At 46.1% G+C, this 57,671-nt stretch carries 58 protein-coding genes (1 of these 58 running past the window's edge); 6 read left to right on the forward strand and 52 right to left on the reverse strand.

Annotation, left to right across the window (positions count from 1 at the left end; translation table 11 throughout):
• Positions 1-692: 692 nt before the first annotated feature.
• Positions 693-2,933 (reverse strand): glycoside hydrolase family 3 N-terminal domain-containing protein, encoded by a 2,241-nt coding sequence (locus GPL15_RS21000; RefSeq protein ID WP_215700628.1) that lies wholly within the window; start codon positions 2,931-2,933, stop codon positions 693-695.
• 433 nt (positions 2,934-3,366) lie between these two features.
• Here GPL15_RS21000 and GPL15_RS21005 point away from each other — a divergent pair, with 433 nt between their 5' ends.
• The gene (locus GPL15_RS21005) at positions 3,367-3,972 is read left to right on the forward strand and encodes a hypothetical protein (protein ID WP_215700629.1); all 606 of its coding nucleotides are present in this window, start codon (positions 3,367-3,369) and stop codon (positions 3,970-3,972) included.
• Positions 3,973-4,548: 576 nt separating this feature from the next.
• Here the strand turns inward: GPL15_RS21005 and GPL15_RS21010 are convergent.
• The 42 genes from GPL15_RS21010 to GPL15_RS21215 all read right to left on the reverse strand — a co-directional run bounded on the left by GPL15_RS21010 (position 4,549) and on the right by GPL15_RS21215 (position 45,327).
• Positions 4,549-4,779 (reverse strand): HPr family phosphocarrier protein, encoded by a 231-nt coding sequence (locus GPL15_RS21010; protein ID WP_215700630.1) that lies wholly within the window; start codon positions 4,777-4,779, stop codon positions 4,549-4,551.
• 266 nt (positions 4,780-5,045) lie between these two features.
• Positions 5,046-6,581, reverse strand: a complete 1,536-nt coding sequence (locus GPL15_RS21015) for a response regulator (protein WP_215700631.1) — start codon at positions 6,579-6,581, stop codon at positions 5,046-5,048.
• A gap of 124 nt (positions 6,582-6,705) precedes the next feature.
• Positions 6,706-8,394: a sensor histidine kinase gene (locus GPL15_RS21020; RefSeq protein ID WP_215700632.1), complete on the reverse strand. Its 1,689-nt coding sequence runs from the start codon at positions 8,392-8,394 to the stop codon at positions 6,706-6,708.
• Complete coding sequence (locus GPL15_RS21025; protein WP_252198540.1) at positions 8,391-9,656, reverse strand: extracellular solute-binding protein; 1,266 nt, start codon at positions 9,654-9,656, stop codon at positions 8,391-8,393. Before GPL15_RS21025 ends, GPL15_RS21020 begins: the two co-directional genes overlap by 4 nt.
• A 287-nt stretch (positions 9,657-9,943) precedes the next feature.
• The gene (locus GPL15_RS21030) at positions 9,944-10,582 is read right to left on the reverse strand and encodes an orotate phosphoribosyltransferase (RefSeq protein WP_215700633.1); all 639 of its coding nucleotides are present in this window, start codon (positions 10,580-10,582) and stop codon (positions 9,944-9,946) included.
• Between the two features lie 139 nt (positions 10,583-10,721).
• Positions 10,722-11,501: a DUF4253 domain-containing protein gene (locus GPL15_RS21035; RefSeq protein WP_215700634.1), complete on the reverse strand. Its 780-nt coding sequence runs from the start codon at positions 11,499-11,501 to the stop codon at positions 10,722-10,724.
• A 57-nt stretch (positions 11,502-11,558) separates the two neighbouring features.
• Positions 11,559-12,212, reverse strand: a complete 654-nt coding sequence (locus GPL15_RS21040; RefSeq protein ID WP_215700635.1) for a pentapeptide repeat-containing protein — start codon at positions 12,210-12,212, stop codon at positions 11,559-11,561.
• Positions 12,209-13,231, reverse strand: coding sequence for an aromatic acid exporter family protein (locus GPL15_RS21045; protein ID WP_215700636.1), 1,023 nt, complete (start codon positions 13,229-13,231; stop codon positions 12,209-12,211). The genes GPL15_RS21040 and GPL15_RS21045 overlap by 4 nt, the downstream gene beginning before the upstream one ends.
• Positions 13,228-14,037: a hypothetical protein gene (locus GPL15_RS21050; RefSeq protein ID WP_215700637.1), complete on the reverse strand. Its 810-nt coding sequence runs from the start codon at positions 14,035-14,037 to the stop codon at positions 13,228-13,230. Before GPL15_RS21050 ends, GPL15_RS21045 begins: the two co-directional genes overlap by 4 nt.
• A 318-nt stretch (positions 14,038-14,355) precedes the next feature.
• Positions 14,356-15,162, reverse strand: a complete 807-nt coding sequence (locus tag GPL15_RS21055) for a hypothetical protein (RefSeq protein WP_215700638.1) — start codon at positions 15,160-15,162, stop codon at positions 14,356-14,358.
• A gap of 2 nt (positions 15,163-15,164) precedes the next feature.
• Positions 15,165-16,433: a DUF1700 domain-containing protein gene (locus GPL15_RS21060; RefSeq protein WP_215700639.1), complete on the reverse strand. Its 1,269-nt coding sequence runs from the start codon at positions 16,431-16,433 to the stop codon at positions 15,165-15,167.
• A complete protein-coding gene (locus GPL15_RS21065) occupies positions 16,426-16,749 on the reverse strand; it encodes a PadR family transcriptional regulator (protein WP_215700640.1) in 324 nt (107 codons plus the stop codon). The genes GPL15_RS21060 and GPL15_RS21065 overlap by 8 nt, the downstream gene beginning before the upstream one ends.
• Before the next feature lie 204 nt (positions 16,750-16,953).
• Positions 16,954-17,592 carry a DUF1062 domain-containing protein gene (locus tag GPL15_RS21070; protein WP_215700641.1) on the reverse strand — a complete coding sequence of 213 codons (639 nt, stop codon included), beginning with the start codon at positions 17,590-17,592 and terminating at the stop codon, positions 16,954-16,956.
• A gap of 119 nt (positions 17,593-17,711) precedes the next feature.
• The gene (locus tag GPL15_RS21075) at positions 17,712-17,993 is read right to left on the reverse strand and encodes a CD3324 family protein (RefSeq protein ID WP_215700642.1); all 282 of its coding nucleotides are present in this window, start codon (positions 17,991-17,993) and stop codon (positions 17,712-17,714) included.
• Between the two features lie 246 nt (positions 17,994-18,239).
• Positions 18,240-18,713: a metallophosphoesterase family protein gene (locus GPL15_RS21080; protein WP_215700643.1), complete on the reverse strand. Its 474-nt coding sequence runs from the start codon at positions 18,711-18,713 to the stop codon at positions 18,240-18,242.
• Between the two features lie 61 nt (positions 18,714-18,774).
• Positions 18,775-19,524, reverse strand: a complete 750-nt coding sequence (locus GPL15_RS21085; RefSeq protein ID WP_215700644.1) for a PD-(D/E)XK nuclease family protein — start codon at positions 19,522-19,524, stop codon at positions 18,775-18,777.
• A gap of 189 nt (positions 19,525-19,713) precedes the next feature.
• Positions 19,714-20,088 (reverse strand): type II toxin-antitoxin system death-on-curing family toxin, encoded by a 375-nt coding sequence (locus GPL15_RS21090; protein WP_215700645.1) that lies wholly within the window; start codon positions 20,086-20,088, stop codon positions 19,714-19,716.
• Positions 20,085-20,336 carry a type II toxin-antitoxin system Phd/YefM family antitoxin gene (locus GPL15_RS21095; RefSeq protein WP_215700646.1) on the reverse strand — a complete coding sequence of 84 codons (252 nt, stop codon included), beginning with the start codon at positions 20,334-20,336 and terminating at the stop codon, positions 20,085-20,087. Before GPL15_RS21095 ends, GPL15_RS21090 begins: the two co-directional genes overlap by 4 nt.
• A 139-nt stretch (positions 20,337-20,475) precedes the next feature.
• On the reverse strand, positions 20,476-20,724 hold the full coding sequence (locus GPL15_RS21100) for a hypothetical protein (RefSeq protein ID WP_215700647.1): 249 nt from the start codon (positions 20,722-20,724) through the stop codon (positions 20,476-20,478).
• A gap of 116 nt (positions 20,725-20,840) precedes the next feature.
• The gene (locus GPL15_RS21105) at positions 20,841-21,059 is read right to left on the reverse strand and encodes a hypothetical protein (RefSeq protein ID WP_215700648.1); all 219 of its coding nucleotides are present in this window, start codon (positions 21,057-21,059) and stop codon (positions 20,841-20,843) included.
• A gap of 240 nt (positions 21,060-21,299) precedes the next feature.
• Positions 21,300-21,782: a hypothetical protein gene (locus GPL15_RS21110; RefSeq protein ID WP_215700649.1), complete on the reverse strand. Its 483-nt coding sequence runs from the start codon at positions 21,780-21,782 to the stop codon at positions 21,300-21,302.
• 50 nt (positions 21,783-21,832) lie between these two features.
• Positions 21,833-22,117: a hypothetical protein gene (locus GPL15_RS21115; protein WP_215700650.1), complete on the reverse strand. Its 285-nt coding sequence runs from the start codon at positions 22,115-22,117 to the stop codon at positions 21,833-21,835.
• Positions 22,118-22,200: 83 nt separating this feature from the next.
• Positions 22,201-22,680, reverse strand: a complete 480-nt coding sequence (rlmH, locus tag GPL15_RS21120) for a 23S rRNA (pseudouridine(1915)-N(3))-methyltransferase RlmH (protein WP_215700651.1) — start codon at positions 22,678-22,680, stop codon at positions 22,201-22,203.
• A gap of 13 nt (positions 22,681-22,693) precedes the next feature.
• Positions 22,694-24,601, reverse strand: coding sequence for a leucine-rich repeat domain-containing protein (locus GPL15_RS21125; RefSeq protein ID WP_215700652.1), 1,908 nt, complete (start codon positions 24,599-24,601; stop codon positions 22,694-22,696).
• Between the two features lie 46 nt (positions 24,602-24,647).
• Positions 24,648-25,646 (reverse strand): alpha/beta hydrolase, encoded by a 999-nt coding sequence (locus GPL15_RS21130; RefSeq protein ID WP_215700653.1) that lies wholly within the window; start codon positions 25,644-25,646, stop codon positions 24,648-24,650.
• Positions 25,647-25,691: 45 nt separating this feature from the next.
• The gene (locus tag GPL15_RS21135; protein ID WP_215700654.1) at positions 25,692-27,539 is read right to left on the reverse strand and encodes a DUF6320 domain-containing protein; all 1,848 of its coding nucleotides are present in this window, start codon (positions 27,537-27,539) and stop codon (positions 25,692-25,694) included.
• Between the two features lie 28 nt (positions 27,540-27,567).
• Entirely contained in the window at positions 27,568-28,056 is a 489-nt protein-coding gene (locus tag GPL15_RS21140; RefSeq protein ID WP_215700655.1) for a GNAT family N-acetyltransferase, read from the reverse strand.
• A gap of 166 nt (positions 28,057-28,222) precedes the next feature.
• Positions 28,223-28,924, reverse strand: a complete 702-nt coding sequence (locus tag GPL15_RS21145; RefSeq protein ID WP_215700656.1) for a response regulator transcription factor — start codon at positions 28,922-28,924, stop codon at positions 28,223-28,225.
• An 18-nt stretch (positions 28,925-28,942) separates the two neighbouring features.
• On the reverse strand, positions 28,943-29,518 hold the full coding sequence (locus GPL15_RS21150) for a helix-hairpin-helix domain-containing protein (RefSeq protein WP_215700657.1): 576 nt from the start codon (positions 29,516-29,518) through the stop codon (positions 28,943-28,945).
• 130 nt (positions 29,519-29,648) lie between these two features.
• A complete protein-coding gene (locus tag GPL15_RS21155) occupies positions 29,649-30,104 on the reverse strand; it encodes a hypothetical protein (RefSeq protein ID WP_252198541.1) in 456 nt (151 codons plus the stop codon).
• A 574-nt stretch (positions 30,105-30,678) separates the two neighbouring features.
• Complete coding sequence (locus tag GPL15_RS21160) at positions 30,679-31,530, reverse strand: carbohydrate ABC transporter permease (RefSeq protein ID WP_215700658.1); 852 nt, start codon at positions 31,528-31,530, stop codon at positions 30,679-30,681.
• A gap of 3 nt (positions 31,531-31,533) precedes the next feature.
• Positions 31,534-32,445 (reverse strand): sugar ABC transporter permease, encoded by a 912-nt coding sequence (locus GPL15_RS21165; protein ID WP_215700659.1) that lies wholly within the window; start codon positions 32,443-32,445, stop codon positions 31,534-31,536.
• A gap of 65 nt (positions 32,446-32,510) precedes the next feature.
• A complete protein-coding gene (locus tag GPL15_RS21170; protein WP_215700660.1) occupies positions 32,511-33,902 on the reverse strand; it encodes a sugar ABC transporter substrate-binding protein in 1,392 nt (463 codons plus the stop codon).
• A 171-nt stretch (positions 33,903-34,073) separates the two neighbouring features.
• Complete coding sequence (locus GPL15_RS21175) at positions 34,074-35,597, reverse strand: response regulator (RefSeq protein ID WP_215700661.1); 1,524 nt, start codon at positions 35,595-35,597, stop codon at positions 34,074-34,076.
• Positions 35,590-37,353: a sensor histidine kinase gene (locus tag GPL15_RS21180; RefSeq protein ID WP_215700662.1), complete on the reverse strand. Its 1,764-nt coding sequence runs from the start codon at positions 37,351-37,353 to the stop codon at positions 35,590-35,592. Before GPL15_RS21180 ends, GPL15_RS21175 begins: the two co-directional genes overlap by 8 nt.
• A gap of 84 nt (positions 37,354-37,437) precedes the next feature.
• On the reverse strand, positions 37,438-39,483 hold the full coding sequence (locus GPL15_RS21185) for a glycosyl hydrolase 115 family protein (RefSeq protein WP_215700663.1): 2,046 nt from the start codon (positions 39,481-39,483) through the stop codon (positions 37,438-37,440).
• Between the two features lie 208 nt (positions 39,484-39,691).
• Positions 39,692-41,068, reverse strand: a complete 1,377-nt coding sequence (locus tag GPL15_RS21190) for a sugar ABC transporter substrate-binding protein (RefSeq protein WP_215700664.1) — start codon at positions 41,066-41,068, stop codon at positions 39,692-39,694.
• A gap of 106 nt (positions 41,069-41,174) precedes the next feature.
• Positions 41,175-41,867 (reverse strand): polysaccharide deacetylase family protein, encoded by a 693-nt coding sequence (locus tag GPL15_RS21195; protein WP_215700665.1) that lies wholly within the window; start codon positions 41,865-41,867, stop codon positions 41,175-41,177.
• A 306-nt stretch (positions 41,868-42,173) separates the two neighbouring features.
• Positions 42,174-42,602, reverse strand: coding sequence for a DMT family transporter (locus GPL15_RS21200; RefSeq protein WP_215700666.1), 429 nt, complete (start codon positions 42,600-42,602; stop codon positions 42,174-42,176).
• A 65-nt stretch (positions 42,603-42,667) separates the two neighbouring features.
• The gene (locus GPL15_RS21205) at positions 42,668-43,540 is read right to left on the reverse strand and encodes an ROK family protein (RefSeq protein WP_215700667.1); all 873 of its coding nucleotides are present in this window, start codon (positions 43,538-43,540) and stop codon (positions 42,668-42,670) included.
• 193 nt (positions 43,541-43,733) lie between these two features.
• Complete coding sequence (locus GPL15_RS21210; protein WP_215700668.1) at positions 43,734-44,579, reverse strand: bifunctional 5,10-methylenetetrahydrofolate dehydrogenase/5,10-methenyltetrahydrofolate cyclohydrolase; 846 nt, start codon at positions 44,577-44,579, stop codon at positions 43,734-43,736.
• Positions 44,580-44,709: 130 nt separating this feature from the next.
• Entirely contained in the window at positions 44,710-45,327 is a 618-nt protein-coding gene (locus GPL15_RS21215; protein ID WP_215700669.1) for an NUDIX hydrolase, read from the reverse strand.
• A 485-nt stretch (positions 45,328-45,812) separates the two neighbouring features.
• Here GPL15_RS21215 and GPL15_RS21220 point away from each other — a divergent pair, with 485 nt between their 5' ends.
• The 3 genes from GPL15_RS21220 to GPL15_RS21230 are packed head-to-tail and all read left to right on the forward strand — an operon-like array spanning position 45,813 to position 48,223.
• Positions 45,813-46,613 carry an ABC transporter ATP-binding protein gene (locus GPL15_RS21220; protein ID WP_215700670.1) on the forward strand — a complete coding sequence of 267 codons (801 nt, stop codon included), beginning with the start codon at positions 45,813-45,815 and terminating at the stop codon, positions 46,611-46,613.
• A 13-nt stretch (positions 46,614-46,626) separates the two neighbouring features.
• Complete coding sequence (locus GPL15_RS21225) at positions 46,627-47,430, forward strand: ABC-2 family transporter protein (RefSeq protein ID WP_215700671.1); 804 nt, start codon at positions 46,627-46,629, stop codon at positions 47,428-47,430.
• 4 nt (positions 47,431-47,434) lie between these two features.
• Positions 47,435-48,223 carry an ABC-2 family transporter protein gene (locus GPL15_RS21230; protein ID WP_215700672.1) on the forward strand — a complete coding sequence of 263 codons (789 nt, stop codon included), beginning with the start codon at positions 47,435-47,437 and terminating at the stop codon, positions 48,221-48,223.
• Here GPL15_RS21230 and GPL15_RS21235 read toward each other — a convergent pair.
• From GPL15_RS21235 to GPL15_RS21260, 6 genes are all read right to left on the reverse strand, one after another.
• Positions 48,210-48,842 (reverse strand): cyclodeaminase/cyclohydrolase family protein, encoded by a 633-nt coding sequence (locus GPL15_RS21235; RefSeq protein ID WP_215700673.1) that lies wholly within the window; start codon positions 48,840-48,842, stop codon positions 48,210-48,212. The two genes, GPL15_RS21230 and GPL15_RS21235, sit on opposite strands and share 14 nt — an antisense overlap.
• 234 nt (positions 48,843-49,076) lie before the next feature.
• Complete coding sequence (locus tag GPL15_RS21240; RefSeq protein ID WP_215700674.1) at positions 49,077-49,391, reverse strand: PTS sugar transporter subunit IIB; 315 nt, start codon at positions 49,389-49,391, stop codon at positions 49,077-49,079.
• Positions 49,388-50,701 carry a PTS transporter subunit EIIC gene (locus tag GPL15_RS21245; protein ID WP_215700675.1) on the reverse strand — a complete coding sequence of 438 codons (1,314 nt, stop codon included), beginning with the start codon at positions 50,699-50,701 and terminating at the stop codon, positions 49,388-49,390. The genes GPL15_RS21240 and GPL15_RS21245 overlap by 4 nt, the downstream gene beginning before the upstream one ends.
• 34 nt (positions 50,702-50,735) lie before the next feature.
• Complete coding sequence (locus GPL15_RS21250) at positions 50,736-52,154, reverse strand: family 1 glycosylhydrolase (protein WP_215700676.1); 1,419 nt, start codon at positions 52,152-52,154, stop codon at positions 50,736-50,738.
• A gap of 3 nt (positions 52,155-52,157) precedes the next feature.
• On the reverse strand, positions 52,158-52,475 hold the full coding sequence (locus GPL15_RS21255; protein ID WP_215700677.1) for a PTS lactose/cellobiose transporter subunit IIA: 318 nt from the start codon (positions 52,473-52,475) through the stop codon (positions 52,158-52,160).
• An 18-nt stretch (positions 52,476-52,493) separates the two neighbouring features.
• Positions 52,494-52,805 (reverse strand): PTS sugar transporter subunit IIB, encoded by a 312-nt coding sequence (locus GPL15_RS21260; protein WP_215700678.1) that lies wholly within the window; start codon positions 52,803-52,805, stop codon positions 52,494-52,496.
• Between the two features lie 321 nt (positions 52,806-53,126).
• On the opposite strand from GPL15_RS21260, the gene GPL15_RS21265 reads away from it, so the two are divergent.
• A complete protein-coding gene (locus GPL15_RS21265) occupies positions 53,127-53,684 on the forward strand; it encodes a sigma-70 family RNA polymerase sigma factor (protein WP_215700679.1) in 558 nt (185 codons plus the stop codon).
• Positions 53,681-54,244, forward strand: a complete 564-nt coding sequence (locus tag GPL15_RS21270) for a hypothetical protein (RefSeq protein ID WP_215700680.1) — start codon at positions 53,681-53,683, stop codon at positions 54,242-54,244. Before GPL15_RS21265 ends, GPL15_RS21270 begins: the two co-directional genes overlap by 4 nt.
• Before the next feature lie 10 nt (positions 54,245-54,254).
• Here the strand turns inward: GPL15_RS21270 and GPL15_RS21275 are convergent, their stop codons facing one another.
• The 3 genes in view from GPL15_RS21275 to argB are tightly spaced (at most 22 nt apart) and all read right to left on the reverse strand, a layout consistent with a single transcriptional unit that may run on beyond the window.
• Positions 54,255-56,129: a BglG family transcription antiterminator gene (locus GPL15_RS21275; protein ID WP_215700681.1), complete on the reverse strand. Its 1,875-nt coding sequence runs from the start codon at positions 56,127-56,129 to the stop codon at positions 54,255-54,257.
• A 17-nt stretch (positions 56,130-56,146) separates the two neighbouring features.
• Positions 56,147-57,349, reverse strand: a complete 1,203-nt coding sequence (locus GPL15_RS21280; protein ID WP_252198542.1) for an aspartate aminotransferase family protein — start codon at positions 57,347-57,349, stop codon at positions 56,147-56,149.
• Positions 57,350-57,371: 22 nt separating this feature from the next.
• Positions 57,372-57,671 carry the final stretch of an acetylglutamate kinase gene (gene argB / locus GPL15_RS21285; RefSeq protein ID WP_215700682.1) on the reverse strand. It continues 600 nt past the right edge of the window, so 300 of the gene's 900 nt are visible here — the last part of the coding sequence; the start codon falls outside the window, past its right edge; it ends in the stop codon at positions 57,372-57,374.

Below are 57,671 nucleotides of genomic sequence, written 5' to 3' on the forward strand. Positions count from 1 at the left end.
TTTTCATGCCTGCAGACTAAGTTCCACTAACGGTTTCCAGACGACTTCCCACACCGTCAGACCACGGCCCACCCCACAAGTTCCAAGCCCCAGCCCGGCCTCCGTCCCCTCGTCCCCTCGTCCCGCTTTTCTGCTGGTTTTCTCTGGCTAAAGTAATTAAAAGCAAATTTTTTTACATAAAGGGTGAAGGTATTTTCGAAAATGGCTTCACCCTTTCGTGTAAAGTCCCACACCATTTAACATAAACCTTGAAGGCATTTTCGAAAATGCCTTAACCCTTTACTTTGATGCTTTACTGTTAATCCCCACGTCAGTTACATCTACTTTTCTTCCCCAAAGCTTTATTATCGTAGTGGAGCCATTACGCAGCCAAGAAGAAGGGGAATCTGGAGCGGAGGGCCTGGGAGCAAAGGGATTCGGGGTCGTATGGAGCCCCTTAGAGATACTTGGTCTTCAAGGGCGAAAAAAGACAGGCAGAAACTGAAAACCGAATCAGTTTCTGAGGCGCCCCTTGAGAGGTAAAGTTCATAAAAAGTTTACCTCGAATGGGCGCCGCCCTGTCTTTTTTCGTTCTTGAAGGCCTAGTATCTCTTAGGGAGCGTAATCCGATCCCGAATCCCTTTGCTCCCAGGCCCTCCGCTCCAGATTCCCCTTCTTCTTGGCGTCCTTTCGCCAATTAAATAAAGATTTTTTCAATACCTCAATCCAAACCCCAGCTCATAATAGTTCCCCACTTCATCCCTATAAGCGTAAGCCTTGCCGTTTTCATCCTTCATAGAATCCGGCATAAACCGGTCTTTGTCATAGCCTGGCACATCGTTGGGGGAAACGCATACTCCAGATTTGTTAACCGTGATCACGGAATCATCTTTTGGCAGCGTGACCGGCATTCTTCCTGTGGGCTCAAATTTACCCATCATCACATCCAAAACTGCGTCCGTATAGGTGTCAAACCCGGCCAGCAGCGCGTCCGCATAAGGTTCCACATTGCCAACCATCCAGGCCAGGGTGAAATTGACGCTGGATATCACTTTTCCGCCATTCTTATGAACTGCTTCATAAATTTCCCTGATTTTATCCGCACCGGACAATGTGGTTTCTTCGTGACAGGTATCCGCCGGACATCCGGCATCATCCACATCCGGCACCTGCTTATTTTCACAGATATCCAGTTCCAAATAACCTTTTGTGGCGTTAAAATATTCCCCGGAACTGGGATTTATAAATAAGAAAGCATAATCGGCATTTTCATAAGAATCGGTCAGGGTAAGGCCGCGTTTTTCTTCGAGGGACTTTCTCAAAATACCAGTCTCCTTTTTTGCTGCCTCACCGTCTTTTTTAAAGCATTCCGCGTAAACCCTTTTTCCCTTCATTTTTCCCGGATCCAAGGGAAGAATCTGTGATCGATTCTTCAGAAGAACGACAGACTGCAAATGTGCCCGGTAAGCGTCCTTCCAATGTTTTTCTGTGGCAACCACTTCTGCGGCCTTTGCCGGGTTCCGGTATGGATTCTCGAACAGCCCCAGTTCGAACTGCTCCTTTAATGTCCGTTCCACCGCCCTGTTTAAGGCTTCCTCGGATAAAACAAGCTGTTCCGCCGTATATCCTTCCGGCACCGGATGTCCCTGCACGGTATAATACCCGTTTTTCCATCTTTCATATGCTTCTTTTGCTGAAAACACATCCAGAGAACCGCTGATCATATCCACGCCTGAATTGACCGCAAGGGCAATCCGGGACGGCACATCCAGTTCCTCCACTCCCCATGCCATTTTATTGGTAATTCCGGAATCACTGTTGACATACCCTTCGAATCCCATTTGTTCTCTCAAAAGGGTATCGATAAAAAATCGGTTAAATGCAAAGCCAACAGGTTTCATATCAATTTCACTGCCCCGCATATCATACTGTTTTGCGCTCTTTTCAGCCGCCGGTTTTGCGTAATATGGCATGATTGAGGATGCATGTCTGTCCACCGCGGTCAAAAATGCAGGCAGGTGATATTTTCGGAGGCTGTTTTCCGTCTGGTAAACATTCCATTGGCCCTGCACATAATGGGGATCGAAGCCATTTTCCCTGGCGCCTCCTCCTGGAAAATGTTTCACCGTAACAGCCACGCCGTCAAAAGCCAGCCCATCCCGGCTTCCCTGGATTCCGGGAATCAGGCGGTCCATGATCTGGGAAACCAGCTCAGGGTCTTCGCCAAATGTCCCATAAGTCCGCTGCCACCTGGGATCGGTGACCACATCAGCCATGTACATATATCCTTTTTTCATGCCCACAGCATCCCATTCTTTACGGATACATTCTGCAAAATCGTCAATCAGTCCAGTCCCATTTCCCTTCACTGCCGCCCCGATTCCCATCGTTCCGGGCCATGTGGCAAATACTCCGGCCGCATCATTCATCCCAAAGACCATCTCCCCATTTTCATTGCGGGAATTGGACACAATCAGCATGGGAACGGCATGTTCTCCTTCCTCAGCCAGAAGGTTCAGCTGGTTAATCCAGTCAGCCAGATCTTCCGGCTTTGGATTCTGGCGGAAAATCAAATGGCGGATGCCCATTTCCTTCACCGTGTATGTAGTTCCATAAGATTTTTCCACATTGAAAATAGATTCGTCTTTTTCAATGATCTCTTCATCTAACAGCCCGGTACTGTCCACCTTCGTCTTATCCTCCTGGAACAGTCCCATTTTCCAGGAATTCAGGAACAGAAGGCCGAATTTCTCTTCCGGCGATAATTCCACCGCCAGAGCCTTCGCCCGCTCTTTCGGCGTATTTCTCCAGTCCTTATAAATGTTCAGCTTTCCGTCCCCGTTTAAATCTTTGAAATACAGCCCGTCCTGTTCTATTACGGGCTTTACAGTCACTCCGATCACCGGACCATTTTCATTTTTAAAATAACGTATACGTGAGGTCGCTTTCTCCATAAATTATCCACTCTTTCCTATTCTTGGTCTGCTTGGTTTTATGGTTTTATTTTAACATAACCGAAAATTAGTGGTTAGGATTTTATTCTATTAATTAGTATTATATTCTACTTTTTTATATCCTATAACGGGAATTGTGCCGCAGAACTTTTTAAGAACAGTAAATTTAGAAGAGAAACTATATAAATACAGACGAAAAACTATAAATACAGAATAAATGTCTGCAAATCATGACCCCATCCTCGTATTCCCGCACTTGATTTTATAAATCGGTTCAGACTGATCTGAACTGTTACCATAAATCCTCAGACACATTATAAAAGCAGATTAAACAACTTGACAGATTCAGCCTTCACAGATAGAGTAAATAAAATAAGAATATCCGCCTCAGGCGGGTCAGGCAGTTATAAGGCGAAAGAGAGGACGGATATAGATGAAAGAAATCATTAATTTCCTTGAATCAAATGTGGATGGCAAAACATTGTTTACAAAAGAACTGGTTTACGAACTGGAAAACGGCGCCTTACAGGGCGTATACTCTGACCAGATATCCTTTTCTAATTTGAAGTATTCACAAAGCGGATTTCAAATCGATATGTTTATTGTATCTAACGAGAAAATATGGCTGATTAACAAAGAAGGGCAGCGGGAACAGTTAAGAAAAGATTTCAGCGCCGTATCCCTATTCCGTTTTGAACTGGCCAAACGAAAAAGCACCAACGCAATTACAGGCTGCTTCCGCTTCATTTCAGCTTCAGGAAAAAATGTGCCGGCAGAAGCCGTCGTAAGTGGTATTTATAATGTGCGCCTTGAAAACGACGTTCTGAAATTATCCGAAGATCAGGCATTGTACCGTGATCAGCCCATACAAGACAAACGTTTCAAACCTGTTGCATTCCAATCGGAACATCGTTTTTACTGCAAGAACGGAAAACTGCACTACGAATACGACGGCACGTGTTTTGACATAGACACCAAAACAATGCAGCGCATCAATAGCTCCGACACCTTCCCTCCGTTCATTTCAATTGAGAAGTGAGCCGCTCAACATTCAGAAGCCGCTGCCATTCCACCATCAGAAACAGTAATAATGTAATTTTCTTAATGGATATCCAAGCGAATATACAGACAAAAACACAAGATAAGATAATAAATAATTGTTACAAGCAGCCAGCCGGGAAGAAGGAACATGCGGGGCAGACGGCAGGCCGGGCGGGAGACGTTGGTTTCCCACCGGAGGGAGTTAGGAGCCCACAGGAAGCCGGGGCACGGTCCGCGGTTTCAGCGATTTGTGCAGGCCGTCGGCATCTCTTAGTTTGAACGGAAGGGAAATGGAGGGGAAATCGCTGACCTCAAAGTCAGCGGTTTAGAGGGCCTGAATTGAGAATTTCTTCAGAAATTCTCAATGAATACTCTCGGTACCCTTCATTTTCCTTCCGTTCAAACCTAGAGATGCCCCGGCCTGCACCATGAGCTGAAACCGCGGACCGTGCCCCGGCTTCCTGCGGGCTCCGAACTCCCTCCGGTGGGAAACCAACGTCCCCCGCCCGGCCTGCCGTCTGCCCCGCATGTTCCTTCTTCCCGGCGTAACTTCCGCCGCACTTTTTAGCATATCCTACGCCACTAAATACTTCTCAATATCCTTTTCTAATGTATCGCATTCTTCATTATATACAATCAATTCTGATATATTTCCCATACCCAGACCGATGACACCTAAAATTGATTTCGCATCAATGAGGATATGGCCTCTTTTCATATCCATATCGAACGGATATTTGGTCACGCAGTTTACAAATTCCAGAACTTCTTTTGGATCCTTGAAGCTTACTTTCATCTGTTTCATATTGCATCTCCTCTTTCTTTCCTCTTATTAATGTGACAGTTCAGACGGCTCATCTTTTTGACTGTAAAACGGCCAAAAAGCAACGGGTGGGAATCCTATGTGAACATTGGTAACGAAAGCCGCTTACAAGCGGGCCAGACGCCGTTTATAACCAAATTTCCCTCTGAACTGTTACTCATTAATTATGATATCCATAATAGTTGATTCGAAACAATAAAAACAGGGTAAATTTTTTAAAAAGGAGTAAATTTCTAAACAAATTCGAGTTAAATTTCCCTTTTTCGATATTCCGCGGGCAGGACGCCGACCTCATCCCGGAATACTTTGCTCATGTATTTGGGGTCGGAATATCCCGTCATGGCGGCAATCTGGGTCAGCTTTAAATCAGTTTCCAGCAAAAGCTTTTTTATTTTCTCGATCCTGCAGGCCCGTATCGTTTCTGTAAATGATTTTCCGGTTTCTTTTTTAAACTGGGTGCTGAGATATTCGTCAGATACGTGGAGTCTCCTGGCCGTTTCCTCTAGCGTGATCCCCTGGCTGTAATACTCCTGGATCAGGTTCCTGGCCTTCTGCACCAGCGGACTCACCTCATCGGCCCCGTCCCGGCTGTCCTGATCTTTTAAAAAATTCAGTTCAAAAAATTCCATTAACGTGCTGGTTATTTCCTCCCAGGTATTGGAGGCAGACAGGCGCATCAGCAGTTTCTGGGCAAAACTCCCCTCGCCCTGGCCGCCGTATTCTTTCGCCGCATGTACCAGGGTCATGAAAAACCGGATAAGTCCGTCCTTAATGTCTTTTGGCTCATAAACCTCCCGGGTACATGCAGTTTTTAAAAATTCCAGGCACTGTCTGTACTCTTCCATATCCCTGCCCGCCGCTGCATGGCGGATTTTCGTTTCCAGTTCCATGGGGAACTGAAAGGGCGGCGCAGTCATTAAGTCGATCATTTTCCGGTTGATTAACGATCCTTCGGGGAGGATTAAATTCCACTCCAAATCCTCCATCATTTCTTTCAACAGACGGCGCAGACCGCCAAAGCCGCTGGATTCTCCCCAGATGCCAACGATCCGGCCTCCCAGACCGGCAGTCAGCATGGGCAGGACGGACTGGCGGAAATAAGTTTCCAGCCCATCCCCATCTTTTATATTATAAATGACCACAGCGACCGCCAGATTGTCTTCCAGAGCCAGAACGGTACATTCAAACTTCCGGGAATTCTTTCCCACATTTTCCAAAAGCTGCATGGCCTTCTGCCAGGACTGTTCAAACATCCCATCCAGCCATACGAGAAACAGGGCTATTGGATCAGAGGCTTGGATACCGTATTTGTCCCGGAGCCTCTCTTCCACAAAACTGTCTTCCGGCGGATGGCCTGCCAGGCTGTTTTTGAATACATTGTCCAAAGAATAAATCTGTTCCTGCCGCCGTTCCCTTTCCAGTGATTCTTCCGCCATATGAAGGGATTTCTTCAGTTCCGCAATTTTTATTGGCTTCAGTAAATAATTCTCAATTCCCAGTTCTATGGCTCTTTTCGCGTAATTAAAATCTGAATAGGCGGTCAGGACAATGACCTTGCAGTCTATTTTCTTCTCTCTCACTTTTTCCAGCATGGTGAGCCCGTCCATATCCGGCATCTGGATATCCATGATCACCAGATCGGGCCTTAACTCTTCGATCAGTTTTAAGCCTTCCACCCCGTCGGCCGCTTTCCCGGCCACCCGGTATTTTTCGTCGATCCGGCTCAGAATATTGACCAGCCCTTCCCGGATGGGCTTCGCATCCTCTACCACTACAATGTTCATATCAATCCTCCATGCCGGAGCGCTGCACAGGCACGCGCTGAGAATTTCAACTTCCCAGCTGCGATTCAAATTTGTGGCTCCGGCACAAACTGGGGTGTGAAAAATAAGCCATCGGGATTATTTTTCACACTGCCTCCTCCACGGGTATAAACAAATGAACCCTGGTGTACTGTCCCTCGCTGCTTTCAAAATACAGGCCTGCATCCCCTGAATAATACAGTTGAAGCCGCTTCCGCACATTTACAATGCCCAAATGTTCCCCAATAACGGTGTTTTTGTCATTTAATTGGATCAGCAGGCCTTCACTGATCCCTTTTCCATTGTCCTCGATCACGATATGGAGCAGATGATCCGTCACACTCATGGAAATCTTTAATACACATTCCCCTTCTTTTCTGTACAATCCGTGTTTGATGGCATTTTCCACAAATGGCTGCATCAAAAGCTTGTGAATCCTGCAGTTCCAGGCTTCTGTTGATAGATCCATCTGCAGTTCCAGGTTTTTGCCCAGCCTGGCGCTCTGAAGCAGAATGTACTGTTCCAGCCAGCTGATCTCCTGGCGCACTGTGGTCCTGGCTCCGGCATTTCTCACCGCATATCTGAGGATATCGGCCAGGGCCCCTACCATTTCACTGATTTCGTACTGCTCGTTCTCAATCGCCTTCCAGTTGATTGTGTCCAGGGTGTTATACAGAAAATGGGGGTCAATCTGAGCTTCCAACGCGGATAGTTCGGCATTTTTCTGATCCAGCACCGCCTGTTTTACCTGTTTTAACAGTTCGTCCAACTGGCCGATCATCTCATTGAACCGGGAAGCGATTCTCCGCACTTCTGTGGACATATTGTCCTGAATGGGGATTCTGGCTGTAAAATCCCCGCTCTCCGCCTTATTCATGGCTTCTACGACTGTATCCACTGATTTTAAAACCGGTCTTGTGATATAATCCACCATCACTACCATAATACCGATGATTCCAACGGCTATCAAAAGATAATAAAAGGCCTGGTCCAATACGGTTTTCCGGTATTCTTTGAGGGAGTAAACGTTAAAAATCTCCCAGCCGGTCCTTTCGTTCATTTTCGAAGCGGTCTGCAGACCGGGTTTTAATACCATGTCCTTTATTTCCCCGATCAAAGACTTTTCGGAAGCGCTGACAATGGAATCGCCGTCCAGCAGAAACACCTGGGTTTTTTCGTCCCAGTCCACCGCATTTCTCAGCTCTTCTTCATTGATGCTTATCACCACCGTTCCGATGGGTTTATGGATATCTCTGTAATCCACCAGTTTTCTGGCAATCTGAAACATGTGAATCTCTTCATCTCCCAGAAATACAGGTTCCTTTTTCCACCGGTAGGCAACTCCCTTCTCTACGATAGGTATGGGAATTTGGGTAATCCAACTGCTTTTTGAGGAAGATGATGCCAGGGAGTCATAAAAAATGCGGTTCTGGTTGACCGTATCCACCACAATCCCCTCTACGCTGACATTGCTGTTGCAGATATGACTCAGCCTCCGGCGCAGCATGTTCCCGTTCACATCCAGATCATCCTCATTTTTGTTAATGTTCTCCACAATTTCGATCACCTGGTCGTCGGTGCACAGTTCGTAAAGCAGAGTCTCGTATTTATCCAGCACCAGATCCAGACATTGGTCTGATTTCTCCATGCTGTTTTGTATTTCCCTCTCCATGCTGTTTTTAATGCTGCCCCAAAGCCTGTACTGGGAAATCACGGCAAATAAGCCGATTGTCAGTACAGATGAAAAAAAGACAGCCGGAATCAGCATCCCCCTCAGGCTCCTGGCTTTTTTCATTGGGCCTCCTCTCTGATTTCCCGGATTCTCAAAGCCGCTTCTTTCAGAATATCTTCTGCAGGACGCTCTCCAATGATCACCTGGCTCAGGGTATCCGTAACGACCAAAGATATTTTCGGCCATTGATCTGTAAATTCCCTGGGTCTGGCCGATTTATAGTATTCTATGAATTTCTTCTGCATGTCATCGGACGGATATTGGCCGCTCTGCACATCGGCTCTGGGCGCAAGAAGTCCGAAATGATCGATGTAATCGGACATTCTGTTTTTATCCGCAAGGAATTTCAAAAATTCTATGGCTTCATCCTCATGATCTCCGGTGGTTACGCCGAATATCTCGCCTCCTGAGACTGTAACAGGCACATCGCCGGATGGCACGGAAACCACTCCAAACTCCAGTTCCGGACGGTGCTCTCTCATGGGTCCGATTGCCATGGAAGTGTTAAACATCATGGCGATATTTCCTGCCTCAAACTGCTTCATCAGATCGCTCAGCGTCATGCTGATGCACTGTTTCCGCAAAACACCGTTGTCCCGCAGGTTTTCAATGAGACGGAAAGTATTTCTTCCTTCCGGCGAATCCAGAGTATCCACATCAGCTCCCATGGACCACAGCATAGGCAGAAAGCTGAACATGGCTTCTTCGCTTTGGAGGGCGGAAAGGGCAAAACCGTCCACTCCCTCTTTTGTCATTTTTACTGCCGCATCGTAGAATTCATCCCAGGTTTCCGGCGGCCGGCATCCGGCTTCCTCCATCATTTTTTTGTTATAATAGAGGGCCAGGCAGTTTACGCCAAAGGGCATTCCATAGATTCTTCCGTCGATGGTACACGGCTCAACCGCCTGGGGAAGATATCCCTGGAGCTGGGGGATCTGATCCGTCAGGTCTGTAAATGCTTTCATTTCGTGCATATATTTAAAATCGGAAGAATCCATCAGGGCCAGATCCGGCATCTTGTCGTCCGCGGCGCTGAGGGCCAGCCTTTTTTTAAAGGATTCATCGGGGATATACTGGGCCTTTACGATGATTTGGTCCTGAGACTCATTGAATTCATCAATCAGATTGGCCAGTTCCCTCTGTATTTTTCCAATATCCCAATAATACCACAGCACCAATTCCGTTTTTTCAGGCTCTTGAGGGACAGTCTCCTTGGCGCACCCGGATATGGCTAAAAGAAGAACCAGGATGAGGGCCATAAGCGGTATTCCCGGCCTGAAGCGTTTCTGTATTTCGGTCAAAGCATCATCCTCCTGTGATTTCATAAGATTCCTCCATGGCGGAGCGTTTTGTAAATACTGTGTACACAAAGATGCTTACGCAAAGATTACGGACGCAAAAGTTGCGTCACTTGTGCACGTGCTGATAACTTTCAGATTTTCAGCAAAGAGGTAACATTATCCTGATTATAACACTTTGTATTTCTGACCGACACTGTCAATTTTCAATTTTTTTCATTTTCCTGAAATTACCATACCGGATGGATTCTGGGATTTCTATGGAAAAAAGAGCCCGGCAGGCCGGACTCTTTTTCGTAGAACTATCCATGTATCTACAATTTTGAATAACCAAAGCTGTTTACCAGCGCATCCAGTTTTATACCCTTCTTACAGTATGGGCATTCCCGGAAATCATATGCTTCATAATCCGGAAGATCACGCTTGCCAAAAATCGAATTAATATGTATTCCTTCAATATCATCCAATGCACTGAATATCGCTGAAACGCCCTGCAGAACGCCGCCATAGTACTGGACGCATTCGACGCCTTTGCTGATCGTCTTTCCAGTAGTCACCGACGCCATCAATAAAATAATGTTCTTTCCGGTAATCATGGGCTGTATATTCTCTCTGAAAATCATCTGGCTGTTGCTGTTGTATTCCGGAGTGACAATATAAATAGTCTGATGCGCATTTCTGGACATGAAACCGGCCTGGGTCAATTCTTCCGCCAAATAGGCTCCAATAATCTGAGTGCCGTCCAGACACACAATCGTGTCCACCACCGTGTCATACACATACATCCCCACCAAAGCCTTGGCTGCCTGCTGTGCCTCGCTCTGCCTGGCCTTTAATGTGGTCATATCCAGATAATAATTGATGTGGGAATGGTTGGTAGCGAAATGGCCTGGCGTAACCTTTAAAGGCACGTTATTGGCTGTTGACGTGATTTTGTAAGTTCTGCTATCCATAAATACCCCCTGTCCGCAAATTCCCCCGGTTCTGAAGAAACTGCTTTTCTTTTATTATACCAAAATTAAAGTAAAGGGTGAAGGCATTTTCGAAAATCCCTTGAGGTTTTAATGTAAATCGCCAGGTCATTAACATCCTTCAATCCCACCAGAAAAACCAAAACGGGCTCTCACGAATACTCCTCTCCAAATATTCAATATCCTCCGCCCCCTGCGTCACAATATCCTCACAATAAATCATCATCTCTTTCGCCAATTGTTCCACATCTTCTTTATCCGTAACCGGTGTTTCCAGATAAAACTGCAGCGTATCATAGCCCACCGCACAAGGAACCGCTCCATATTGTTCGTACCATCTTTTGGCGACTGCTATATGTTCTTCCGGCAGGGGACAGGCATTATAACCGCCAAAAGGCACGTAGGCCAAAACTTCATAAGGCATTTTTGCCGGCACCTTCAAGATCAGATACCGCTTGGCGTAGGAAGGCAGATACAGATCATACTGGGGCAGGGGCCCTTTCTCCCATGAAGATGCGGATTCGCTGTTTCCTTCATTCACATATTCCTGCCACCACAAATATGCCTCCTGATTTTCCTCAAAAAAATGTTCCGCATCTGTCTTTTTCGACTTTTCCAGCACATCCTTCGTATAATTTTCTATAGAACCATAATCCTCTTTTACCCTGGCTATGGTTTCTTCCATCACCTCAAAATCGTCTTCCTGAACAATGAAAGGCACATATCCTTCACCCTCCCACTCTTTCAGCTTTTCTAAGTACAACGTTTGTATGTAAAATGCATCCGTTCCAGCATCAATATACTCCAGTCCCAGGTATTCTCCCTTCTGCGTCAAAACCTCCCCGCCGGACATCTGCCCGGAAACAGTAAAAAACGGCAGCATTATCATAAATACCATCATAAAAAAGCGCATCCTTCTCCCCCATTCTGTATTCCCCGTTATCTCATTCTTCCGTCCTTATTTAATCACCAACCCAAACCTTTTTGCCAGCTCCGCGGCCTGATAGAGATCCACCACAGCGCCTTTCAGTTCAGAGCAGTCATCAGAAATGGAAAGGGCCGTGATATCACAGGTCCGAAAATCCATCTTTTGAAGCGGCGTTTTGAAAAAACTGGCCTCCTGCAGCCGGACCCGGTTCCAGTCCACCCCTTTGCATTTGCATTGGGATAAATTAGCTCCCCTTAACTCCGTGTCCTCAACCAGAATTTTCTCCAGTTTGGAGGAATCAAAATTGGCATAATTAAAATTACAGTCCCTGACCGCCAGATTCTGTATGCTGCTTCCACAGAATTTGGCCCCCATTCCTTTGGAACCTGTAAATTGGCACCTGTTAAAATAACTGTCGCTGAAATCACAATTGGAGAAATTGCAGGACTGAAAAATTACATCCGTAAATTCCCCCTTTTTAAATGAACAGTCCAGGAAAAGGCAGTTTTCAAATTTGACTTTCGATACGCAGGCGGCGTTAAAAACCTCCCCCTGCACTTCCAGCTTTGTTATATGTTTCTCTTCCAGACGTTCTTCATTATCACAACATTCCCGCAATATCCCGTAACCTCCGGTAACTTTTTCAAGTACCGGAGGCATCCATGGTTCGATTAATTTTGTCATGGCTTCCTCCATTCCGGACGGCAGCTTTCGGATTTCCAGAATTTCCGGATTTCATCTGCCCCCAGTTCTTGTACAAATTCCATCTTGATTGACAGGAACTGATCCAGTTCCATCAAAATCTGGAACAAAATGGCCCTGTTTTCAAATTCCGGCCTGGCTGACGGCAGCGGCTGCTCCCTCATGCTCATTTTAACAGATTCCAACTCTTCCATCAATTCTACGGCATTATTAAATTCATGAAAGCGCTCACTGATCTGACGCATCAACCCCGCAATCTGCTCTGCCTGGAGCGGCAGCATTTCCAGCATGCACATCTGTTTTTCAATTCTTGCGAGAACCAGCGCCTGGCTTTTTCTCATGTTCATATAGCGAAGATAATATCTGGTCTCCGCTAAAAGGGTATTTTCCATATCTTCATATGCCTGTTTCTCCCCTAATTCCAGGTCATTTTCCAATAGAAGAAGGGGGGTTGACCGGCCGCATCTCGGCGCTTGTCCCAAAAGGGCCTCTGCCATATTCCCTAAGATATCCCTCATGCGGTCCTCAATCTGAATCTGGCTGGCCTTTATCAGTTTTTTCTTGCCGGGAATATAGAGGTTTAAAACCACCCCGATCCCAGCTCCCACCAACAGCAGAAGAACTTCATTGAGAATATCAGCAACTCCCATGGACTGCTCCGCCAGAAAATGGGTCATCAGCACCGTATTGACCGAAATCCCTTCCTGCATATGAAATTCAATACAGGCCGCGGCAAAAAACAGCAGAAAGACAGTTACCGCCAATGCCCCGTATCCGAATAAATGAAAACAGACGGCTGATAAAACCAATGCCAGCACAAAAGAAGCCAGCCGCCGCCCCACCACCCGGATTGTTTCTTTTTTTGTATCCTGAACGCTGAGAAGGGTGATCACACCCGCGGAGGCGCTGTATCTCAGCCCCAAAAAGTCCGCTGTTATGATGGAAATCCCCGTTCCCGCCGCTATCTTTAGTATTTTCAGATAATCCGGTTTCCGTTTCACTCAGCTTTTACCTCACACCATGATATTCCAAATAACCCTTGATAGGTATATATTTCTGCCTTGTCTTCCGGCCCCAGTTTTTCATATTCTTTATATGGAAGGAGATAGGAAGACAGGCTCTCTTCCTCCAGGTTTCTGCCAACCCCATGTTCTGTTTCAACATAATATCTGCGGGCAGACGAAAACCAGGCCACATATCTGTTTTTATCATATTTTTTTACAACTGTCTGTTCCAAAACAGCCGGTTCGGAACGGTCCAGATTCACATTCAAATCCACAACCGCTGCATTGATCACCGTTGTCAAAAACAGGCACAGGAACAGACAACCCAGAACCCGTTTCCCATTTAAATGGACTTTATGGTTTTTTAAAAACAGAAAGCAGATCACTATGCTTATGATCAGCCAAATTCCATAATATATAAGGGGTTCGTCGATGATATTGTACTGGCTGCCTTTAAAATATAAGCTCAATATCCCCAGATATCCGGCCCAGTTATGAAAAAAATTACAGGCGCCGAAAAAGTCGTCTGGAAATGAAGAGGCAAGTTCCGGCAGAATAAATAATTTAATGCCCACGGAAAGTACCAGTATGATTCTGAGAATGCTCTGAGGCTCCTTGGGCAGCGCCAAAAGCCCGCCCGACACAGCCGCCGCCAGCAGCAGCGGAATGATCACACACCCTGCCGGAGCCAGGGTCCCCAGCAAATTTCCAGGCGAAAATGGGGACGGCTTTAAACTTCCCAATTCATTTAAATATTTCTCATCCGGGCTCTTATAATATCTGACACTTTTTCTCTTTTTCATATCTTATCTCTGCTTCCTGTTTGATTTTTACACAGTTTACAAAAGAAAAATCCCAGGCCGCCTGTCATAACAGCCTGGAATTTAATTCCAATCATACCTAATTATGAGTTAATCTTCAGCCAAAATATCTTTCGTAAACATATTCATTATACTACTATGGCTGTGAAAATACAATCTCCTAACATTTCCAGCTTTAATCCCGGAAACTTCTCACTGTTCAAAGCCCCCTCTGGCAGAGCCGGCCTGGCGGACGTGCCGCTTTGCGGGGCTGTGAACAGTACCCTTCTTACAGCGTCTTACCGTTCACAGGCCAGATTTCTACCTCAATGAAATACGCTCCGCCATACCCAATGGCACTTTAATCAAAACTCCCTGGGTTTCATGATAGGAGTAGGAATAGATCACCCTGTTTTTTATGCATTCCATTAATTCATCTTTCATTTTGAAGAATTCTGAAAGATCGTTATCCGAATAATAGTAATAGTTCAGGGCATATATCACCTCTTTCCTCTCCGGCTGTACCGTCTGAGGCTCATCTGGCTTCTCCTCTGGCATATCATCCGCACTTTCACCCGGATTCCCCTCTGCCGTATCATCCGCGCTTTCATCCGGATTCCCCTCTGCCGTATCATCCGCGCTTTCATCCGGATTCTCCTCCGCCGTATCATCCGCGCTTCCATCTGGATTCTCCTCCGCCGTATCATCCAGGCTTTCATCCGGATTCTCCTCCGACGTATCATTTGTCATTTCCTGTGAACTTTCATTTGCCATATCCTCCGCCGAATCGTCTGACATATCTTCCGTGTCATTTTCATAATTCCTCTGCTCTTCCATTATAGGCTCCACAAGATCTGTGTTACAGGTCACTTCTACTAAAATTTCATCTTTTGCTATGGAACTGTCTTCTACAATCTGTACCTTTCGTCTGTCATACCCATAAGTCCGGATGATAATCTCATCCGCATCTTCCGGCACCGTCTGCTTAATTTCTACCGTACTCATCTCACCATCCAGTATTTTCTCACCGCCATAGGTGAAAGAAGAAAACTCCGCAAAGGAAATTCCGCCGCCTATTCCCATCATTAAAAAACCGACAATGAACGCGATGACTAATTTTTTTCTCACACTCATTCCTGCTTCCCCGCTTTCTTAGAAAATAAAATGTCCCAAATAAACCAGATAAAGGCAAAACCGCTGAGAAGTCCGCCAAATGTCATGACCGTCACACCGATTAACGGGTAACCCATGACCAGCAGTACAATCAAAGTTCCAAACATAACTACCAGGAATATCAGAAACAGGAAAATAGGAGCGATACAGCAGACCACAGCCCCTTTCACGGCAAATACCCCACATGCCCGGATCAAGTTCCAGATATCTCTGAAAAAATGATGCCGGCGTTTGGGCCTGGCCTCCCGTTCTTCTGTTGAAAATCCAGGAAGAACAAACAGATTTCTAAACCACTCCGACACCCGGCCCAGGCGCCCGTTCCCCTTCCGATGTCTGACGCCAGGTCTGTGCCCGGCTTTACCTTCGGGCATTGTGCGTCCTCTATACACCGCCTTATCTCCGGCCACCGCATGATTTCCAGCCGCTGTATTGTCTCCGCAAACTGCATGATTTCCAGCCGCAGCCCTGCCTCCAGCCGCCGTATTGTCTCCGCAAACTGCATGATCTCCAGCTCCATGCCTGTCCACAGCTAAGGCTTCATCTTCACCACCTTCACAGCAGAACTCTTCCCCGCTCTCCCAGAAAGAACCTTCGCCTTCCTCAGCCATTTCATCCTCATCCATGTCTTCTTCAGACATGTCATCGTTTTCTATTTTGCCGTCCTTCTTATATTTCATAATATACGCGTGCAGCGCTGAAATCGACAAAATCAGATAAAACAGGTGAAATCCCACAATCACCGCCGCCGACAGCATGTAATCCAAAGGTCTTCCGAATATGGAGTAAAATCCGTCTCCCACCCAAAAAGCCAATCCGGCCAGGGGCAGATACGCGGTGAACAATACCGCAATGATCAGGCAGCATTTCAATAACAGATCAAATCTTCCTATGGTCGTCCTATTGAAAATCCGTTTCACGGAGCGGGAACCTCTGTTAAATATTCCTCCCACCTTTTGGCCTGCCCTGGCCATGCTTTTACCTATTTTTTTTCCATCTATATGTATGGTCTTTTTATCATAATCCGGGTTCACATTGTAGGCATCCAAAATCTCTGCCGCCAATTCCTCCAAATTTCCAAAATCATGAATCGCATCTTCTTCGCTGAGACCGCTCTCCATCTTCAATTCTATATGCTGTGAGTATTCGCTCAATATATCTTCCCGCTCCTTTTGATTCAGTACATGAAGCTTCTTTTCCAAATACTCCAGAAATTCTGTCTTAGTCATTCCTGTCACTCTCCTTTATAAACTGGTTCACCTTACCGTTAAAATCAACCCATTCCGCTTTCAGCCGTTCTTTATAGAGCAGTCCCGCCGCTGTCAGATGATAATATTTTCTGGGGGGACCTTCCGTGGATTCTTTCAAATAGGTCTCAAAATAGTGCTCATTGGTCAGCCGTTTCAGCAAGGGATAAATGGTTCCCTCATTCACATCGATCACCTTCGAGACTTCGCTGACCAGCTCATACCCATACATGTCCTTTTTGGTCACAGACAAAAGTACAACCAGCTCCAGGACACCTTTTTTAAATTGTGCATTCATCTTTTCTCCATTCTGAAGCGTTATTCAACCGAATTATATTCCCTAGTATTATATTATAGCTAGTACTATGTAATGTCAAGTACTAAATTTTAAATAATAGTAGGATCAGGTATGATTCACAGCCCCCTCCAGCAAACCTCTGCCAAAATCAAAAAGAAAGAGGCTCCAAAGCAGCATCCTGCTTTAGAGCCTCTCTTCAGCCCATCACTTGGCGGCGGAGATATATTTAATGTGGACTTTCATTCCATTTTTTACAGTTTCACCTAACAATCCTTTTCTGCTCTTCCCAGCCTCTTTGTTCGCGCGCCCTTCATTTGGCATCACATCCGTCCGGAAAATAATACCTGTGTCACACCATTGTTTTATTGCGCTCCGTGATACCCCTAACTGGTCTGCCAGCAGCCGGTCAAGCCTCAGTTTCATGGGAAAATGCATCTCTATTTCTACCTCAAGGGGCTTGCTGTTGTCACGTTTTCCCTCGATGGTTGTGGTCTCCACACAATATCCTTTGTCCGTCAAAACCGCTTCCGCCCTGTTCTTTGCAAACAGGGCCGGATCTCTTCCACACCATATTGCAAGGCGGCTGTCATTTTCCATAAATCCAAGATACTCCTCCCGGTCTAAGGTATCTGCCGCCTTTCTTTCATAAACTGCCATATTCCACGTAGTCCCGCATTTCTCACAACGGTAAATCAACCACACATCGATGTTTTTTCCATTGGCATTGATGCGGAACTTTCCGCTGTTAATAAATTCTCTCTTTACTCCGCATTTTGAACAGTTCCTTTTTACACCCGGCAATGATTCCGGGATAATTTTCCATACTTCCTTATTTACACACATAAAAACTTCCTCCACAGCCACTCTAACATGACTGCGGAACACAAAACACCTCGTTCTTCGTGCTGTAAAAAGGATGGGAAGTGCGTTCAGGACAGACCTCTGTCCTCTTATCACCCACTTCATTTTTTACTCTTTTGTTTCTCCGCCAAAAGGATTCTCTGGATACTTTTTTCCGACAGATAATACAACTCTGCCAGTTCGCTCACCTGGAATCCATCCTGGTATTTTTCATAAATCTCTTCATTTCTGGACTGCAGTTCTTCCTTGATGGAAGTCCCTTCACCCCAGTTTTTCTTATTTTCATGCTTTCTGGGAATATAGACATATCCTCCGTCTATATATTCCTGGATCAGTTCCACCAGTTCCTCCGGCAAAATCTCTGTTGCTTTCTGATAGCGCATCGCTGCCTCCCAAACGTATTTTACTGTCCGGAATAGCAAAGGCTATACAATTACTTTTCTATTTATTTCACTGCATAAGCCTGTTGCTATGCAGTAATAACAGGTTTACCCATATAGGACTGCCCTCCTTTTTATTGCGCTGCTTTTAGTACGCTATAGTATAACCGATAAATAGCCGGGTGAAAACCTTAAATTTTTACCAGAAATGATCTTGAGAATCCGTACTGAATAAAATCCGCGCTCTTTCTAAATGTCTGAAAAATCCATCTTTACCACTCTGCCCATTTTCCCATGCTCTTCCATTTCAATAACCGCCATGGTGACCGGGTGCTTGAACCTTCTCGGCCCGCAGCTTCCCGGATTCAGCCAGATCCGTCCCCCATCGGCGGTCTCTTCATATTTATGGGAATGGCCGCAGATAATGAGATCATAAGTTTCCAACGTCTCCGTTATCCGCTTCTTGTCATGAATCATAAAAATCCGCAGGCCAAACAGCTCCAGGCTCAGATTTTCGGGCAGATGAACCGCCCATTCCTTGTCATTATTGCCCCTTATGGCATAAACTTTTGCAATGGTTTCCAGTTCATCCAGAACCTGCTGCCGGTTGATATCCCCTCCATGGAGGATTACATCACAGGTGGATAATACACTTTTGACCTCCTCCCTGAGGAGGCCGTGGGTGTCGGAAATAACGCCGATTCTATGAATGCATTGCGGCATGATGCTGTTCCCTGCCTTTCCTTTTACTTCATAAAGCTGTAATAAATACTTTTAGAATACGCTAAATCCGGGATAAAAACCTATTCTTATCGCCGTCTATATCTGCTAATTTCTTTAAATCAAGATCAAATTTTTGTGGTAAATACTTAAAACTCTTTCTGCCTTTGCTAAAAGTTTTCTGGATATTATAGACAGCCCTTGTATTTAACTCCTGATATGTAAAATAATAAATTCCGCTCTGCTTTATTCTATCCGGCAGACGATTTTCTGTGATACCGACCAAAAAAGGATTCTCAAACAGATTCCTATAGGCCAAAAGCTGGTTCGTTGGATCCTTGCTGCCCAGCTTGGCCTCAAAGATGACAGCTCTGCGGGAATAAGGCTCTTCTGCCAGAAGATCCAAACGAACATTTTCAAATACGGCCTCCCGCTTGACAAATGACAGTTCCGGGAAAATATCTTCAAAACCGTCTTCCATCATTTTTACAAAATCCGCCTCACTATGATTACGGTCATCTTGAGCAATATATGCCGCTTCTGCAAAAATTTCCATCAGCATATCTATGTAAGCGTCTTCGAATTTCCCACGCAGATCATTCAAAGCGGAAAAAAACAACTTATTCATAAAAGGATTATGCCATGTTTGATGCATCTTTCCGAGTTCATATAAATCCGCAATGCTTTCTGCAGAACTAATTCCATACAAAATACCGATAATATGGATTTTTACACGTTCCCGAAAGGTTTTCTCCCAATAGCTGATTTCTTCTGACGGCAAGTCTTCCTCATAATCTATAATGAAATTATTCAAAACCGACCATTTGTACATATAAGCTGCGCTCATTTTTCCTCCTTTTCTGAATCCTTATCCATGTTTACGCCTTCTTATGATTATTTTGATAATTACTCCTTTCCACAAAAAGCCCAGGCCAACTATAAGCGTCAACCTGGGATTCTCTTACTATGTTTATAATATCTGCTAATTCTTAATTCTGTTCCATTATTTATGACTTATTATCCAATCTAATATTTCATCATAACCAATACTGCCATCTGCCACACCTAATCCTAAAGCAATCAACTCTCGCTGTGTGTATTTTATATTTACTTGATTCAATCTAAGTATCATTAGCATAGACAACATGCCAATCCGCTTATTACCATCTAAAAAAGCATGATTATTCACAAGGCCAAAAGCAATCCTGGCGGCTTTTTCTTCCACCGTAGGATAAACTTCTATCTCCCTAAATCCACTGGATATACTGAAAATAGCCGATTCTAAAAGCCCCCTGTCTCTTAATCCATCCAGTCCGCCTGTTTTTTCTATAAGCCTTCCATGAATTTTAATTACTTCATCTACTGCTAAAATTATCATTTAGCTAACTCCAGAAATGCTTCCATATTTTCTTCAATCAAAGTATCTGCTGTCAATTCTAATTTTTTTTCTCTTGCCGCTCTGATTCCTTTTATCGCTTCGTATTCCTCAAAATCTACCACAATGTATCTGGGCTTATTGTTTTTGAGAATTACAGCAAAACCATTTTCGTCTACAATATGCGTTACTTTAGAAAAATTCTGATTCGCTTCTGTCATTGCTACTAACGCTTCTGTGTTTACCATCATATTCATCACCTCACCTTTAGTATATGCTAAAGCTAGGATAAATACAACCTACTTTTTAAATAATCATCCTTCTCCCCGTCACTTATGATACGGTTCTCCGTAGCGGCTCCAATGGGGAGAGTTATTATTATGTGACGATTCAATCCTTATCCTTATTTATAGCCTTCATTAATTTTTTATCATAGCTATAAATTGTCATTCCCATTACCTGATGATATGCCAATAATATATTATCTACAAAGTCCAATGTATTTTCTGCATATAATAGTAACGCCCTCTCTGCTACCGCTCCATTTCTACAGACAATATTCCTTGCCTTCATAAAGCTTAAAATAGCTTCACTGCAAGCTTTTCTAGGAACACTATAAACCTTTGTAATGACATACACAACTTCTGCTATTACCTCTATGTGTATATACTATTTTCTGTGTCTGCCTTATCGTCTGTAATTCCTCAATCTTTTTTTCATCATCACCAATGATACAGCGTATCATTGTATTTGCATCAGCCATTACCATGCTTTTCCACCATTGCACGTTCAAATGCCCCTTCTTCCAATTCTCTTTTGCTTGAATCTGCATACTTCGACAATATTCCTATTGGAAGTTCATCTACTTCATTCTCATCATCTATAAACGTTACTATGACCTTCTGCTTAGTTTTAGGGGCTGGTTCTAAAAGTCGCACTGTATTTCCATCAAAATATCCTGTTATCTCTCTCATTCTATTTCCCTCCTCTATCAAATGAGTTATCCTTTGCTTATATTATATTCTATCTATTCCCCTTTTTAAATACAAAATTCAAAATTTGTACTTTTAGTTTCTCCTGGTGACACACTGACTCCTTTCCACAAAAAATCCCAGGTTAACTATAATCGTTAACCTGGGTTTACCTTACTATGTTTATAATATTTCCCATTCTTTTGTCAAATATAATACATTTTTTCTTTGAATATTAAATTTTTATCTATAAAGAGGACACAATTTATCTTTACTCCTATAATACGTAGTCTGCTGAAGTAATGTAAAATCATATCCACCAATAGCACGACTAATTCTTGCCCTAACCTTTATAAATAATAAAATACCTCCTTCAGAAACTGCTGATAACCAAAATATAGGAGTGCATTCTTCAACATCGCATTTTACTATTAACCAAAAATAGCGATTTATATCTGCCTTAAAATTATTCTCTAATTCACTTGTTGGTTTTGTGGAGCAATATAAAGGTGACGAATACAATATTTTTTCACAATATTTATAATAATTATGTAATATGTCCTTTTCATTTTTTTTTAAATAATCATCGCTAAATGCCATTATATATTTTAAATTTGTACTTTTCCTTTCTGATGTAAGGAATTTTATTAATAATGGCGGAAAAGTTCCTTCTTTGGTTTCGTCAGAGAAATTGTAGTCTTTCTCAGTATTAATTTCTACAACCATTTTATTCCAATTAAATTCTTCTTTATATTCATCAGTATCTCTTTTGAAGGCTAACGTATAATACCCACTTCGCCGATTTTAATTTTATCTTCTCTTAATAATTCTTTCTCTTTTGAATATACTTGAAAGAAAATAGTAATCACTATTCCCACTAGTAACACACTATATGAACCTAAATTTTTCAAGATAAGACTTAACACCAAACAGAACTGATTTAGTTTATATGGCGTAATACATATCCAGAAAAGAGCTGCCCCCACTACTATTACTGCAAGAACTATAATCGAAATAAACATATATTTGACTGCAGTAAATAATCCTATATCATCATTCATTGTATATTCTTACCTCCATGATTTATGAATCCATTCACTAAATACTCATTATTAAATTAACATTAAACGTTTACACCTCCCCGTCACTTATGATACGGTTCCCCATGACTAATCCGAAAACTCCTATAAACCTGTTCCAGCAGAATCACCCTCATCAACTGATGGGGAAATGTCATCTTTGAGAAGCTGAGCAGGTAATCCGCCCTGCCCAGCACCTTCTTAGACAGCCCCAGGGAGCCGCCGATCACAAATACAATCTGGCTCACCCCGGACACGCCCAGCCCGTCAATCTTTTCCGCCAGTTGTTCCGAACTGAGCGTCTGGCCTTCGATGGCCAGGGCGATTACATAGGAACCGTCCTTAATCTGGGCCAGAATCCGCTCCCCTTCTTTATCCTTGATCTGGGTTTCCACCGCCTCACTGGCGTTATCCGGTGTTTTTTCATCCGCCACCTGTATGATTTCCAGTTTGCAGTACCTGCTCAGCCGTTTGCTGTATTCCTCAATCGCATCTGTAAAAAATTTCTCCTTGATTTTTCCTACCGTAACAAGCGTTATCCTCATCCTGTGCCCTGCCTTATTTGACCACCGTAACCGCTTCACTCAGAACCTGGTAATTGGAGATGGGATCTCCGGTGCAGTTAACAAGTTCCAGCTTTTTCAGAAGTTCCAGAGGTTTTAAGTCTGTAATATAGTTGTCGCTGATATCCAGAGTCTTTAATTCCGGCAAAGAGGCCGCAAAATTAATCTGGGTCAGCTTGTTTCCGGTCAGGCTGATGTTTTCCAGGCCGGTATATGCGGCTATGAAGTCCGTATGTTCGTCTAATGTTACCTTGTCATAATCCACATAAGTAATTCCCCCGCCGCCGCTGATCTTAACATTCTTATACAGCTTGACTCCGTTCATTTCCAAATGTTTCAATGCCGGATTGGCCGCCAGCTTGTCAAAATTGATTTCACATTCTGTACCGTTTAAAATGAGGGCTTCCAAAGTCGGGATGCCAAACAGCCCCGATATATCTTCATAGGTTGCAACCCCGGTCAGATCCAGCTTTACAAGGGCAGGAAGCTGCGCAGCAAATTTCCAGCCCGCCGTATTCCCGTAGACGCGGGAACACTTGAGTTCCTTCAAATTCACAAGTCCGGAAAATGCACCGGGATCGTCAATACCGCAGCCCTCGATGGAAAGGGTTTCCAACGCTCCGAAGTTTCTTATAAATGACGTCTTTTCAAATCCTCCGAGAGTCAGCGCCTTCAAATTCACAAGTCCGCTCAAATCCGGAATTTCACATCCATAAGGCACATCCAGGGAAAGTTCCTCCAGATTGGTCAATCCTCCGATGCTGCTGCAGTTCTTCATCTCATAACACCGCTCCACCACAAGGGAAGTCAGGCTGTCCCTGCCCTTCAGGCCGTCCAGATTCAATACATTGGTATGGGAAACCGTCAATTTCTTCAGATTGGCCATTCCCTCCACAAATCCGATATCCCGGATTCCCTCTGACTGGGCATACAGCTCCTCCAATTGGGACATGACAGAAAGGAATGAGAAATCTGTAATATCGTCACAATTTTCCAGCTTCAGTGATTTTAAGTTTTTCAGTTTCACCAGTTCCGTCAGATCCATCAAATGGCCGCCGTAAAGGCTGATCCCTTCCAAATTGACAAATGAATCGATTCCCTCCAGGCTTTCAATTCCTCCGCTCACCTCAAGTTCCTTCAATGCGCCCGGATCGTCCAGCTTGGAAGCTATTTCCGTCAGGTTTTTGCCGTAACAGCCCAGCCCCTCCAGTTCAAGCCCGGCAATATCCGTTTTGGAGATATAACCACGGATTTTCAGCACCTTTAACCCGGTAAATGCGGCCAGCTGCGAGGGGGCCACCTTTTTATCGTTCCTCGGAAATGTTATCCATATGGGTTCTGTGCCTTCCTTTTCATAAGGGTTGTCAAAACTGTACCCGATCCTGATTTCATCCAGAGTACTCTTCTCCTCCAGATACCGGATCTTCCCAAGTTCTTCCGCTGTGATCTGATCCACCGGCTTTCCGAACACTTTTGCAGCAAAATCAGCAAACCCTTCGGTAAGTTCAGGAATTTCAATGACTTCTGCCGCTGCATCCGCGCTCACATCCTCTATTTCTGTTGTTTCCTCCGCCTGGGCGGCGGCCTTTTCCGCCCGGTTGATCTCCATCCTTCTCATTATGCCTTTTCCATTGATCAAAAGAATACCAAGAATCATCACGAAAAAGAGCGCTGTGCCCCGTTTCCATCCATAAGGTTCCCATCCGGTCTTCTTCACCTCAGGCTTAGGTTCCCGCGGCTGGTACCAGTTCTGCTCCGGCCCCCTCATGGTCACATCTTCATTCTCTTCCTGCTCTATGATATATCTGGATTTGCAGTATTCGCAGACCGCTATGCTTGGATTCTCTTCGTCAATTTTCAACGGTCCGTTGCAGGAACTGCATCTTAACTCTGTTATCTTCATCGTATTTTCCTCACTCTGTCATACTCTTGCCTTTATTTCTTTAATTCTATAAATCCGTCAATCCGCCCTTGTCCGTCTTCCTCTTTTTATTCTTCACCCGTTTCACAACCGTTCCATCGGGTTTTCTTCTAATCTGATAAATGAGCTGGATAAACTGCCCCGCTTCCGCCCACGCCTCCCGGCTCTCAGGAAACAGCCCCAGGCTCATCTGGAAAACATGGAACATTCCCTCATAGACAGACACCCTGCGCCTGATTCCGGCCTTTTTTGCCAGTTCTGCACAGGACAGCGTATCACTCAGCATCATCTCATATCCGCCCGCCTGAAACAGCATGGGCGGAAGCCCTTTAAAATCACCGAATATTGGTGAAAGATAAGGATTTTTCGGATCCGCATCCCCGATATAGGAGGAGTTATAAAGCATGCTCTCCCTGGAATTGCCAAACAGCGGATCCAGTTCATAATTGGTATCATAGCTCTCCCCGCTGCAGGTCATATCCGCCCACGGCGACATCAGGATCAGCCCGCCCGGCAGGGCAATGCCGTGATCCCGCAGATAAAGGCAGAGGGCCAGGGCCAGCCCCCCTCCGGCGGAATCGCCTGCCACAATCACCTGTTTTGGGTGGTATCCCTTTTCGTGTATCAGCCATTTATACGCGTCATACGCATCTTCCAGCGCGGCCGGATAGGGATATTCCGGCGCCACACGGTAATCCACCGTAAGAACATCGCCTCCAAAGCTCAGCTTTGAATAGTGGACCGCGAATTTCCTGTAAATATTCTTCATCGGGCCGATATAACCGCCTCCGTGAAGCTGCAGGATCACCCGTCCGGTATAGACTTTAGACGGCCTTAAATACTCCATTTTAAAATTCTTTGTCTCTATAATCTCATATTCATACCCGGAAGGACATATCCAGGCCGGTTCTACCGGATTCTTACGAAATTCTCCTGTCTGAATCGGTCTTTTGAGTGAAGTTTCCATCACATCGTGAATCAGTTCCCGCATCAGATTGCCGCGTACACTTACACGCTCGTTTCTCATCTTCGCTCCTATCTGCGCGCCCTGCGCATTGAAATTTTGTCTCCCTTACAGGTGAAATCTTCGGATCAATTCATTTTTAAATCTTCTGTCCCCTAATAAAATGGTCAGCGTCAGGATCAGCACCGACAGGATCACGGTTATGATGGCCATCACCGGATTGGTCACCAGTCCGAACGCCCACAGGATAATCGGGATAAAACTGAATATGGTGATGGCGATCTGGTACATAAAATAGCTCTGCCAGTTAAGCTGGTTCACCAATATCAAAAATACAACCGCGATGTCGGCAAACAAAATGGTGCTGGGAATCGCGTAGTTTACCGACCATCCCTGGTATCCCAAAACCCAGTCAATCATAAACAGCAGCGCCTGCAGCCCTACCGTCTCTATCATCACCGATTTCCCCAGATTGGCATGTTTTAAAATGGAATACCGGAACGTAAGCGCCGCATAGAGAATGCCCGGAATCGCGATGCCCGACCACCACAGACCTGAATATGTGGCGTAATTTACAACTCCCACAATCACAGCCGCGGTCAGCAAAACCGCATAAAACAGATTGATCAGTTTTTTCCACTTCCCGGGATTATATTCGATCTGGGGATACATTCCCTTATCACACTCTTTTTTGGCAATTCCATTCGTCTCCACCTGCACGTGGATGCCGTCTTCCCTCAGTTTATCAAAAAACCGGTCTTCCAGACAGCTGTCTTCAAATACGCTGGTAAAAGAAATCATCACATCCTGTCCATAGGCGCAGACTGCGCATTTCGCATTCTGCCGCTTGGATACGCCGATGATGAGATGGAACTGTTCAATCTCGTCCCGGTACTCTTCATCCACCGCAATGGGGCCGATATTGGACAGGGTTATGGTATGGGCCCTGTCATTTCTCCGGAAAATAAAGCCCAGCGCCAGCCATTTGACAAAAAGCGGAATGATCCTCACATACCATTTCTTCTCATTGGAAACATTATAGGAAATGGTTTCTTCCAGCTTTTCTTTCACGATCTTATCATCCATCTGCCTGCTCACCAGATCCAATATATGGTCAAATGGTTCATGTTCCCCTTCCGGCTGGTAATCGATGGCCGTCACCGCGAAAAAATTCGAAGTGGTGGTCGATCCGAAAAACGCCCTCAGGTTAATGGGCAGATTGACGCCTATGTGCCGTCTGCCCGGAAGCCCGCCCAGATATTCTTCATAAATAGACCAGATCAGACAGGCCGTCAAATATTTGGTGATGCTGACGCCCTTTCCTTTGCTGGCGGCCTTTAACTCCTTTAAATCCACGCAGCCGTGTATGATATTTTCCGCCCCCTGGGCCAGATACTCACCCTCTAAGTGGTACGCCGCTTTGGAACTGTACCTTTTATTGGGCATCTTTTTATAGTTTTTCAAATAGCTGTCTTCCACATCCGTAACACAAGCGGCGCTGGGGCTGCCGCCGTCCGGATTGATCCCCCGCTTTAACTGCAGATACCGGTAGGTCAGTTCCCGTAAAAAATTAACCGCTCCCATCCCATCCGTAATTGCATGAAATACTTCCAGATTGATTCTCTTTTCATAATAACTGACCCGGAATAAAAAGAGCTGGCTGCTCTTAGGATCAATATACCGGCACGGATAGGTGCTCTCCTTTTCTATATAGGGAGTTCTCTTATTGTGTTCAAAATAATACCAGAAAAAACCCCGTTTCAGTTTCACCTGGAACCCTTCAAACCATGGCAGCACCTCAACCAGCGCCTGCTGCAGAAGTTCCGGTTCCACCTTTTCCTTCAATGTAACCGATATGCGGAACACATTGCTTAAATTCTCGTTCGCTATAAGAGGAAAAATCTTCCCCGTATTATCCAGTTTGTGCCAGCGTCTTCCCTGGGGATTTCGTTTCATCGGCCCGCCTTCTCCCTGATCTACATATTTAAAATTCCAGAATCATATCATACCAGACCGCTCCGCCGTGGGTGGATCCGGAAATGCCCATATTCTCATAACCGAATTTCTCGTAGTAATGGATCAGCCTGTCCTTACAGGTGAGGATCAGCCCCTTACGCCCTTTTTTCCTGGCGTCCTCAATCAAATAATTCATGAGCCCTGCCGCGATCCCCTGCTGCCTGTATTCCGGCATCACATCCAGCCCGAATATACTCTGGTACGCGCCGTCCGGTTTGTGGTAACTGCTGTCTGCAAACATCTCATCACAGATCACCTTCTGATCCGTCACACATCCATTGATAAAACCTATAATCTTTCCATCCTTTTCAGCCACAAAAAAGCTGTCCGGAAACGCGCCGATCCTCTGCTCAAATGATGACCGGCCCGCAGCCTCCGCCGCCGGAAAACAGGCCGCTTCCACCGCGGTCACATCGTCCAAATCCGTCTTTCTAACTGTTCTTATCTGATAGTCCATATTGTACCTCCATATCCATAAAAAGCAGTTGCCGCAATCCGTCATAAACCGGCTGCGACAACCTTGTAAATTTGAATGCAACTGTTCAGACGGCTCATCTTCTTGACCGAAAAGCCGGTCAAGAAGCATCGGATGTTCATCAATTTTCCCGCCGTCTGAACGGTTACTATTTAATTCTGAAATAATATCCCACGCCCCATTTGGTATGGACATACTTGGGATCACTGGGGCTGGGTTCGATCTTTTCCCTCAGCCTTCTGACATGTACGTCCACAGTCCTCACATCGCCGGATTCCATGGCTTTATTTCCCCATACACAGGAAAGCAGGGCTTCGCGGCTGTAAACCTTGTTCGGATTGCACACCAACAGTTCCAGCAGGTCAAATTCCTTGGCGGTCAGGTTGATCTCCTTTTCGCCGATAAATACCCTTCTGCCTTCCACATCCAGCTTCAAATCCCCGGCTGTAACCACTTTCCGCTCCTGCTGGGCGTCCCTTCTGTTCTTCTTGGAATTCCTGCGCATGATCGCCTTAATCCGAGCCTTGACTTCCAATATGTTAAATGGTTTGGTGATGTAATCATCCGCTCCATACTCCAGTCCCAGAATCTTATCCATGTCATTGCCCTTTGCCGTAAGCATGATAATGGGCATCTCAGAAAATTCGCGGATCGCCTGGCACACCTGGTAGCCATCGTATTTGGGAAGCATCACATCCAATAAAACCACATCATACTCCGTTTCCTTCGCCAGGTTAACTGCCTCTTCACCGTCATAAGCACAGTCAACTTCCATCCCGTCCTGTTCCAGGCTGAAACGGATTCCCTTAACAATTAACTTCTCATCATCTACCACCAAAACTTTTGCCATAATCCACCTCTTCTTTACCTATACAACTATGTCATCCTTTATCTTTTGAAATGCGGCATCCTTAATACCGGGAATCTTCATGATCTCTTCCACATTCCGGAATTCACCATGTTTTTCCCTATAACTGATAATATCAGCCGCCCTGGCTTCACCTATTCCTTTCAAAGTCATCAATTCTTCCTTTGTAGCAGTGTTCAGATTTACCTTCTTGTCATAGCTTTCCCCAAAAGACGGAAGAACTGCTTCTTCTCCCTTTACAGGTACAATTAATTTCATACCATCCGTGACAATTTCCGCCATATTCAGATAGTCGGATGCTGCCGCGTCCGTATATCCGCCTGCCAGTTCCACCACCTCAAAAATACGGCTTCCTTCCGCCACCTCATATACCCCGGGGGAGTTCACCTCTCCGCATATATGCACATAACAGCAGGCCGGCGCCGCGGTTTCCGTCTCCGAAAAAACGGAAGATTCCAAAGCCGCCGTCTCCAAAAATGCCTCTTCCCGGCCATTTTTCCCGCCGCAGCTGTAGCATATGCCTGCAGCCAGCATACATATGACAATCAGTACTGTCTTTCTGTTTATTTGTTCCATGGTATCCCTCCTTAAAATTAGTCGGATACCACTTTCAGCCATATTATTATTCTACCTAAATAGCCCATCAAATACAAGTACATTTTCACTTATTTGACACCTCGGGTTACTGTTCGGAGGCCAGTTTCATCTATTCATCGCCATATCGGGGCAAACCATCCGGCAGCTCTGATGCCGGCCTGACAAATTCTGCATAGCCGTCTCCATACTGCACATAAATGGAATCTTTGTCTGTTTCATCGGCGTAAATCTTCTGTCCCACCTCTAAACGGCTTCCTGCAAAGTTCTCAACCGGCTCATGTTTATCATCCACAGATCCGACTTCACCAACGAGAAGATATCCGTCCGGCAGCTTTTGATCAAAACCAGCCGCACTGTAATAATAACGTTCATTTTCATACATGAGCTGAGGCTGGTCTATTTCATCAGAAGCATATCCTGTAGGCGTATCTGGGACTTCCGGCTGGGTTTGGCAGGCGGTTACAGAAAGCAGCGTCAGCAATAATGCGGATAATAAGCTCTTTTTGATATTATCTTTTATATGAGATGATGTCTTCAGCATTTCTTCAGTAGTATTCTTTACCATATTCTGCCCTCCTCTCCGGTTCCTGTATTTCGATTATAACATAGATTTTAATGTTTGGGGGCAGCTTTCGTATGGCGCTGTATCCGCTGCCAAATTAGGAGGAATGCCAGAGATTTCTCATCCCAAACTCCAAGAAAGGCCAGCCATTTTTGATCTGGCTGACCTGAAATTTCACTCAATATTCTCTTTTCTTCATATTTGACATTCTCAAATTCCTACCGCTATCCTTGGTCACAGCCCCCGCTGGCGGATCCGGCCTGTCGGCCGTGACGTTTTGCGTGGCTCCGTCTTCCGCCGTTTGAACGATTTTTGCAGGCCATCGACAACTCTTAGACTGGAAGGGGCTAGAAATAAGGGAGAAAATCTGACCTTTCAAAGTCAGATTTTCAGAGGACCTGAATCGAGAAGGCCTTCAGGGCTTCTCGATGAATGTCATCGGTTCCCTTATTTCTAGCCCCTTCCGGTCTTAGAGTTGTCCTGGCCGAAACTATGAGTTCAAACGGCGGAAAACGGAGCCCCGCAAAACGTCACAGCCGACAGGCCGGGTCCGCCAGCGGGGGCCGTGAACAGTAACCTATCCCTTTATTCCATCCATAGCGATGCCATCCACCAGATACCGCTGGAAAATGATAAAGAAGATAATAACCGGCAGCAGTGAAATAACTGACATTGCAAACAGACCACCGTAGTTATTATAAGAATTCGGATCAAGATACATATTCAGCGCCAGTGGAATGGTGAAGCGCTTCACGCTGTTCATAAAGATCAGCGGTTGGAAGAAATCCTGCCAGATCCAGTAGAAGGCAAAGATGGAAGATGTAATGATGGCCGGCTTCACCACTGGAATCAGGATCCAAAATAAGGTTTTAACCTTTCCGCATCCATCGATCTCTGCTGCTTCATCCAGTTCTCTCGGAATCCCGCGGAAGAACTGAACCATCAAAAAGATGAAAAACGCGCCTCCAAATATCCATGGAAGGACAAGGGCTGTCCTGGTGTCGATCAGATTCAGCTTTTTAAGGATAATATACTGAGGAACGACCATGACCTGTGGGGGGATCATCATGGTCATCATCACACAGCCAAACCAGAAGCCGGCAAACTTGAATTTGAGCCTGGAAAGCGCATAAGCCGCAAGCAGAGAAGTTAACACACACCCTGCAGTTCCGATAACCGTCACAAGCATTGAATTAGCAAAAAATGACGCAAAGCTCACACCGCCAATGCCTGCAAAGCCGCTGTTATAGTTGGCAGCCGCATCCCATACCTTCGGGATAAGAGAATAAGTGTCCAAAAACATGGTATCATTGCTCTTGAAGGAACTGGCAAGGAGCCATAACAGGGGATAGATCATTAAAAAGCCCAACGCGCACGCTCCAATATGAAACAATGCTGAATTTATTTTTTTCTTTGTGTGCATTCCCATTGATTATCCCTCCTCCGACTCATAATATACCCAGTTTTTCTGTGTTTTGAATATGATTACGGTAAATACCGCGATGATCGCCACCAGGATCCAGGCAAGCGCGCAGCTGTATCCCATATCAAAGTAGGTAAAGGCCCGGCGGTACAAGTAAAGCACATAAGACAGGGTGCTGTCTAACGGACCGCCGTCGGTGATAACATAGCTTTCCGTAAATACACGAAACCCGTTGATGATCTGCAGGATCAGATTGAAAAAGATGGTGGGTGTCAGCATCGGAAGCGTGATCCTGAAAAATGTATAGGAAGGCTTCGCCCCATCCACCATGGCAGATTCATACAGAGTAAACGGAATCTGCTTTAAAGCAGATAAGAAAATTAACATGGACGAGCCAAACTGCCATACTCCCATAAGAATGATAACGCTGAGGGCTGTCCTGGGATTGCCCAAAAGCGAGGTGGACTGCTGAATCCCAAATACGGAAAGCAATGTCATAACCACGCCCTTATTTCCAAATATCTGCTTCCATACAACAGAAACCGCAATACTGCCTCCGATGATGGAAGGGACATAGTAAAGGGTTCTGTAAAGGCCCAGGCCCCTGTGCTTCTTATTTAAAAGCATGGCAACAAACAGGGCGAATGTAAGCCTTAAAGGTACCAGAACCAGAACATATAAAAATGTCACTTTAAGGGCCTGCACAAATGTCTCATCCTGGGTAAAGGCGCGGGCGTAATTGGCAAATCCAATGATCTTAGGCGTATTTAACAGATTAAAATCCGTAAAAGAATAATATATGGATATAATCGCGGGGATCAGCCACATTCCAACAAATCCAATCAGCCAGGGCGCCATAAGCAGATAAGCGACTGCATTGTCAGGCTGTTTCATAACAGCTCTTTTTTTCTTATTCTTCATAATTCGTATTCATTCCCTTCTTTCCTGTCAGGAGAGGCCGTTTTTACAGCCTCTCCTTCTGTCCGTCAGTTATTGCGTGAAAGGATTGCGTCCGCATCTTTTCTGAATTTGGCTGCCGCCTCCTCCGGGCTCACCTGCCCGTAGAATGCACTGTAAGCTGCATTCTTAAAGGATTCGTTCACCTCAGACATTCCCACCGGATCAGGATCGGGCGTCTCCCCACAGAAAGCCAGGGCATCTTCCACACCCTTAAACATGGCTGACTGCTGATCCGACAGCTTGCCGGATGAAACCATGTAGTCACGGATATCCGAGGATACCGGCGTCCCTCTTTCCGCCATCATAATATCGTTGGCTTCCTCTGAATTTACAAACCAGTTAATGAACTCTGCCGCTTCCTTCTTAACTTTGGATGTATCTGCAATTGAGAAGAACATACCCGGTTTCATCCAAAGCCCTTTGGTATCAGAACCGGCTGCCATTGGCGGGGTCACCATTTTCAGTTTGTCATTGGCGCCGCTGACCTTTGTCGCATAGTTGTTCCACTCCGTCAGCATGGCGCCGTCTCCAGTCACAACCGGTCTGCCTTCCTCTCCCAGGGTCTGGATTGCCGCATACTCATCCGGGTTCGGCGCCGCGCCCTTTGCCATTAAGTCCGCCCAGATTTTGATGAAATCGGCACAGAGCTTGTCATCCGCATAACCGACTGCCTTCTTGTCCTCACTGAATAAGCTCTCTCCATGCTGTCTGATCCAGTAATTAAATAAGTTGGTATCATCCACCGGACCGCCGGCCATGCCGTATTTGCCCGTTTTTTCCTTCACGGTTTCAGCCGTTCTGATAAAATCATCCCAGGTCCAGCTTCCTGTCGGCTCTTCCACACCCGCTTCCGCCAAAACTTCCGGGTTGTAGCCAACCGATATGTAGGAGCTGCTGAGCACCAGTCCATTTAACTTTCCGTTAATTTCGCCGGTGTTGAGCAGATTTTCGTCAATCTTCGACGTGTCAATGGTACCGTCATCTACAAACTGCTGTAAGTCAGCCAGCGAATTATTTTTCGCATAAGTTGTGATGTAAAGGTAATCCATCTGTACAATATCAGGCATGGAACCGGATGCCGCCTGGGTTGCCAGTTTATCGAAATACCCGTCCCAGCCTGATGGCATTGCCTCGAATGTCACATTCGGGTGAGAGGCTGTGTATGCGTCCAGCATCTTCTGGGTGTAATCATGACGCCCCTGGCCTCCCCACCAGGTAATTTTTATCGTTACCGGCCCGCCTTCATTTTCCGTACCGGCCGCCTGCGTACCTGCCGCAGAGCTTTCTACGGAGGAAGCCGCCGGATCGCTTCCTGCTGCCGTTGTCCCTCCGCTGCTGCCTGAACCACAGCCTGCCAGCGATAACCCCATAACTGCCGATATGCCTAATGCCGCCAATTTTCTCAAAGATTTTTTCATATCTGCATCTCTCCTTTTCCATTCAGGTTTTATTGTTTCTATAGTCTGATTATACTGTTTTCTCTCATATAGCTGAATGGAATTTCCAGGTTACCTGTCTGAAAAATTCCGACTAAAGCAAGAAAACGGAGCGTTCAAGAAAGAAGATTTTTTTCTAAAACGCTCCGTTTTTCATTCATTTGTAATTTTCCGACCTGCATCTAAGGTCAGCATTTTCCGGTATTCAGAAGGCACCATCCCGGTATTCTTTTTGAATACCTTTGCAAAATACTGGCCGTCAGCCGGATAACCGATCTGCTCAGCTAACTCGGATATCCGTATGTCCGGATTGAAGGCCATCAGCCGTTTTGCCAGTTCCACCCGGACCCGGAGCAGAAACGAAGAATATTTTTCATTGACACTGCGGTAAAAAAAGCGTCCAAAATAATCTTCATTCATAAACAGCACTTCTTTCGCCAAATACTGGAGACTTAGATCCGGATTCTTGATATTCCGGTAAATGCCGTAAAGGATATGTTTCAGACGGTTTCCATCCTTTGTATCCGGCAATGACAGGCCTAAAAACGCGGCACACTCCTCAATCACCGCCTCCAGGATTCCCCAGATCTCCTCATTCTTCCATTCCCAGTCTTTTCTGCCGCAGAAGACTTCCAGGAAGAAACGGAAGGAATCCGCCGTCTTTTTACCCGAAAACCCGCTCATCTCCATCTTTACATAAGAAGAATAGATCTCAAACATCACCCCGGCATAATCCTTTGCCGCCCTGATCTTGTCATAATCCAGAACCATAATGCCGCTGTCTTTGTTCTCTCCCAGATGATCAAAACTGACAAACTCCTTCGTTCCTTCGAGGTCGCCCAAAAAGAGCAGTTCCTGAAGCTGTACATAAAGGCGGCTGACCTCCTCAATACCGCCGGCCCTGCTGGCAGCCGAACGCAGTCTGTCCTGCTTGTACTTTCCATATTCCTTTTGAACCTTGATCAGCAGGGGCCGCAGGTTATCAGCCAGTTTCTCCGGAATGAGATAGATCATCTCCTTCTTTGTGGAGGTATTCATATAGATGTTCTCTGCTCCCAAAAGCTCTGTCAATATGTTAGTCAGAACAAACTTATCCAGCTGGTCCAGTTCCCTGGAGGACTGAATGCCCAGCAGGACAAAGGAATTTGTGACATTTTCCATGAATTTCTGAAGCAGGATCTCATCCGTCTTTGACACTTCTTTTTCCTGGATCAAAATGCCGAGGATCTGTTCCTTTACGCGTGGGATCATACGGGCATAGGTTCTCCGGTATTCCTGTTCCGCTTCCCGTCTGTACTCCAATTCGGCCAGTTCCTCCTTCACCCCCCTAAGCACCTCCACAATCTTCTCCTCATCACAGGGTTTCAGAATATAATGCCGGATTCCAAGTTCCATGGCCCTGCTGGTATATTCATATTCCCCATAACCGGACAGCACAACAAAAAGCATGTCCGGGTACAGTTCCTTCGTCTTCCCAATCAGCTGGATCCCGTCCATTACCGGCATCTTGATATCTGTAATCACGATATCAGGCTGATGAATCCGTATCTTCTCCAGCCCTTCGATTCCATTCCAGGCCATGTCTACCAGTTCCATGCCCAGCTTATCCCACGGTATGATCTCCGCCATGGCTTCACGCTCAATGTCCTCATCATCTACCAATAATACCTTAATCATCGTTCTTCATCACCTCCGTCTTCGGAATCCTGATGGTCACAGCAGTGCCCTTTCCACAGGCGCTGTTAATATGAAAATCCGCTTCCTGCTCAAATGCCATTCTCAGCCGTTCATAGATATTTTTAATGCCGATGCCGTGTCCTTTCGGCTCCGCGGTAAATGAGCGGACTGCCTCCAGTTCCTCCTTTGTCATGCCCGGGCCGTTGTCGGAGACAGATATGACGATCCGCTCCTCGTCTTCCTTAATCACAACGGAAATCGCACATGGCGTCAGCATCTTTTCGACCCCATGGTAGATGGAATTTTCCACCAAGGGCTGCAATGTCATATGAGGAATCAGGTATCTGCCCGATGCCTCGCACTCCACAGAAAATACCACCCGTTTCCGGTATCTGTATTCCTGGATCGTCATATATTTCTTCAGACTGTCCAGTTCCTCCTCAAGGGTGACATACTGCTGCTTATTCAGGGCGGACCGCAGGATCGTTCCCAGCGCCACCGTCATCTCCGCCGCCTCATCATTTTTCCGGGCCCGGATCATCCAGTTGATGCTGTTTAACGTGTTATAAAGAAAATGAGGATTGATCTGAGCCTGCAGCATCTTATACTTTGTATCTTTCAGAAGAATCTGTTTTTCATAGTTCTCATGAATTAAGTTATCGATTTTATCCAATGTCACTCTAAATTCCTGAGCCATCAGGCCAATCTCGTCCTTCTGCGTACTGGTCCCTAAAAATTCCCTGGCCCGGTCAAAATCCCCGGTTTCCACAATCTGCATGCTTTCCGTCAGATGCTCTAACGGTTTCACGATCATATGTGCCAGCTTCTTTAATATCAGAGCAGACACAAGGAATAGAAGCAGAAAGCCGCCAAACATCAGATAGCGCAGATTCTGGTTCTGTCCGTAGATTTCCGAATAGGGAAATACATTCACATAGGTCCATCCTGTTTTGGAGGATTTTAAATGACATACAAAATACCGCTGTCCCCGCTCTTTTATGATCTGAAATCCGCTGTCTCCCTCCAGCCTGGGAAGCCGCTCCATCATATTCTCCTGGTTTTCATAGATCACACCTTCATCCGAGTAAACACAGAGGGCGGAGCTCTCCGCTTCCAGATCATCAATATTCTTCTCGATCATGCCGGATACGTCACAGGTGATCAGAAGGCTCCCCAGATATTCCAGGCTCGCGTCGATGTGCTTCCTGATATCCCGGCCCGTCAGCAGATAGGGGTAATCCTTTGTCGGCTGCTGAATCACATAAGCGCCTTTGGCCTCATGGAACTGGTTCATCACGGAATCATACAGCTCTCCCGGGATGGTCCCGGTTGCAATGCCCACCACAAACTGTGTTGTATCTCCATCCGTGTACAGCATGTTGGAGATCATATTGGAGTTGGTCAGTTCATTGTTAAAAAGCATGCGGAGCTGATAGACCTCATAAGAATAATCCGCCGTAAAATGCTTCAGAGTCTTCATTTTAGAAAGCTGTTCCTGAATCTTTAAATCCATTGTCATGTTATAGGAAACCGCCTCCACCTGGTCTAAACTCCGGTTCACCTCCTGGGTAAAAAAATCCAGTTCCTGCAAGGACTTCTCATATAATTTCCCGTCATAGATATTAAAACTGACCTGCAGCGCCGTAATACTGATCAAAAAGCAGATTCCCAGCATCAGTACATAAATAATGATCATCTTTTCGGCCAGTTTTAAATCGCGATACTTCTGATACCAGTATCCTCTGTATTTTTTCATTGTCTGCCTCCCGGGACCGTTCACTTTTTATATCAGTATAAACTAAAATCGGCAAAACTGCAAAATCAGAAAACCGCTGTTTCATCAAAATCCGCCCCAGTCCTTTTCTTTCATCGCCCGGTACAGCTCTTCATCTGTTAAATGGTTCTCATAGTTTAATAACAGCATGATCTTCCTGTCCTTTTCCGGATAGATCACCTGCCTCTGCCATTGATAAAAATACGGCCCGTCCCCCAGGTTCCTGATGTATCCCATCAGCAGTTTAAGCAGGTACGCCGTTTCCTTTATATCTGTCTGACAGTCATTGTCGTAAAATCCCTTCCATTTATCATGGCAGCATTCTTTCATGGCTTTCTCCGCCCGGTCAAAACAGTCTGACGCCCGGCCGGTTTCGTAAAAGGCTTTTAGATAATCACCGGCCGCATATGCGGCATATCCTTTTCCAAAGCAGATCACCCCTTCCAGACAGCAGGCGTGGATGTTTGCCTGCAGCTGCAGGGAATCCTTCCACAGCCTGCCGCTGCTGTCTCCCAGTTCACTGGCCACAACCCTGCATCTATGGAGCAGCCGTGCAAAACCCGGATACGCGTTCTCACACTTTGACACGAACCATGAAACCTGTCCGGCAAAATCCTGTGCAGCCCCGCACCAGCGGAGTTCCTCACTGGCCGCCTTTCCTCCGTCCTTCATCCATTGATGGATCAGGACCCTGGTGACATAATTGTAAAACTGCTCCCCCGCATGTTCATCCTCCCTGTCTCCGTAGGGAAGCGCAGCGCGGAAATAATCCTCAAAGCATGCCTTCATTTCCGCCGAAGATTTACTGCCATAATATTGACGCAGATAAGTTTCCAGATGTTCTTCCGGCTCCGTCTCCAGACAGTTCCATAAAGCCGCCGTAAAATCCAGAGGATAAATATGGGGTTTAATATTGGAACAGTTTACAAGCCACAGTGTCCGGATGCCGTGATCGTAGGCGTTTCCCAGTTCCTTTTTTACAAATTCCATGGAATTGGGCAGCATGGTGAGCACATTGGCGGCCTGAAGATCATAGAATGACACGTGATAATAGACGCCGTGGCTTCTGTTACGGAGCTCCTTTTCCGGAAGCGCAGGAACGCGCGGATTATGATTCCCCTGCCTTCTGGACACCATTTTTCCATATCCGTTATCGGCCCAGATCATGATCACATTCTCCGGAAGCTGAAGATATCCCTGCCGGTACAGTTCCATGGTCTCCCCGTACAGATTCGTGCCAAATACGGGATTATCCACATATTTCTTAACCAGGTCATACTGTTCCTTCATGATGCTGCTGATCAGCTGTCCTCTCTTTTTGGGGGTATCGTACTGGGGGTCATTCTCCCAGAAGGGGGTGTCACCCTGTCCCCTGAAACCGAGATTCCAGATGATCTTATGCTTCATCTGCCTTTTGATCCCCTCTTCCCAGAGTCCGCGGAAAAGATCAGGATACTCTTTGAAGGAAGGGATTTTATCCGGGTACGCCCGCAGAAACATCTCTGCTCCCAAAGGCTCCGCATGATGCTGGGTCATCCACAACCCCATACTTCCAGCCAGATCCGCATATTTTTTGGAATTGCTGTCCGTTCCGGGGATCACCGTATTGCCGCCGCATCGCAGCAGGGCCTCAAATGCCATCTCCCATGGATACTCCGTGCTCTGCTCTGCACTCCACCGGCTGATCAGAACCTCGTCATTGATAAACCATCCCCTGTAGGCCACCGGCTTTCTCTTTGAATGATACTCAGTGAATGGTACTTCTATCCTGCTCCGTTTTACAAATTTCTGGTCGTTCCAGAACCAGAACGGAAGTATTCCCAGGCAATGCTCGCTGATATAAAAAAAGGCGTAGATGAATCCCAGCTCCTCTGAAGCCGCTATCTCCATAGTTCCGCTGTCCTCAGTCCGGATATAAAATTCTTCCGCCGGGAGGTCTCCCTTTATCAGGTGTATGATCCCCGGCCCGCCCTCCTTTGCGGGTTCGTCAGACGGTTTCAGCGTCATTGCAAGATCCCGGTAAAACCGCGATATGGCGCGCCTCACAGGTTCATTATCCATTTCCGTATCTATGTTCACATTCCTGGTAAGAACAAAATGGGTATTCTGCATGTTCACAAACTCCTCTCTGTCTATTCTATTTCTTTATTGTAAAGGCTCCCACGGGTAAAACAAATGGCTTTTTCCTGCATTCTCATTGTAAAATAGCGACTTTTTCATCCGAAACGGGGGCAGATGCCATACAGCAAAATATCCTAAAACCGTTTGGATATATTTCCTCTCAGTTTTAGGACATTTAGCTTTACTACTGCATTATAAATTAATTATTCCGTGCAAGTATCTCATCTGCTTCTTTTCTGAAATTCGCTGCTGCCTCTTCGGTGGATATCTGTCCGTAAAATGCTTTATAGGCACAGTTTTTAAAGCTTTCTCCCACTTCCGCAATACCGATCGGATCCGGAGCGGGCGCTTCACTTGAGAAGTCAAGGACGGTATCCGCGTATTCAAACATTTCATTCTGCTTCTGATCCATTTTTCCGGAATTGATTAAAAATTCCCTTACATTTGCCGGAGAAGGAACGCCTCTTTCCGCCATCATAATATCATTGGCCTCCTCTGAATTCAGGAACCAGCTGATGAACGCTGCCGCCTCATCCTTCACCTTAGATGTGTCTGAAATACAAAGGAAATATCCCGGCTTATTCCACATGGCCTTGGGGTTAATGCTGTTGACCGGAGGCGTGGTGATCTTTAAATTACTATTCCTGCTGCTCAGCTTGCTGGCATAGTTATTGTTTTCATTGATCATAGCCGCATCTCCGGTAACAACCGGCCCTGCCTCCTGTCCCAGCGTCTGAATCTGGGCATATTCATCCGGATTTGCCGCAGCGCCGGCATCCATCAGATCCTTCCAAAGGTTCAAATAATCTACAAAAATCTGATCTTCCTTATATCCCAGCGACCGTTTGTCATCACTGAACAACTGCTCTCCATGCTGCCTTACCCAATAGTTAAATAAATTCGTGTCGTCCACCACGCCGGTTGTGGTGACGCCAAGCTTTCCGGTTGTCTCCTTCACCTTCTTTGCTGTATCCACAAAATCATCCCAGGTCCAGTCCCCTGACTGATTCGGCTCCTCCAGCCCAGCTTCTTTAAACACCTCCGGATTATAGCCTACCGCAAGCGAACCGGTAGCTCCCACAACTCCGGCCAGCTTGCCATCGATTTTTCCAGTATTTAAAACAGCCTCCGAAATCCCGGAAACATCAATAGCGCCGTTGTCGATGTAGGGCTGCATATCTGCAAGAGAGTTGTTCTTTGCATAAGTGGTAATATATAAGTAATCCATCTGGACAATATCAGGCATGGAACCGGATGCCGCCTGAGTGGATAATTTGTCAAAATACCCATCCCACCCGGACGGCATTGCCTCAAACGTCACATTCGGATGAAGTTCCGTATACTTATCAAGAATCTTCTGGGTATAATCATGACGGTTCTGATTCCCCCACCATGAAAACTTCAGGGTTACAGGAGCCCCGGCCCCTCCAACTGTGCTCTCTACTCCGTTTGTGCTGCCAGCTGGAGCGCTGGAGGCCTGATCTGCTTTATTATCCGCACTGCCGCAGGCTGCCAGCGCCCCTACCATGACACCGGCAAGACCCAATGCCAATACCCGTTTCATTCTACTTCTCATATAATCCTCTCCTTTACTGAATTTCATTTGTTACTGCCTATTTTATCAGAAACAAAACACATTCCAATGTATTATTCCGACAAAGGCTCAGGAAAAAAACGACTTTTTAAAGCAGTATTTCCCGATTTGTTCCATAAAAAATATCATCCCGCCCGCTCATCATTTTACAGAACTTTTCAAATCGATCCCAGGTGTCATAATAGTCAAATTCATAGCTGTGGCCCCAGATATAGTAAATCTGCAAAATATCTGTCTCCAGGGATAAAAATGCCTCCCCAAGCTCCATCATCTTATCGAACTCCAGATGATATACCGTGGGTTTAAATTGCAGCAGATCATCCTGTACATCAAATCCATAACTGCTTTTGGTGGTTCTGCAGTATTGTATCTTTGTCCGGGTTCTGATAAGATCCACCACACGATCGTCATGGGTGAGACCGCCTCCGGGATATGCCATCCCTGCAACCGATTGACCGGTAAGACCTTCCAGCCGTTTTCTGTCCTCCTCAACCTGGCGTACAACTTCCTCATCGCTTAATTCCGGCAGATGAGGATGCGTAAGCGTATGAACAGCCACTTCATGGTTTTTGTATAGCCCGGCCACTTCTTCCGGTTCTATTTTATTGTGTCCGATCCACATATTTTCCCGCCTTAAATACCCAGGCGTTCCAAGCAGTTCTGAATTTATGTTGAATGTTGCTTTCAATCCATACCGGTTGAATATCTTAACAAGCCTCTTATCCTGCGTTACACCATCGTCATAACTGAAAGTCAAAAACTTCTTTTTACCTTGAATCATAATAATTTTACCTCCTGTCTTCTATCATAGCTCTTATTTTTGAAATTCATATGGAATTTTTCAACATAATACCAGAAAAAATCCGACATTATTGGATAGGCCGGCATCCGGTGTCTTGATGATCCGGGAAACTGGTACCTTGCCGGAAACGCGGTCAGATGCAGTGATGCGGCAGATCTGCCCACTTGCAGCAATGATCTGCTGTATATATAACGAACAAAAAGCCGCTCCATGCCGGAACAGCTTTTTTCAAAATTTTGTCTATACTTGTTATAACAGTACAATAACCGTAACCGCCTTTAATTGTCACCGTTTAAAGATGATAATTCCGGCGATGGCCACCACTGCGCCCAATATTTTTTTCCATTCAAATCCAACTTTCTCCACTCCGAACAGTCCAAATACTTCAATGCCGTAGGCGACGATGATCTGAGCCACCACGATGATTAAAGCCGCCTGGGCAGGCCCCAGAGTTCCCATACTTTTAATTACGGTATAAGTAATGAGCGCTCCCATGATTCCGCCCAGCAGCATATACCATGGCTTCACGGCCAAAATCCCGGCAATCGGTTCCCTTCCTGAAAAGAGCCACATCACAATACACATGATAAATGCGGTCAGCTGCACCCAGCCGGCGGACACCCAGATACTGGTCTGTTTTGTCACCTCCGTGTTAAAAACGCCCTGAAGGCTCATAAGCGCACCTGATACCAGTGCGATAATAATTCCCCACATATTTTAAAAACCTCCTGTACAAGTTTGGTCTTAGTTTCTCTTGTACAGAAGGTTTTATACATTTTTTACAGATTCAATTCATTCAGAGCAAGTTTTAAAGCTCCCATAATTCCCTGATTGTCATTTAAACTGGGCAGCACAATATAGGATTCCAGATCGGCCAGTTCTTTTGTCTGGATATAAGCGTTGAGCTGTTCTTTCACCTGCTCCCTCACCAGCGGCATCATATGTTCCTGATGCATCACGCCGCCGCCAAGCACGATTCTCTGAGGGGAAAGAATCACAATGTAATCCACAAGGGCCTGGGCGATATAATAAGCCTCCATCTCCCATACTTCTTTCCTGTCCGCCAGCTCCACGCCTTTTTTGCCCCACCGGGCTTCAATGGCTGGTCCGGCTGCCAGACCTTCCAGGCAGGTCTTGTGATATGGGCATTTTCCCTCATAATGATCATCCGGGTGCTTTCTTAATAAAACATGTCCGGCTTCGGGATGCAGCATTCCATGCAGCAGCTTTCCATTGGAAATGACCCCGGCTCCGATTCCGGTTCCAATGGTAATATACATGCTGTTTTCCAGCCCTTTTGTGATTCCCCAGGTGGCCTCGCCAAGAGCTGAACCGTTGACATCGGTATCAAATCCCACCGGAATATTCAGGCCTTCCTTTAAAGTACCCACAATATTGTAATTAGCCCAGGCCAGTTTAGGCGTGGTGGTTATATACCCATATGTTTCCGAATCCCGGTTTAAGTCGATGGGTCCGAAACAGCCGACCCCCAGGGCTTCAATCCCTTTATCCTTAAAATATTCCACAATCTTCGGCATCGTAATCTCCGGAGTTTCCGTAGGAATTGAAATGCGTTCAAAAATCTCACCATTTTCATTGCCGACTGCGCAGACCATCTTGGTTCCGCCTGCTTCTAATGCTCCTAATTTCATAATTCATGGTTCCTTTCCCTTAATAATAATGTAAAACTACCGCTTCAATATAATAATTCGTGATAAAAGTTCAGGACGGCGGGTAAACCGGATGTCCATCCGATGCCTTTTGACCGGCTTTTTCGGTCAGGAAGATCAGCCATTCTGAACAGTTACAATTACTGAAGCAAATACTCCCTGTAATTATAGATACCTAAAATTTTTGTCTGGCCTCAGCCGCCCGCACCAGGTGTTTTGCCAAAACGGCCGTTGTCACCGCTCCGACGCCGCCCGGAACAGGAGTCGCCATGGATGCCAGATCCTGAATGGATTCAAAATCCACATCACCGCAAAGTTTTCCATCCTCATCCACATTGATGCCTACGTCGATCACGACCGCGTCACGGCCTACAAAGTTTCCGTCCAGCATCCGTGCCCTGCCCGCTGCCGCCACCAGGATCTCCGCATTCTTACAGGTTCCCGGCAGGTCTTTGGTTTTAGTATGACAGACGGTGACCGTGGCATTTTCCTTTAGCATGAGCATGGCAAGGGGTTTTCCCACCACCATGCTTCTCCCCACAATCGTAACCCGTTTCCCGGAAACCGGTATCTCATTGGCCTTCAGCACTTCCACCACCGCTTCGGCGGTACACGGGGCAAAACCAGTGCTGTCCCCGGCAAATACCTTCGCGATATTGACCGGCGAAATGCCGTCCAAATCCTTCCCCGGATCGATCATCTTTTCTATATCCGCTTCTTTAATCTGCTTTGGAAGAGGCCTTAAAAGAAGGATTCCGTCTATCTCTTTATCATCATTGATTTTAGCAAATTCTGCCTTAAATTCGCTGTCGCTGATATCCCCGGCAAACACATAGGACTGGACGCCCAGACCGAAAGAATCCATCTTCTTCATGGCTCCCCGCTCATAAGACATATCATCCGGGTTCTCCCCCACCCTGACAATGGCCAGCTTCGGCACATATCCGTCTAAACGCTTCAACTGTTCCTGTACTTCTTCCTTAATTCCGGCAGAAACCTGCGCACCTTTCAGAACCTGCATGGCGTTCAACCTCCTTAGATATTTTTCTAACGAATATCATACCATTGATCGAAATAAAAGGAAATAGCTGGCATAAATTTTTCATGGTTTTTTCGGCCGCAGCAGTTTGGACCTGTCTGAACTGTTGCGATTAATCAAAGATTGTATCCCACTGTTCCGCCTGGAAGGCCTGAAAGCACATTTCTATTTGCTCAACCGTATTTTTTTCTGCTGCCAACTCAGGCAGTTCATCAAGGGTGAAAAAAGAAAATCCCAATGTTTCAATATTTTCTTTAAATGCCCCTCCAATTATATCGCATAATACAAAAACTTTACAGATTCCATACGCATATCTTGGCAGGTTATGCTTGTCCCTATCCTGGACCGCTATTATTTTCTTTGCTTCGACTTCCAGTCCGGCTTCTTCCCTCACTTCCTTTTCCGTATTGCTTTTAATTGATTCAAAGAGGTCCACCCAGCCTCCGGGCAATGACCAGGTACCGTTGTTTTCTTCCACAAGCAATATCTTATTCTCTTTGAATATTGCCGCTCTGGTATCCAATTTTGGTGTCTGATAACCAATCTCATTACAGAATAAATGATACACCTTTTCATAAGGCACTTTTGTTTGACCGCTTATCATCTCCGCTGATATTTCCCTGATTCTTTCAAATCTTTCTATATCATAATTATCCTTACAATAAAACAACCCCGACTGCGCTATACTCTGCAGTTCCATCGCCCAATCCAGCCATTTGTCTTCACTCATAAAAATCTCCGTTTCCTCCCGGCCTGTTAACCTCATCACCGGGACATTTCGTCTGACTTCTCTTCATTCTAATATCCGTCTGCCTAAATGTCAAACTCCCCCTTCCTGTTCCTCTCCCTGCTTTTTCATCCCCAGTTTCTGGTAAAATGCAGTTATCCCTCTCCCTCATGTAGAATGCAGTTATCCCTCTCCCTCATTGACAATCCCTCCCCACAGTGGTATATTTAAATTCTTTCTCACCACGGAATCTCCGTCTCTCATGCCGGAGAAAGATATCGTTACCGGTATCTCACCGCTTGGCAAGATATATAACCGTTCAAACGGCTCATCTTCTTAACCGAAAAAGCCGGTCAAGAAGCATCAGAGGTCTATCCGATGTGAAAATTGATAAAGAAAGCTGCTTACAAGCGAGCTTAACGCCTCTTTCTTTATCAATTTTCCCGCCGTCTGAACTGTTACCAAAATATTACTACCAGGAGGACATTATGATTGAAGTGGAACACATCCAAAAGACCTTCAAGGTCTATCGCAGAAGCGCAGGCTTCTCTCAGGCAGTCAAAGCCCTGTTTCACAGGCAGGCAGACACCATTCACGCATTGAACGACATCTCATTTACCATTGAAGAAGGGGAAATGGTGGGCTATATCGGGCCGAACGGCGCCGGGAAGAGTTCAACCATTAAGATTCTCAGCGGAATCCTGACCCCGGATTCAGGAACCTGTCTCATCAACGGGCGGATTCCATGGAAAGAACGGAAGGAACATGTAAAAGAGATCGGCGTCGTTTTCGGCCAAAGATCCCAGCTCTGGTGGGATGTGCCCGTCATCGATTCCTTTGGACTTTTGAAAGACATCTATCAGGTTCCGGACAGCCGTTTTAAACAAACCCTGGATGAACTGACCGAACTCCTTTCACTGGAAACCATCATCAAAACTCCGGCCAGAATGCTGTCTTTAGGACAGAGGATGCGCTGTGAAATCGCTGCTTCTCTGCTGCACAACCCCAAAATCTTATTTTTAGACGAACCCACCATAGGGCTGGACGCCGTATCCAAACTGGCTGTCCGGGATTTCATCATCCGTTTGAACAAGGAACACAAGACCACCGTACTTTTGACCACTCACGACATGCAGGACATCGAAGCCCTGGCCCGCCGGGTCCTTTTAATCGGAAGAGGACAGCTTCTTTTGGACGGAAACTTAGAAGACTTAAAATCACACAGCCCCGGTGAACATGCAGGGCTGGACGAAATTGCGGCCGCCTTATACCGCGATTACGATATATAAAGGAGGCGGCCCTATGAAAAAATACATATCCTTTTTCCGCATCCGTTTTATCAACGGACTTCAATACCGGGCGGCGGCAGCGGCCGGGGTCGTAACCCAGTTCACTTGGGGATTTATGGAAATCCTGCTCTTTCGCGCCTTTTATCAGAGCGGCAGCCAGGATTTCCCCATGACATTTCCCGCTTTAGTCAGCTATGTATGGCTTCAGCAGGCATTTCTCGCCCTTTTCATGACCTGGTTCTGGGAGGCGGAATTGTTCGATTCCATCACCACAGGCAATGTGGCCTATGAACTCTGCCGCCCCATCCGGCTTTATAACATGTGGTTTGTGCGGGGGCTTGCGGTGCGTTTATCCAAAGCTGTGCTGCGGTGTATTCCGGTTCTGTTCCTTTCGCTGCTTCTTCCGCCTCCCTTTAAGCTGCTGCTGCCTGGCGGCTTAATGACTGCTTTGATGTTTCTCTTGTCAATGATCCTTGGAACGCTGGTTGTGGTTGCCTTTGGAATGCTGGTCTACATGTCTGTTTTCTATACGATTTCTTCACAGGGAATCAAGCTCATGGTCACTTCCCTGTCGGAATTTTTAAGCGGCGCGGTAATTCCTCTTCCATTTCTTCCGGACGGGATCAGACAGGCGGTGGAACTGCTGCCCTTCGCTTCCATGCAGAACGTGCCGTTTCGGATCTACAGCGGAGATATTTACGGAATAACTATGGTAAAATGCCTGGGACTTCAGATATTCTGGCTTTTCGCTCTGATACTGGCCGGCCGTCTGCTGGAATCCAGGGCGTTAAAACGAGTGATCATACAAGGGGGCTGAGCATATGAAACGAACCGTAAAACTATATTTTCATTTTCTGACCATACACATGGAAAGCATGATGCAGCATAAAATGTCCTTTTTTCTGACTTCGCTGGGACAGTTTTTGATCTCTTTCAACGTGTTTCTGGGCGTTTATTTTATGATGGCGCGGTTCCATCAGGTAGAGGGTTTTTCCTATTCCCAGGTGCTTTTATGCTTCTCCGTCTCACTGATGGCATTTACCCTGGCTGAGACCTTTTTCCGGGGTTTTGATACCTTCAATACCATGATTGCCAACGGGGAATTCGACCGGATTCTGCTCCGCCCACACAATACCGTTTTTCTGGTTTTGTGCAATAAAATAGAGCTGACCCGGGTGGGCCGGCTCCTGCAGGCGGTGGTCATGCTCTGGTTTGGAGTTGTTAACAGCGGGGTGGAATGGACGGTGTCCAGAACCTTAACCGTGGTTCTGATGATTTTCAGCGGCACCCTGATTTTTGCCTGTATTTTCATCATCTACGCTTCCATCTGCTTCTTTACGCTGGAAGGGCTGGAATTTATGAATGTATTCACAGACGGAGCCAGGGAATATGGCAAATATCCGGTCAGTATTTACGGAAAAACCGTAATGACCATCTGCACCTATCTGGTGCCCTTTGCCCTGTTTCAATACTACCCCTTTCTGTATGTGATCGGGCGGACGCAGGATATCAGATATGCGCTTTTACCGTTCCTGGCTCTTCTTTTCTGCCTTCCAACCGCGCTCTTCTGGAGATTCGGGCTTCGCCGCTACCAGTCTACCGGGTCATAAGCGTTTCGGCCACGCCTCCGTAAATCTCATCTGCCTGTGCCGTACCGGCCTTTACCAGCCTTGCGGCATGGGCATTGAGTTCTTCAGCTTTTTCACGGTTTTTCATGGACTTTGTATTGATGTAAACATTCATCACAGCCCCTAACAGCGCGGCTCTTGCAAACTGGACCGCCACGCCCACATCGGACACCGCCATACGGCTTCCCTTTTCAGCCAAAATCTTCAGAATATCCATGATTTCCACTGATTTTTCCATGATCTCAATAGGAACCAGGCTGGCGGCCAGAAGGTTCTTCTCCAGCACCTGCTCCTTTTGGGCCTTCTCTTCCGGTGTTGTGGCAGGCAGTCCATAAGATGCCGCCAGCGGAGCGAATACTTCCGCATCCCGGTCCGCCAATACAAGCATATCCCTGCCCAGGCCTTCTAAACGCTCCAGCAGTCCCTGAACCTCTTCTTCCACATCCGCATACCGTTTCTTTCCTACGGTGAGATTGCCCACCATACTGCCAAGAGCGGCTCCCAGGGCTCCGCCCAGGGCTGATGCGCCGCCGCCGCCGGGTACGGGCGCCTTGGAAGACAGTGTTTCGTAAAACTCAGATATCTTTAAATCTTTTATCATATGGTCCCTCACTTTCCATCTATCCTGGTTGTCTGTTGGGTTTATTATAGACCGCCAGTGGGTTCCCCGTCAATGGCCCAGGGAAACCGGCTGTTTCCGTCTCAGGCGTGGTTTATGACAGACAAAAAGCCGCGGATCGAATCATAAACCCAATGCCATGATCCGCTTCCGCAGCTTTTATGCCAAACACAGAGTATAAAACGCCGGCTTTCCGGTTATTAACGCTTTTACTTTTTACTTCTGCTTAAATTCTTCAATTGCCTTCAATGTGTCTTTCAGGATCTTATCTCCCCTCATCATGCCGTAATCGCGGGTGTCGATGGCCATGACCGGGATCTTATCCTCTACTTTTGTTTTCACTTCATCCATTGCATACCGGATCTGCGGCCCTAAAAGCACCGCGTCGGCTCCGTCCTTATGATCGTCCAGATCACTGACCGGAACGGCAACGGCCTCCAGTTCGATCTGCAGTTCTTTCGCCGCAGCTTTCATCTTGTTCATCACCATACTGGTGGACATTCCAGCATAACATACTAAAACTATCTTCATTCACTGATCCCTTCCTGTTCTTCTTTGTATGTCTTATTATCATACACCTTAAAGAATGGATAGTAAATAACCGCATCCATGATAATTAATAAAAGAACCAAAATTACCGCCTTAATGTCCATGGTAGCCAGAAATGCCCCGATCGGCGCGAACAGGTTCCACCCCGGTTCCACAAAACATTTGGAAATGATACCGCTGGACATACAAATATATGTAATAATAGCGTTCAGTGTCTGCGCCACAATAAAGGGGAACAGCATCAGTGGATTCAATACAATCGGAAGCCCAAATAAAATCGGCTCGTTGATGTTGAAAAGAGCGGGTACAATGCCGATTCTTCCCACAGTTTTTAACTGTGTGGACTTGCTGGTAAGCAAAAGGGCGGCCAGGGCAAAGGTTGCGCCCGCGCCTCCGATGGTTACGAACACCCACCAGTAAGGAGAGCAGAATACAAACGGCAGTTCACTAACCGGAGTGCCTGATGCATAGGCAGCCGCGTTCATGGCAAAGTTGGCTTCTCTGATTGGAGAAAGCACGGCGCCGATAGCCGTATCGTGAATACCAAACCACCACAAAACCTGCTGAAGAATAGATACCACGGTAACGCCAAATACATTGTCAATGAATTTAATTAAAGGTGTGATCAGGTTTAATACCAGCTCCGGCAGAATAACGCCGCTTACATTTTTCACTAACGAGGTGAAGAATGTGGCAATTATGGAGATAATCACGATGGGCACCAGGGCTTCAAAAGAAGCGGCCAGAGCAGGCGGCACACTGTCAGGCATTTTAATCGATCCGACCTTGTGCTGAATCAGGAACCGGTAAACTTCAACCGTAATGACGGCTACGATCATAGCCGAAAACAGGCCTGTACCACCAAAATAACTGTTGGAGAATCCACCTTCCACATATTCTGTATTGAACAGCAAAAATGTAATTAACGAGGTAAGGGTCGGCACGTAGGGCTGCATCTTATAATGTACGGACAAAAAGTAACCGATGCCAAGGGCCACATAGATGGCCAGGGACCCCAGAGTTACATCGAACAAAAAGTTAAGAGGGCCTCCAACAGCAGCCCCCAGCGCTGCCCAGCCTTTAAAAAATCCATAGAGCAGGCTTCCTGCTTCCATTGTGGTGTAGTCTATTGGCGGCTCGGCTATAATAAGCGCAAAGCTGCCAATCATCATCAGCGGCATCGCTGATAAAAATGAACTCTGAATCGATTTTAAGTATTTGTTTCTTGCGATCTTGTTTGCCAAAGGCAGAATGTGTTTCTCAATCCATCTCGTGATTCCTTTGTTTTCCATCTCATCTTTCCCTTCCTATATATGCTGGTTATGATCAGCCGCTATAACCGTTCTCATTGCGGATAAAATCCCTGTACCAATAGTAGCTCTTTTTCGGGGTTCTTCTGCAATTATCATCAAAATCCACTCTGACTAAGCCATAGCGTTTTTCATAACCGTTAATCCAACTGTACAAATCAAAGGTCGACCACACATAATATCCCTTCAGGTTAAATCCGTCCCTGATGGCCCTGCGCAGCTCTTCCATATGTCTGCTGAGAAAATCAATTCTCCCATCGTCTTCCACCATACCATTATCCGACGGCATCTCATACATGCCGACGCCATTTTCCGTGATATATACCGGCACATCACCGTATTTTCTCCTGATATCGGCCAGCTCATCATAGATTCCTTTGGGATAGATTTCACAGTCCCAGGCCGTATATTCGCTGTCCGGGTCCTTGGCCTGTTCAAACCAGCCTTTGATGATCAGTACAGCGCTGTCCTTCCCCTTTTTGCCCGTATTGTTGGCCTTTAAAATAGTTTCTCCGGCAGTATAAGGCTTAACCAATGCGCGGCTGTAATAATTGATTCCAATAAAATCCACGATGCCATTTTCCAAAATCTCTTTATGTTCCGGCTTCATGAAAGACAGGTCAAATCCATCTTCCTCCAGCTTCTCCAGCAGATCCTGGGGGAAATGCCCCAGCATAGGAGGATCCAGCACCCAGTTATTGAAATAGTTATCCGCAAGGCGGCCTGCCCTTTTACACGCTTCGCTGTCATCGCAGAGATCCACATTGGCGCTGGCGTGCACGATTCCCACCTGGCCTTTGGCGCCGGATTCCCGGAATGCCTTCACGCCCAGGGCGCTGGCTAATATCACATGATAGGCTGCATGGATCATCCGCTGGAAGTCCTTTACATTGGGCGGATAGTTGCCAATCGCATAGCCGGACGTGATAAAATAGCTGGGTTCATTGATGGTAACCCACAGTTTCACCTTATCGCCAAATGCGTCGAAACACACTTTGGCATATTCAGCAAACGCATAGGCGGTTTCCACATTTTCCCAACCGCCTTTTTCGGCCAGGACATTGGGAAGATCCCAGTGATACAGGGTCACATTGGGCTCCACTCCGTATTTCAGGCAGGTATCGATCACCTTATGGTAATATTCAATCCCCTTGGGATTTACCTTTCCCGTTCCATCCGGCAGGATTCTTGGCCATGCCAGTGAAAAACGATAGGTATTCTGGCCGCCTTCTGCCATCATCTTAATATCTTCTTCAAACCTGTGGTAATGGTCGGAAGCCACATCTCCGGTGGTATAGGTAATGCAGTTCTTTTCGCTGTGGCAGAATTCATCCCACATACCCAGGCCCTTTCCGTCCTCCTGCCAGGCTCCTTCACACTGGTAAGAAGCGGTCGCCGATCCCCATAGAAATTCTTTTGGGAATTTTACATCCATTTTTTATTCCCCCTTCATCATTTTATACATCTGGATCATCTCTTTTGCCAAATCCAGTACAGTCATGGCATTCATCACGTGATCCTGTGCATGCACCATCAAAAGGCTCACCGGAAACGGCTCTCCGGCCGCTTCTTTGGATATAATGTCGATTTGGGATTTATGGGCATTCTGTATGGACTGTTCTGATTTTTTAACAAGGTCCCCGGCCTTTTCATAGTCTCCGGTTCTGGCCGCCTTTAATGCCTCCATTGCAAAACTTCTGCCTTCTCCCGCATTCACCACCAATTCCATTATCGTCAATTCCTGATTCGTATCCATAAACTCACCTCCTTTGACCTATTCTGCTTTGGTTTCCAGCTCTTTTCTGATAATCGCCAAAATTCTTTTGGCATCCATCATCCCATATAAAACCGTATCCAGAGCGATCACCTTTTTCTTTGGATATTTATCCCTGAATTCATCCAGCCGGTGCCGCACCTGGGGCCCCAGAACGATGAGATCCGGTTCCTTTGGAAACTCGTCCACGTCAAATGCGGAACAGGCATCGATTTCACAATCAAATTCCTCTACTTCTGTCTCTTTCTCCAGTTTCCTGACCAGCAGGCTGGTGGACATGCCCATGGCGCACAGCAATAATATCCGTTTCACAATTCACCTCGTTTCTGCCGGGTTAATAAAACCAGTATAAAAATATCGATTAGTGCATAAAAATACATTCTATAAGTAACAGCATACATGTTTTGAAGGATGATTGCCATACAGGAATTTACCGGATTATATGTGGTAATTTTTATGATTTTATGTTTGAATGATATTATAAATTCTGCTTACATAACTTTAAATACGTATCTTTACCTCAAAACTTATATGGGTTATATTAAAAAAAGAGTTATTTTATGCAACGCTAAATCCCCAACAGGGAGTATATAAGCGAAAGGGCCATATACCAAACCAGCAGGAGGTGAAAAGATGGAGGACAGCAAAATCGTTGATTTGTATTGGACACGCTCAGAGCGCGCCATTACAGAGACTGCCCGGAAATACGGAAACTATTGTTACGCCATCGCCCATAATATACTCTCAAATGCCCAGGATGCTGACGAGAGTGTAAATGATACCTATCTGGGTGCATGGAACAGCATGCCGCCCCACCGGCCATCCATTCTGCGGACATTTCTCGGTAAAATCACGCGGCGGATCTCTTTAAAAAAATGGAGGGATAAAAACAGAATGAAGCGGGGCGGCGGTGAAGTTGCCCTTGCTCTTGATGAACTGAACGAATGCATTCCATCGGGATGCAGTGTAGAAGATGAAATCATTGCCAGGGAGCTGGCAGGAATACTCAACCGGTTTATATCAGAATTACCGGAAATCGAAAGGCAGGTATTTCTCTGCCGCTACTGGTATTTGGATTCCATAGAGAAAATAAGTTTGGAATTTAATTTCAGCAGCAGCAAAGTAAAATCAATGCTGCATAGAACAAGAGTAAAACTGCGTTCCTATTTACGACAGGAGGGAGCTTTATGAACGCCAGCCACATTCTCGATGCATTGGAAATGATTGATGACAAGTACATCCTGCAGGCAGGGGAACATTCATTTACCACTAATCCGTCCGGCAGGAACGGGGAAAGAAAAGCCGGAAATTTGCGGCGCATTATGGTTTTAATTGCCGCTGCCGCCCTGCTGTTGATGCTTTGCGGATTCGGGGCATACAAATTGGGATTATTTGACTATTGGATTCAAACGCCGTCCGCCACCCCGGAAGACACCGTGAGGTATGCAATTGAAAACCAGATTAAAAAAGACTATACGGTCCGCGTAACCGTTGATACCGTTCATGTTGATACGGACGAGACCAAACGGCTCGCCGCCATGTATTCCGGCAGCGAACTCGCAGAGGAGAGGGGCTGGACCGAGGAATATCTGGCGGAACATTTTACCGCGGTAAAAGCCGTGTATTATATCGAATATGACCACACCAAGGTATTCATGAACGATGGTTGGACAAAACAGTATTTTTATTTGGTGCGGGAACCGGAAACAGGGGAATGGACAATTATCGATAATACAAGCCCGGATACCTGAATATTCCTCCTCATCCCCCCTTCAAAAGCCGCATAAACACTGGAAATTCCGGATGTTCGATCAATTCCCGAATCGCCTCCTCCTTCAAAAGCAGCTCCGTGGTTACTTTATAGAATTCCTGGGTTCTCGGGTGTTTTCCTTCGGCCAGGGAAACCAGCAGCACCACCTGAACCTGGTTCTGCACCCAGTAAATGGGCTTTTTCAAAATTCCCACTCCAACAAAGGTGGTATCCGTCATCATTTTATAAGGATGGGGCAGGGCCACCAGGTTGCCGTAATCCGTATGGGCCAGATCCTCTCTCTTTAAAACGGATTCATAAAATTCCGGGGGCAGGTTCCTGAAACGGCTTATTTTCCTGCACATGGAGGCAATCACTTCTTCTTTGCTGCTGCCTTCCAGGCCAGGGAAAAATAATTCCCTGCTATAGTATTCATTTAAGAAATCCATCTCATTTTCCTGCAGTTTTTCCCTGATCTTCAATATTTCCCGGTCGCTTAAAAAGGTCTGGATTTCCATGATGGGGCGGGGGATTTTATGCCTGACGGGAACAGTTGTCAGAACGTAATCAATATCGTCATACTTCATATCCTCCAACTGATAGACCGTACAGATTCTGATTTCCTCAATATATTTCCCGAACTCCTCCATATACTTATATTTTAAGAGCTGGGCGCTGCCCTGGCCGGAGGAGCAGACCATGAGAATCTTCTTTTTCTGGATTCCAGCCTTATCCCGCTCCATGGCAAGGGCGAACTGGAGGGCAATGTACCCGGTTTCCTCATCCGAAATCGGACAGTGATAATACTCGATAAGGGGTATGACCGCCTGGCGGGCCACCGTATAAGGGAACAGGTAATTTTTCCGTATCTCATCCAGCATGGGATTCTGAATTTTAAGCTGGTAGCGGAGCCGAATATCCATGGGAACCAAATGGTAGTTTAACGCCATTCTCAGTTCCAGATTGTGCCGGTAATCCAGTGCAAATGTGTCAAAAACCGTATTCACCATCCGCTCCACCAGTTCATCCAGATACTGGGGGATCACAAAGTTGGTATCTTCCCATCCTGCTGCCGCAAATGTCCGGTTTCCCGCCATCAGCACAGCCAGATACAAAATCTCGCTTTCAGGAACCACAATCGAACCCTGTCCTGCCATTTCCGCAGCCACGGCCGATGCCGCCCTGTATTCGGTCCTGTCTTTAACAAACGCTGTCCCTTCCTGCATCCGGATAAAAAATCCCTGCTCCATCCTTTTTTTGCTGATCTCCGCGTAAAGGTACAACTCCTTTAACGAAGTTTCCGTAATCTCCAGCCGGAACTGTCTGAGCAGGTCCAGAATCAGCCGTAACATCTCCGATTCGCTCCCAGCGTCATACTGCCTGGACAAATGTTCTGAAATGCATCTTCTGATTCCCAGTTCCTGCCCCAAAACCTTCATCCCATAACGGGACTTTTTTTCAACAATCAGCCCGTAGCGGGACAAAATAGCTTCGGCTTTCCTGAGATCGTGCACAAGGGTCTGCCTGGATATAAACATTTTCTCCGCCAAATCATCCATTTTCACATAGGTCTGGGTGTTTAAAAGTTCATTCAGAAGATATTTCACCCGGTCATCCGGAGTTTTGAGCCCTAAACCGTTGTCATTTTTCCTGTTTTTGTCTAAAAAATCCTGGAATTTGGCCTGATCCTTGATTTCCAGGCAGTATCCGTACCTCTGTTTAGAACGCAGAACGGCACCATTTGCAATGCATATGGTGCCCAGCTCTTTGATTCTGGTTCTGACCGACTTCTCACTCAGATTCATTTTTTCCGCCAGGTTCCCGGCGGTTTTATATCCGCTGTCCAGAAACTCCGACAGCAGGACTTCCAATCTTTCATCTAACACGTATCAATCCTCAATCTTTACTGTAAAGATGCCTCAATGGCTTTTTCAAGTCTGATGATCATCTCGTCTACGTCCGATTTTTCAATTACTAACGGCGGCACAAACCGGATAATATTGCTGCCTGCGCTGATTAACACAAGTTTCTGCTCCAGCAGGGCATTATTTACCACCGGCCCCACAGGAATGGAAAATTCCAGCCCCTGAATCAGGCCTCTGCCGCGGCTCGACACCACAACATCGTATTTTTCCACCAAACCGGCCAGCTTTTCAGCCAGATATCCACCGATAACCTTTACATGATCCACCAAGTTCTTTTCCTCAAACAAATCCATCACCTTGCTGGCCGCCGCGCACACAAACGGATTGCCGCCATATGTGGTTCCATGATCTCCCGGAACCATGGCTTCAGATGCTTTGCCGCTGGCCAGGAACGCGCCTACCGGAACGCCGTTTCCAAGAGCTTTGGCAACGGTCATCACATCCGGCTTCACGCCGTATCCCTGCCACGCAAACATTTCTCCGCTGCGGCCCATTCCGCACTGGATTTCATCCAGCATCAGAAGCATATCGTTCTCATCACAGAGTTTGCGCACCCCTTTGATAAATGTATCCTCCGCCGGATAAATGCCGCCCTCTCCCTGAATGGTTTCCATCAAAATGGCGCAGGTTTTTTCGTTAACCAGGGCTTTTACGCTGTCCAGGTCATTGAACTGGGCAAATTTGATATTGGGAATCAACGGATAAAACGGCTCCTGATAGTGTTCATTTCCTGTCACAGAAAGAGCGCCCAGGCTTCTGCCGTGGAAGGAATGTTTCATTGCGATTATCTCATAATCCGGGGCCATTCCCTTATTATAAGCATACCTTTTGGCAATTTTCAGCGCTCCTTCGATGGCTTCAGTTCCGCTGTTGGTAAAAAATACTTTATCCATTTGGGATATTTTCAGGAGCTTTTCTCCTGCCTCAATGGACGGCTGGTTGTAGAACAGGTTTGAGGTATGGAGCAGTTTATCCACCTGCGCTTTGACTGCCTTATTGTAATCCGGGTCGTTATATCCTAACGCCATCACAGCAATTCCGGCGCCAAAATCCAGATATTCCTGTCCGTCCGAATCATAGAGCTTTACCCCCTGCCCATGGTCAAATATTACAGGGAAACGGTTATATGTCTTATAAAATGATTTTTCGGCTTTTTCTATATATTCTTCTTTATTTATCATCATTTCCTCCACTTCTGAACCGTTACTGTTTATTCACGAAAAAACGTTCTTCTCTTGAATTTAAAATGGCAGTTCCGATACCTTTGTTGGTAAATATCTCAAGCAGCAGGCAATGGGGAATGCGGCCATCCAAAATATGCACCCTGGATACGCCCTCCAAAATGGCGTCAATACAGTTTTGAAGTTTGGGCAGCATGCCGCCGCCCAGCATTCCGCTGGAAACAAACTCCTGGGCTTCATCCACCGTCATTTCAGAAATCAGGGAATCTTTATCTTCAAAATCCTTATAAACGCCTTCCACGTCGGTGAGGAACGCCAATTT

This window comes from Clostridium sp. MCC353 (genome assembly GCF_018785315.1).
In the GTDB taxonomy this organism is placed as follows: domain Bacteria; phylum Bacillota; class Clostridia; order Lachnospirales; family Lachnospiraceae; genus CHH4-2.

Excerpts from the sequence above, each read along its gene's own strand:
- GPL15_RS21000 (WP_215700628.1), bottom strand. The coding sequence starts at position 2,933 with ATGGAGAAAGCGACCTCACGTATACGTTATTTTAAAAATGAAAATGGT.
- GPL15_RS21005 (WP_215700629.1), top strand. The coding sequence starts at position 3,367 with ATGAAAGAAATCATTAATTTCCTTGAATCAAATGTGGATGGCAAAACA.
- GPL15_RS21010 (WP_215700630.1), bottom strand. The coding sequence starts at position 4,779 with ATGAAACAGATGAAAGTAAGCTTCAAGGATCCAAAAGAAGTTCTGGAA.
- GPL15_RS21015 (WP_215700631.1), bottom strand. The coding sequence starts at position 6,581 with ATGAACATTGTAGTGGTAGAGGATGCGAAGCCCATCCGGGAAGGGCTG.
- GPL15_RS21020 (WP_215700632.1), bottom strand. The coding sequence starts at position 8,394 with ATGAAAAAAGCCAGGAGCCTGAGGGGGATGCTGATTCCGGCTGTCTTT.
- GPL15_RS21025 (WP_252198540.1), bottom strand. The coding sequence starts at position 9,656 with ATGAAATCACAGGAGGATGATGCTTTGACCGAAATACAGAAACGCTTC.
- GPL15_RS21030 (WP_215700633.1), bottom strand. The coding sequence starts at position 10,582 with ATGGATAGCAGAACTTACAAAATCACGTCAACAGCCAATAACGTGCCT.
- GPL15_RS21035 (WP_215700634.1), bottom strand. The coding sequence starts at position 11,501 with ATGATGGTATTTATGATAATGCTGCCGTTTTTTACTGTTTCCGGGCAG.
- GPL15_RS21040 (WP_215700635.1), bottom strand. The coding sequence starts at position 12,212 with ATGACAAAATTAATCGAACCATGGATGCCTCCGGTACTTGAAAAAGTT.
- GPL15_RS21050 (WP_215700637.1), bottom strand. The coding sequence starts at position 14,037 with ATGAAAAAGAGAAAAAGTGTCAGATATTATAAGAGCCCGGATGAGAAA.
- GPL15_RS21060 (WP_215700639.1), bottom strand. The coding sequence starts at position 16,433 with ATGACTAAGACAGAATTTCTGGAGTATTTGGAAAAGAAGCTTCATGTA.
- GPL15_RS21065 (WP_215700640.1), bottom strand. The coding sequence starts at position 16,749 with ATGAATGCACAATTTAAAAAAGGTGTCCTGGAGCTGGTTGTACTTTTG.
- GPL15_RS21070 (WP_215700641.1), bottom strand. The coding sequence starts at position 17,592 with ATGTGTGTAAATAAGGAAGTATGGAAAATTATCCCGGAATCATTGCCG.
- GPL15_RS21075 (WP_215700642.1), bottom strand. The coding sequence starts at position 17,993 with ATGCGCTATCAGAAAGCAACAGAGATTTTGCCGGAGGAACTGGTGGAA.
- GPL15_RS21080 (WP_215700643.1), bottom strand. The coding sequence starts at position 18,713 with ATGCCGCAATGCATTCATAGAATCGGCGTTATTTCCGACACCCACGGC.
- GPL15_RS21090 (WP_215700645.1), bottom strand. The coding sequence starts at position 20,088 with ATGATAATTTTAGCAGTAGATGAAGTAATTAAAATTCATGGAAGGCTT.
- GPL15_RS21095 (WP_215700646.1), bottom strand. The coding sequence starts at position 20,336 with ATGATGGTAAACACAGAAGCGTTAGTAGCAATGACAGAAGCGAATCAG.
- GPL15_RS21105 (WP_215700648.1), bottom strand. The coding sequence starts at position 21,059 with ATGAGAGAGATAACAGGATATTTTGATGGAAATACAGTGCGACTTTTA.
- GPL15_RS21110 (WP_215700649.1), bottom strand. The coding sequence starts at position 21,782 with ATGGTTGTAGAAATTAATACTGAGAAAGACTACAATTTCTCTGACGAA.
- GPL15_RS21115 (WP_215700650.1), bottom strand. The coding sequence starts at position 22,117 with ATGAATGATGATATAGGATTATTTACTGCAGTCAAATATATGTTTATT.
- rlmH (WP_215700651.1), bottom strand. The coding sequence starts at position 22,680 with ATGAGGATAACGCTTGTTACGGTAGGAAAAATCAAGGAGAAATTTTTT.
- GPL15_RS21125 (WP_215700652.1), bottom strand. The coding sequence starts at position 24,601 with ATGAAGATAACAGAGTTAAGATGCAGTTCCTGCAACGGACCGTTGAAA.
- GPL15_RS21130 (WP_215700653.1), bottom strand. The coding sequence starts at position 25,646 with ATGAGAAACGAGCGTGTAAGTGTACGCGGCAATCTGATGCGGGAACTG.
- GPL15_RS21135 (WP_215700654.1), bottom strand. The coding sequence starts at position 27,539 with ATGAAACGAAATCCCCAGGGAAGACGCTGGCACAAACTGGATAATACG.
- GPL15_RS21140 (WP_215700655.1), bottom strand. The coding sequence starts at position 28,056 with ATGGACTATCAGATAAGAACAGTTAGAAAGACGGATTTGGACGATGTG.
- GPL15_RS21145 (WP_215700656.1), bottom strand. The coding sequence starts at position 28,924 with ATGGCAAAAGTTTTGGTGGTAGATGATGAGAAGTTAATTGTTAAGGGA.
- GPL15_RS21150 (WP_215700657.1), bottom strand. The coding sequence starts at position 29,518 with ATGGAACAAATAAACAGAAAGACAGTACTGATTGTCATATGTATGCTG.
- GPL15_RS21155 (WP_252198541.1), bottom strand. The coding sequence starts at position 30,104 with ATGGTAAAGAATACTACTGAAGAAATGCTGAAGACATCATCTCATATA.
- GPL15_RS21160 (WP_215700658.1), bottom strand. The coding sequence starts at position 31,530 with ATGGGAATGCACACAAAGAAAAAAATAAATTCAGCATTGTTTCATATT.
- GPL15_RS21165 (WP_215700659.1), bottom strand. The coding sequence starts at position 32,445 with ATGAAGAATAAGAAAAAAAGAGCTGTTATGAAACAGCCTGACAATGCA.
- GPL15_RS21170 (WP_215700660.1), bottom strand. The coding sequence starts at position 33,902 with ATGAAAAAATCTTTGAGAAAATTGGCGGCATTAGGCATATCGGCAGTT.
- GPL15_RS21175 (WP_215700661.1), bottom strand. The coding sequence starts at position 35,597 with ATGATTAAGGTATTATTGGTAGATGATGAGGACATTGAGCGTGAAGCC.
- GPL15_RS21180 (WP_215700662.1), bottom strand. The coding sequence starts at position 37,353 with ATGAAAAAATACAGAGGATACTGGTATCAGAAGTATCGCGATTTAAAA.
- GPL15_RS21185 (WP_215700663.1), bottom strand. The coding sequence starts at position 39,483 with ATGCAGAATACCCATTTTGTTCTTACCAGGAATGTGAACATAGATACG.
- GPL15_RS21190 (WP_215700664.1), bottom strand. The coding sequence starts at position 41,068 with ATGAGAAGTAGAATGAAACGGGTATTGGCATTGGGTCTTGCCGGTGTC.
- GPL15_RS21195 (WP_215700665.1), bottom strand. The coding sequence starts at position 41,867 with ATGATTCAAGGTAAAAAGAAGTTTTTGACTTTCAGTTATGACGATGGT.
- GPL15_RS21200 (WP_215700666.1), bottom strand. The coding sequence starts at position 42,602 with ATGTGGGGAATTATTATCGCACTGGTATCAGGTGCGCTTATGAGCCTT.
- GPL15_RS21205 (WP_215700667.1), bottom strand. The coding sequence starts at position 43,540 with ATGAAATTAGGAGCATTAGAAGCAGGCGGAACCAAGATGGTCTGCGCA.
- GPL15_RS21210 (WP_215700668.1), bottom strand. The coding sequence starts at position 44,579 with ATGCAGGTTCTGAAAGGTGCGCAGGTTTCTGCCGGAATTAAGGAAGAA.
- GPL15_RS21215 (WP_215700669.1), bottom strand. The coding sequence starts at position 45,327 with ATGAGTGAAGACAAATGGCTGGATTGGGCGATGGAACTGCAGAGTATA.
- GPL15_RS21220 (WP_215700670.1), top strand. The coding sequence starts at position 45,813 with ATGATTGAAGTGGAACACATCCAAAAGACCTTCAAGGTCTATCGCAGA.
- GPL15_RS21225 (WP_215700671.1), top strand. The coding sequence starts at position 46,627 with ATGAAAAAATACATATCCTTTTTCCGCATCCGTTTTATCAACGGACTT.
- GPL15_RS21230 (WP_215700672.1), top strand. The coding sequence starts at position 47,435 with ATGAAACGAACCGTAAAACTATATTTTCATTTTCTGACCATACACATG.
- GPL15_RS21235 (WP_215700673.1), bottom strand. The coding sequence starts at position 48,842 with ATGATAAAAGATTTAAAGATATCTGAGTTTTACGAAACACTGTCTTCC.
- GPL15_RS21240 (WP_215700674.1), bottom strand. The coding sequence starts at position 49,391 with ATGAAGATAGTTTTAGTATGTTATGCTGGAATGTCCACCAGTATGGTG.
- GPL15_RS21245 (WP_215700675.1), bottom strand. The coding sequence starts at position 50,701 with ATGGAAAACAAAGGAATCACGAGATGGATTGAGAAACACATTCTGCCT.
- GPL15_RS21250 (WP_215700676.1), bottom strand. The coding sequence starts at position 52,154 with ATGGATGTAAAATTCCCAAAAGAATTTCTATGGGGATCGGCGACCGCT.
- GPL15_RS21255 (WP_215700677.1), bottom strand. The coding sequence starts at position 52,475 with ATGGATACGAATCAGGAATTGACGATAATGGAATTGGTGGTGAATGCG.
- GPL15_RS21265 (WP_215700679.1), top strand. The coding sequence starts at position 53,127 with ATGGAGGACAGCAAAATCGTTGATTTGTATTGGACACGCTCAGAGCGC.
- GPL15_RS21270 (WP_215700680.1), top strand. The coding sequence starts at position 53,681 with ATGAACGCCAGCCACATTCTCGATGCATTGGAAATGATTGATGACAAG.
- GPL15_RS21280 (WP_252198542.1), bottom strand. The coding sequence starts at position 57,349 with ATGATAAATAAAGAAGAATATATAGAAAAAGCCGAAAAATCATTTTAT.